Raw genomic sequence first — 57,671 nt, forward strand, 5'->3', positions numbered from 1 at the left:
ATGCGAGAAAAAAATGCCAGTCAGCTCTTAACTGACTGGCATTACCCATTACGGGCCTTTTTTGTGGGTAGCTACAACTAAAAGATGCCCGCTAGTTTGCTGCTTGCAGCTGCTTGCGAATCAGTTTTTTATCGATTTTACCAACGCTGGTGCGAGGAATCTCCGCAACCACGGTGACCGAATCAGGAATCGCCCATTTTTCAATCAAGCCAGCCTCAATAAACTGCTGTAAATGATCAGCAACTTGCTCGCGATCAACGGCAGCATCAGCTTTCACTGTAAGCATAGCATGAGGGCGCTCACCCCACTCTGCATCAGGGAGTCCAACCACAGCTGTCAGTTCAATGTCAGGATGCTGACTGATGAGGTTTTCCAGATCTAACGAGGAAATCCATTCACCGCCCGTTTTAATCACATCTTTTATGCGGTCACGAATTTGCAGGGTGTAGTTACTATCAATGGTGCCGACATCGCCTGTATGCATCCAGCCATTAGCCCACAGCTCAGCACTTTTTTCTGGCTCGTTTAGATAGCCCTGAGTGAGCCATGGTGTGCGCACCACAACCTCACCCATAGCTTCACCATCATGAGGTAAAAAACGACCGTTATTATCAATAATACGCATATTCACCAGTGGTACTGGGCGCCCAGTTTTAATCCGTTCTTGTACTTGGCGCTGCTGATCAAAGTCCGAGGCCTCAAGCGGCAACCAGGTGGTACTCAACAGTGGACAGGTTTCGGACATACCGTAGCCGGTATAGACCTGAATGCCGCGTGCGAGGGCGGCATCGGCTAAGCCTGCCGTTAGCGCACTGCCTCCAATTAACACCTGCCAGCCACTAAAATCAATCGCTTGAGCTTTTTCACTACTCAGTACCATCTGTAAAATGGTCGGCACACAGTGCGAGAACGTCACTTTTTCTCGTACAAACAACTGCAGCAAAGTCGCTGGCTCGTAACGACCAGGATACACTTGCTTGAGCCCCATCATGGTGGCGACATAAGGTACGCCCCAAGCATGCACGTGAAACATTGGAGTGATTGGCATATACACACTACCAGCCTGCATCAACTGCATATTGTCATTCATGCTTGTAGTGGCTGCTAAGGTGAGTGTGTGCAGCACCAATTGTCGATGCGAAAAGTACACCCCTTTCGGGTTGCCGGTGGTGCCGGTGGTGTAAAAGGTTGTGGCAATAGCGTTTTCGTCAAAATCAGGGAAATCATATTCCGGCAACGCCGCTGCCAATAAGCTCTCGTAATCACCCACGGTGGCCAGCGCAGGCTCCGCTGGAGTATCGCTATCACTTAGCTGGATGTATTTTTCGACGGTTACCAGCTCATGTTTTACTTTCGCTAACAACGGCAAGAAGTCATCGTGCGCCAACACCACTTTATCCTCGGCATGATTCATGGTGTAGACAATTTGCTCGGGGGCTAAGCGCACGTTCACCGTATGCAACACAGCGCCAAGCATGGGAATAGCGAAAAAGCACTCAAGATAGCGCGGTGTATCCCAATCCAACACCGCCACCACATCACCTTGCTTCACTCCTTGCTCGGTCAGCATATTAGCGAGGCGTTGCACGCGCTGATTAAACTCAGCATAACTGTAACGCTTGCCATTATTACCGCCAACGATCTCGTTATTAGCACCGTAGCGCTCGCTTGAGAGTAATAACTGCTTTATCAGTAACGGATACTGATAGGCTTCATCAGCCGGCTTTAGTAGTTTTACTGACATAGGTTGTCCTTGTTGTTCTGTCTTTTATTTTTATAGAGTTACCACTTACGGGTAACTTCGTAGATATCGGTACGACGATCTTTCAGGTTCGTGACCGAGCCTTCATGATGTAAATAACGTAATTCGTCTAAGTTTAGATCCGAAAAAATAAGTTGCTCAGTGTTTGGCGTGGTTTCCGCTAAAATAGCATCGTACGGAAAGGCAAAGTCTGACGGCGAAAACACCGCAGACTGGGCGTACTGCACATCCAGACTTTCTACTTGCGGTAAGTTACCCACGCTGCCACAGGTCACCACATAACACTCGTTTTCAACCGCGCGGGCTTGGGCGCAGTGACGCACACGCAGATAGGCATTGCGGGTATCTGTCCAAAACGGCACAAACAACACTTCTAAACCTTCGGCCGCCATCAGTCGACCCAATTCAGGAAACTCCACGTCGTAGCAAATTAAAATGCCCACACGGCCGGCATCGGTATCAAACACTTTAACCACATCGCCGCCTTCAATGACCCAGTCACGCTTTTCATGCGGGGTGACATGTATTTTTCGTTGTTCTTCAACGGTACCGTCGCGGCGACACAAATAAGACACGTTATAAATCACGTCATCTTCATCGAGTGGCATCGAGCCAGTAATGATATTGACGTTGTAACTGACCGCCATCTGTGACATTTCACGTTTAAAGCGTTCGGTAAAGCTAGCTAAAAACCGGATCGCATCTTTCTGCTGGCTCTGATCTGTCAGCCCCATCAGCGGTGCATTAAAAAATTCTGGGAACACCGCAAAATCACTTTGATAGCTCGACATGGCATCGACAAAGTATTCAACTTGGCGCAGCATTTCTTCCACCGACTCCACTGAGCGCATTTGCCACTGCACCGCCCCAACGCGGACATTGCGGATGCGGCTACCTAGAATATTGTCCGATGGCTCGTACAAAAAGTTATTCCATTCAAGGAGCGTGGCAAAACCAGCCGAACGCTTATCCTCGGGGAGGTACTTACCTAACAAACGTTTTACGGTGAAATCGTTAGCTAACTGAAAGGTTAAAATCGGGTCATAAATTTCGCGCCGATGCACCCCTTCAATATATTGCCCAGGGCTCAGCTCATCAGCATATTTGTGAAAGTTAACAATGCGACCACCCGCTAAAATGGCCTTCAGATTAAGCTGGCGGCAAAGTTCTTTACGCGCATCGTACAAACGCCGACCTAAACGATAGCCACGATAATCAGGATGAATCAGTACATCCAGGCCATACAGCGCATCACCTTTACGATCATTGAGAATATTCTCACGCGCATCCATTAAATCATCGTAGGTATGGGGGTTACTAAAACGAGCGTATTTAACCCGTACCGTTAACGCTACGCCCACCAGTTGGCCGCCATCTTCTAAACAGATCTGACCTTCAGGAAATTCTTTGATTAATTTCCGAATGGTAGCCTCACCCCAAGCCCCGCCAATGTCTGGATACACCTTGTCCATTAACGGTTTTAACTGAGGGTAATCCTCATCTTTTAGATTACGTAACTGTAAATGTAGATCATCAGGGCTCATAGACTTCCTTTGTGGTTCTGTGTACAACATCAATTAAAGGTATGACGAATAGGCAAAGCTTGCAACGTCAACATAAGACATATAAACTTCTGGACGTCTAAAACAACAATAACACTGCGCAGGAAAAACGATGAATCAACCCGCTAGTGCCAAAGCACTTTTACCCTTACTGCTCTTTCTTTCGCTGTTTTTAGGTGTAGGTGTCTACTTTCAAGTGACTGGGGTCGACTATGCCTTTTATCAGCTTAATAGTCCCGTTGCTATTCTGCCCGCTATTATTTTAGCAGTACTACTCAGCAAGCAAGCCTTTGAAGAACGTATCAATACTTTCGTGGCGGGTGTCGGCGAGCGCAATATCGTCACCATGTGCATGATTTATTTATTAGCCGGAGCATTTTCTACGGTAGCAGCGGCGACCGGTGGCGTCGATGCCATGGTGGCCTTGGGTTTAAACGTGATTCCACCACAGTTTTTGCTGCCAGGCCTATTTATTATTGCCGCTGTGGTGTCTACCGCTATGGGTACCTCGATGGGCACCCTAGCTGCGCTAGCTCCAGTGGCTCTGGGCCTCGGTCAGGCTGCTGATATCGACTTAGCGTTATTAGCTGGAGTCTTGGTAAGCGGATCCATGTTCGGGGATAACTTGTCATTTATTTCAGACACGACTATCGCAGCTACACGTACCCAAGGCTGCGCCATGAGCGACAAGTTCAAAGCTAATCTAAAAATTGCTTTGCCAGCTGCTGCCATTACGCTGATTTGGCTTTTCACCTACGATACCGGTGCAGTCCCTCCGAAAATACCAGAGGCTAATCTCTGGCTGGCCTTGCCGTACTTTTTTATTATTGTGCTTGCCGTGCTCGGCTTAAATGTGTTTGCTGTGCTGACCCTGGGTATCATTTTAGCTGCTGCGTTCGGCATGGCCACGGTTGACTATCAATGGGTTGCCTTTAGCAAGGACATCTACCAAGGCTTTACCAGCATGCAAGAAATCTTCTTGCTGTCACTTCTTATTGGCGGCTTGAGTGCGCTGATCCGCCAGCAAGGTGGCCTACAATTTCTTGCGGATGCCGTAGGCACAGTTACCAAACGTTTGTTCAAGCACAAACAACAACGGGCGGCCTTTGGCGTGGCAGGCTTAACCGCGCTAACAAACTTTGCTGTGGCTAATAATACAGTCACCATTTTATTAAGTGGCGAAGTGAGTAAACGTCTAGCTGAAGAAGGCGATCTAGCACCACGACAAAGCGCGAGCTTACTGGATATTTTTGCCTGTGTAGTACAAGGTGCTTTGCCCTACGGCGCACAAGCCTTATTGATGGGGGCTAGTTTTGGTTTGTCGCCGTTAGAAGTGAGCTTGCATACCGGCTACTGCTTTATTTTAGGAGGGGTATCCTTGGCGATGATTATCTGGCGCAAACCCTTAGAGAGCCGCGCCAGTAGCACAGCAACTGCCTAGTTAGTACTAGGCAGTTCCATCACACCATCAATTTCAATCTGTACATTTTTGGGCAATGCCCGTACTCCAATCGCTGCGCGAGCGGGGTACGGCGCTTGGAAGAACTCAGCCATCACTTCATTCACCACAGCAAAATGACTTAAATCGGTTAAATAAATTTGTACTTTCACCATATCCTGCAGTTCACCACCGGCAGCTTCACAAACTGCAGCAAGGTTTTTGAACACTTGCACCGCTTGCTCACGAAAATCTTCGCTAATCACCGTCATGCTGCTCGGCACTAGTGGGATCTGGCCCGACAAATACACAGTGGTGCCAATTTTTACTGCTTGTGAGTAGGTACCAATTGCGGCTGGAGCATTATCGGTACTGATAATAACTTTCGACATAGTTGTTCCTAAAAGTAAGTTCTGTTAATTGGGGTAAGGACAGATAACTAAGGGGGTTATTTGCGCAGTCGCCACACGCGTTGCACATCGGGCATCTTTCGGATATGTCGCAGCACGTTGGCTAGTTGAGTTCGATCTCGTACGGTAAGAGCCACATCAATATAGTAAATATTAGCATCGAGCTCTTCGGTTTTCAGACCATGAATATTACAACCAGCAGCAGCAATAGCTGTCGTTAGCTTAGCTAAAACCCCTTGATGATTAATCACTTCTACCCGCACTTCAGTAATAAATTCACCGTCCGGGTTGGCCTCCCACTGCACGGGGAAGTAGCGCCCTGGTTCATCTTCAAAGCCGCGCACGTTTTTACATTCCCGCCGATGTACTACCAAGCCTTTACCTGGGCTGACGTGAGCAATAATCTCATCACCTGGTATCGGCCGACAACACTTCGCAAAGCTCATCAACAAGCCTTCGGCACCGCGAATAGCTAGCGTACTACGAACAGGGCTGGCGCTACCATCATCTTTCAGCTGTGCTAATTCACCCAATAGACGCTTGGCAATCGCAATCGACATCATATTGCCTAAACCGATTTCGCGCAGCAGTTGCTCTTTAGACTCTAACTTCACTTCGCGTAGCACACGGGTAAATTCAGCGTCACTTATTTCATCAAAGTTGACTGGGCCTAAGGCGGCACGTAACAGACGTTCGCCAAGATTTTCCGCTTCACGGAACTCTTGCCCTTTCAAATACTGACGGATTTTGGCCCGCGCCTTGCCAGTGACCACAAAGTTCAACCAAGCAATATTAGGGCGTGAGCCTGGTGCTGTTTTGATTTCAACAGTTTGCCCCGTTTCTAATGGCTTAGAAAGCGAGTGCACTTTGTGATTCACTTTGGCACCAATACAAGTGTTACCTATATCCGTGTGCACTGCGTAAGCAAAGTCTACCGGCGTTGCCCCTTGTGGCAACTCAATGATGCGCCCCTCGGGAGTAAACACATAAATTTCTTCTGGAAACAGCTCAGATTTAACGTTTTCGATAAACTCAAACGCATTCCCAGTACTTTGCTGCAACTCAAGTAAGCTCTGCATCCAGCGCCGTGCTCGAACCTGTGCCGTGGTGCCACTACTATCTTCGGTTTTATATAACCAATGCGCCGCCACACCTCGGTCTGCCATCAAGTTCATTTCTTCGGTACGAATTTGGACTTCGACCGGAATGCCATAAGGCCCCTTCAGCGAGGTGTGCAAGGATTGATAGCCGTTTGATTTCGGGATTGCAATGTAATCTTTAAAGCGGGTTTCAATGGGCTTGTAGAGATTGTGCAGGGCACCTAACACGCGATAGCAGGTATCAACCTCATCGACAATCACGCGAAATGCATAAATGTCCATGACCTGTTCAAAGCGCAATTCTTTGTGCAGCATCTTTTGGTAGATACTGTACAAATGCTTTTCGCGGCCCAATACTCGCGCTTTGATACCCACATCGTGTAAGCGTTTTTCGATTTCTTGCTGAACCCGTTCCACCAGCTCGCGGCGATTACCGCGAGCCATTTTCACCTGAGACTCAAGCAAGCGCGCTCGCCACGGATACAGCGCATGAAAACCAAGCAGCTCTAATTCATTTTTGATGTCATGAATACCTAAGCGATGCGCCAAGGGCGCATAAATTTCGAGGGTTTCACGGGCAATACGACGCCGTTTATCAGGACGTAAATGACCGATAGTACGCATGTTATGAGTGCGGTCTGCTAATTTAATCAGAATCACTCGAATATCATGCACCATCGCCATAATCATCTTGCGATAGTTTTCCGTTTGCAGCTCTTCTTTTGAATTAAACTGCAATTTATCTAGTTTAGACACGCCTTCAACCAGCTCGGCAACGGTGCTACCAAACTGTTCAGCCAAATCTTCTTGGGTAAAAGGCGTGTCTTCAATCACATCATGCAACAGCGCTGCCATGATGGTTTCGTGATCTAAGCGCATGTCGGCTAATAAACTAGCCACAGCTACTGGATGGGTAATGTAAGGTTCGCCACTACTACGTTTTTGTGGTTTGTGCGCTTCTGCGGCTAATCGATAAGCCGCAGCAGTGCGCTCCACCTGCTCTGGTGGTAAGTACTCAGTCAGTTGTTGCCTGAGGCCTTCAAACAAATACACCCGATTTACTCAAGCCCACGAACTGCGTCAACGGCTGCCAATTCATCAGCTTCCATTTGCGCGGCTTCAGTGCGCTCGGCAGCATCTAGGCGACCTGCATCAATTTTACCAGACTCAATTTCACGCAACGCGATCACGGTTGCCTTTTCGTTGTTCTTCCAAGGTACCAATGAATCTTTACCTTGAGTCGCCAATTGACGAGCACGACGTGCTGCTACTAGCACTAAATCAAATCGGTTGCCAATGCGGTCAACTGCTTCTTCTACGGTTACGCGAGCCATGATTACTCCAACTATGTGCAAAACGGGTCAGGAATTATACGGATTTACCCGCCATTCGCCAAGAGATCTTTAAGTTTTGCGGCATGCCGCACTTGCTGTAATCCTACCTTAAGGCGCTGCGCAAACACAATATGCTCTAATTGAGCCAACGTTTGCGCAAATTTATCATTCACCAGTAGGTAGTCAAATTCATGGTAATGAGATAGCTCTGCTTGCGCTTTTGCCATCCGCCCACGAATAACTTCATCGCTATCTTGACCGCGGCCACGCAAGCGTTGCTCTAAGATCTCTAAGCTAGGCGGGATGATAAAAATAGATTGCGCATGGGGATGCGCCTCTCGCACTTGCCGTGCTCCTTGCCAATCGATATCAAGAAAGACATCAATGCCTTCCGCTAACGTCTGTTCAATGTAAACGCGTGAAGTGCCGTAATAATTACCAAACACATGGGCCCATTCATAAAATTCATCGTTAGCAATTTTTTCTTTAAACTCAGCCTCAGAAAGAAAATGATAGTGTTCACCGTCTACTTCACCGGGGCGTGGAGCTCGCGTTGTGCAAGACACAGAAACCTGCATACTATCGTGGCTATGGCGCTCTAGTAGCGCACGAATTAAACTAGATTTCCCGGCTCCACTAGGAGCAGCTAAGATAAATAAATTGCCGGTAGCTATGCTATTTGTTGTCATGAATGCTTACATTGAATGGCTTGCGAATAACGGCAAAGCATAGCATGTTGCATTAAAACGTGCGATACCTGATGCTGTACCTCATTCTAAAAACTATGATTGCCACCTTAGGTGGCGCAGGAGATGACCCATGACTGGCTGGATTATTATTATCATTGCAGTGTTGTTACTCGTTTGGGCGGTTAGCATCTATAACAACTTGGTGCGCTTGCGTAATCAATTTAAAAATGCCTTTGCGCAGATCGAAGTGCAGCTTAAACGCCGTTACGATCTCATCCCCAACTTAGTGGAAACAGCTAAGGCCTACATGAAGCACGAAGCCGATACACTCGAAGCCGTGATTCAGGCAAGAAACCAGGCTTTAGCTGCATTACCACAAGCCAAACAAGACCTCACCAACAATCAAGCCATGCAACAATTAGGTGGAGCCGAAGGCGCCCTAGGGAGTGCTTTGGGCCGGTTAAATGTGGTGATGGAGGCTTACCCTGATTTAAAAGCTAACCAAAACATGATGCAAGTGTCTGAAGAACTCACCAGCACCGAAAATCGGGTTGCTTTTGCACGGCAGGCATTCAACGATGCCGTGATGTCCTACAACACCTACAAACAATCCTTTCCACCGGTGGTCTTTGCCGGCTTTTTTGGTCATCGTGACGATGCCAGCTTACTTGAATTTGCCGATAGTAACGAGATTCAAGCTGCACCTAAAGTGTCCTTTTAATGTTAGTTGCGGATAAATTAGGTAAGCTACCATGGTGAATTTCTTTGCTCAGCAACAGCAGGCCAAGCGCAATACCAGCCTGCTGGTGCTGTTATTTCTTCTCGCCTTTATCTCAATCATTGGCATAGTAACAGCCGCCGTTGCGGTTTTTTCTGGCGCTGTGATCGTCAGTGACACCGCCCCCACCCAGATTTTTTGGCAACCGCTGATAATTACTATGGCCGTTGTTGCTGGAGGTATTTTGTTGGTCTGCCTAGTAAAATGGCTGCAGCTTCGTCCTGGCGGGCATGTGGTGGCTGAAAGCTTAGGCGGCATCCAACTCGCACCTGATAGCAGCGACCCACTAGAACGACGCGTCCTCAATGTGGTTGAAGAAATGGCTATCGCCGCCAACTTACCGGTACCAGCAGTCTATCTACTCCCCAACGAAGCCGGTATTAATGCCTTTGCCGCTGGCTACGAAACCAAAGATGCTGCCATCGGCCTTACTCGTGGTGCCGTTGAAACCTTTTCACGCGAACAGTTGCAAGCAGTGGTCGCCCACGAGTTCAGCCATATCCTTAATGGTGATATGCGGCTCAATATTCGCTTAATTGCCGCCCTAGCCGGTATTCTTTCGTTAACCCATTTGGGTTACATGCTGCTGCGTTCGTCGCGCTTTAGTTCGCGGCGCAACAATAAAAATGCACTACCTTTAGTGGGCGTGGCGCTGCTGGTAGTTGGCAGCATTGGGGTATTCTTCGGGCAGTTGATTAAAGCTGCCGTGAGTCGCCAGCGTGAATATTTAGCCGATGCTGCAGCGGTGCAATTTACCCGCAATCCCGAAGCGCTTGCCGGCGCCCTACAGCAAATTGGCGCGCGCCAGCATGGCAGTCGCGTGCACCATAGCAACGCCGACGAGGCCTCTCACTTATTTTTCGGCCAAGCACTCAGCTCTTGGTTTACTTTGATGGCAACGCATCCACCGCTAGCGCAACGCATCAAACGCCTTACTCCCCACTGGAACGGTAAGTATCCGAGCCCACAACAACACTTTAGCCAAACCCAACAGGCACGACAGCAGCAACAGCGCCCGAATGCGCTGGAGCAGTTAGCCAAACTAGCCCTACCGGTGTTGCTACTGGAGCAAGCTCGTAGCCCGCAGCAAGCTCCACAGCTTATTAGGGGGTTGCTAGAGGCGAACGTGATTGGCTCGGTCAGCCCACTAGCTGAGCTTAGCGCTGCGCAGCAACTAGCCTTGGTTGAACTTTCGATTCCGGCGCTGCAGCTCGCCTCAACCAGTAGCCAACTGGATATTGTGAAAGATTTAGAGCACTTGGCCCAGCGCGTTGCCAACGGCGGTGATTTATTTCATTGGTGTCTGTATCAGTTGCTCGCACGGCACTTATTACCTGCTAGCAAATTCAAGCATACCCTTGCGAATGACCAAGCTTTTGATATTACGGTAGCTGCCTTAACCGCAGCAGAGCAGCAGCAAGCCATCGATTTTACGCAACTTGAACGGGCTCTTAATACCTGCAAGAGTTGGTCACCGCAGGCTAAGCAAACCTTAGTACAACGTTGGTACGAAACCATTCATGCTGATGCCAAAGTCTCCGCAGTAGAGCACAAACTCATCGCCACTCTATGCGCATGTATTGGCGCTCCCTTGCCTGATCTCGAGCCTGATCTCGAGCCAGAATGATAGCTATAAAAAACCCCGCTACACCGGTCAGGTAAAGCGGGGTTTTTTGCTTATTTTCGATTACCGGTTATTCCCAGAAGAAGGCCTTCCGCGGCGCTGCTTTAGGAACCAACTGATGCATGGTTTCGGCATCGTACAAGCGGCCATTCACCATGGTATGAGTCACGCGATCCGTCACCCTAATATCCTGTAACGGGTCGCCATCAATGACGATGATGTCCGCCAATTTGCCCTGCTCTAGCGAACCTAGGTAGTTGGCCATGCCAAACTCTTTGGCCGGATTAATGGTGGCGGTAGCTAACGCCTGCAAAGGCGTCATACCGCCTTGTGCCATCATCCAAATTTCCCAATGTTGCGCTAGACCTTCGCGCTGACCATGGGCGCCAGCAACCACATCCACGCCCAAATCTTGTAGCTGCTTAGCTACATCAGCGTTATTAAAGTGATTGTAGTGATTATGCGGGGCTTTTTCGCGTCGCACCGAGCTGACCAGAGCCGGCTGCGGCACAAACTTAGCCAACTTGGGATGACGCCAAACGTCGGTTTCTGCATACCAATAGTTCTCACCCCAAATACCACCGTACGCCACCCCTAAGGTAGGCGTATAGTTCACTTCGGTTTGGCTCCAGAACTGTTTGATATCATCATAGACTTTAGCAATCGGAATAGAATGCTCAACGGTGGTATGCCCATCGGCAATCATGCTCAGGTTATGCTGCAATAAGGAGCCACCTTCTGGCACCACCATCATCTCTAGTTCGCGGCCTGCTTGAATAATCTGTTGACGCTGATTTCGACGGGGCTGGTTGTAGCTTTTTACTGAAAACGCCCCGACTTTTTTCAAGCGCTCAAGATGAAACTTAGCATCATCCAAGTTGTCCACGTGAGCCGTGTACCCAGGGCCATTGGCTCCGTACAAAATCGTCCCGGTTGAGAAGGTTCGTGGCGCCGCAATCAAGCCCGCTTTCTGTAACTCGCTCGCCGCAAAAATCTCACTGGTATCATTAGAAGGGTCATGAATTGAAGTCACCCCAAATGCCAACGTGGCATAAGTTTTCCAGTTTTGTTCGGGAATGATCTCGTTGTCGCCTTGCGGCCCGTGTGCGTGTCCATCAAATAGCCCAGGCATGACCGTTTTGCCCTTTGTATCTATGATAGTGGCACCCGCTGGCACTTGCACATCAGCACTAGGCCCCACCGCGACAATTTTATTGCCAGTGACAACAACGGTGCCATTCTCAATCACTTTATCACCGGCCATGGTGATCACTTGCCCACCGACAAAAGCGACGGTGTCGTCATGAATGGCAGCATCGGCAACAAAGCTAATGTCTAAACCGTTAGCGACTTGCTCGAACCCGCTGACATCATCGATGCCAAACAAGCCAGCAACCGAGGCATGGTAAAGCTCTGGCCCTAACGACCAGTAAAGCGCCCCACCATCACCAGCCCAAGAAATATTCTCGCCCGCTCGTACCGATAACTGCTCGACCGGGAACTGTTTATCGTTGGGGCCAATTTTAATCGCCGCGCCACGCTCCACAAACGGCGTCACAAAAACCTTAAAGCGTTCAGCAAAGGCTAAATGCTGACCATCAGGTGACACTCTAAATTCAGTAGCATGCTCGGCGGTGTAGAGCGTGCGTTGCTCTTTGGTGGTTAAGTCCACACTGATAAGCGCTGGGCTGCCACTATAAGCCATTAGATACAAGCGATCGCTACGAGCGCCAAATTGCGGTGAACTGCCATTTTTACTCACCAACTGCGGCTGCGCTTGAGCGTCGTTCAAAGATACATGATACACCCCAGGATTTAAGCCATAGGTGTCTGGTGTGATATAGCCACCGCGTAACTTGCGATACACCACAGCTTGCCCATCTGGGCTAAACACGGGTTCGACAAATTTACCGGTACCCGTAGGTAACACAGCTTCCTTGCCTGAGCGTAAGTCACGGACAATCAACTGCCCCTGTTGCTGGTCATCCCAAGTGGCATAAACCAGTTTACTACCGTCACGCGAGTAGCTTGGATACAGCTCCCACGCACCCTCGCGATCCGTGAGTCGCTTCGGCTCGCCATTGGGTAGGTTGCGCACATAGAGTTTACCTAAAGCTTCGTACACAACCTGCTTGGCATTAGGGGCCACTTGCACCATCCGTAGCATTTTTACCCGGAACTGATCCTGGTCGATGTTTTGTTCAAAGCGCAGGGCATTCTGGACTTTCTTGGTGGTTTCAACACTAAAAGGAACAACTCGAGTGCTACGGCTGGCAACATCAAGCTGCATGATTTTGCCGTCCGCCCAGAAGACTATTTTGTTACCGTCTGGGCTCCAATCCATGGTGGGATAAACCCCATGAATGGCCCAAGTTTCTTGCATGTCCCGATCCAACTGACTGTACAAACGAGTCTGTTCGCCTGAGCGTAAGTCATACAAATACAACACGCTATTAAAGTCTTCGCGCTTAATGTAAGCCAAGTAGTTACCATCTGGCGATGGCGTAGGTCGAATAGCCCCACCAGCACCGCCCAGAATCACTTCAATAGCGCCCGTTTCACGGTCATAACGTTTAATTTTATAAATGCCTTCCAACGAGTCTTTGCTGTAGTGGAAAGTTTTACCGGGCGTATCATCTTGGGAGAAATAAATATATCGGCCATCCGGCGAAAATGCTGGTTCACCGAGATCTTTTTGATCGTTCGGGCGCTCAGTTAGCATCACGCCCGAACCACCAGAGCGGTGGTACATCCAAACTTCGCCGGCACCGAGCGAGCGGCTTGCGGTAAAGTGCTTACGCGCCACAATAAACTCCCCATCAGGGCTCCAGGCCGGGCTGTTGAGCAAGCGAAAGGTTTCATCGGTGACTTGTCGAGGATTGCTACCATCAGCATTCATCACCCAAATGTTGTCACCACCATCGGCATCAGACGTAAAAGCAATGTAGTTGCCATCTGGCGAATACACCGGCTGCATATGCCAAGCAATACCGCCTATTAATAGCTCTGCATCACCGCCAGTTGCTGGAATTCGGTAAATATCACCAAGCATATCGAACAGGATATACTTGCCATCAGGGCTCATATCAACGTTCATCCAAGTACCTTCGGTGGTCTTGATCTGGATGTCTTTAAATTCACCTTGCGGATTGCTTACATCCCAGCCCTGCTCAGTTTGCGCCTGCGCAGAGAAAGATAAAGCCACGCTAACGGCAAGGGCCAGCGTTGATAATGTTTTCATAGATAAGCACCTTTGTTGTTCGTCCAATGCCGCTTGATGACAAGCAGCTCAGGTTATAGTTATTCGTTCAGGCCACACAACTCAAGCGAACTGAGCTCAACGGACTGTTTTTCAAGACCACCATGAGCTTTACAGGGCGACCAAGTAATACACATAGGCCAGCGCAAAACCAATCAAATACAATAACCCCAGCCAAGCATAAAGTCGCATTGCCAAGGATAAAGGTTTGCGTTGCGCTAACTTAAAGTTGAGCCAAGCAAAAAATGGCGTGGTTAGAAATGCCAACGTCATGGCAAAGGTTAGCATCGGGCCGAGCGCACTTTTAAAGTAAAGAATCACCAACATCCCAGCTATGGATTGGCCTACAATCCAAACGGTGAGTGATTCGCCAACGGTGGTCTCTTTGTTGCTCGGCGAGGCTGGCACCATGATACGAAAACTCTCACGCAGGGTACGGGCATAGCCATCGAGAACCGCTAGGGTGGTACCAAACATACACAGGAAGGCAATAGCTCCTACCAAGTATTCCGACCACTTGCCAATCGTTGCCCCGTACAAGCTAACAAACTGAGCAGCGAATTGGCTGCCGGCCATGGCAATAGGTTGAGCAGTGCCATATTGCACTAAGGCTCCCAACGCTAGGAACAAAAGCGCCAGCAAAGCCGTCACCCAATAGCCCAGGTTAAAATCAAATAAGCCGTGCTTGAGGGTTACCTGAGTCAGTTTTTGTTTGCTGCGCAGCCATAATGAATTAATCGCCGACAGCTCAATAGGGACCGGCATCCAACCCATCATGGCTACTAAAAAAGCGATCGCCGCCAGGCTCCAGGGTGATGGCGCCACAAAGTCCGCAGGGGGCGGAGTGGCATTCACCAAGGCAATCATGACCGCAACCAGCGTAGCAAGACTCAAAATCGCCATGATCCATTTGGCGATGCGATCCAGCGCTCGGTACTGGCTACCCAATAAAATCAGCCAACTGTTGACTAGAATCAACCAACACAAAACCGGCACCGATAAACTTGGAATAAATAACTGCAACAAGGTCGCAGTAAGTAACAACACCCCAGCGGTATTCACCACCGCCGCGATAACATTAAGCAGCGTAAAGGCCCATAAATACCATGGCCCTTGCCGATAATAGCCGCTGATCAGGCTTTCGTTGTGTTGCAAGGTATAAGACACAGCAAAACGGAAAAACGGATATTTAAGTACATTAACCAGCAAAATCACCCACCACAGCTGCCAACCAAACAAAGCCCCCGCCTGGGTTGAAGCAACTAAATGCGAAGCCCCAACTGCGGCGGCGGCCAAGATAACTCCTGGGCCTAGCGCCCGTAACCGTGATGATTGTGTGATCTGCGTCATGATAGGTATCTTATTATTATGCTAATGACTAGGGAGAATGACTGATAAGGATATTACCACCAATTGGCCGAGCCTCAAGTTTGCTTCGTTGCAGCCATCTCCTAACTCACTTTTTATTGGCATGACAGATCTGCTACCAACAGCTATACGTACTTATGGGCAATTAAACCTGTTTAGGAGAGGCTCCATGAAAAAGCTTTCAGCAATCTTATTGCCCTTAGCGTTGTTAGCAGGTGTCAATTCGACTGCACTGGCACAAGATAGCCAAGCAGCATTAGTACCTTTGCCATCCTTAGATGATTTCACCAAAGGTCAAGATGGCTGGGCCATTGGCTTAGGTGCTGGAGTTGAATACGAGTCAGCATACGAGGGCTCAGATGAATTTGGTTTAGAAGTGGACCCAGCAGGGGCCGTGCAATGGCGCCGTGGAAATGATATTTTCTACTTTGCGGGTGAAGCCATCGGTTGGCGCGGCTTACGTGCTGACACTTGGCTATTTGAAGCAACCATTGGTTTTGATGAAGGTCGTGAAGAAGCTGATTCTGACAAAGGCTACCTCAATGGCCTAGGCGATTCTGATGAAGGCGCTGAATTTGTGCTACAAGCACGCCGCGCCTTTGATGCCGATTGGCGTTACTGGTTAGACGGCCGTGTGATTGCCAGCGAAGATGGTAACCTAGGTATTTTTGGCGTAGGTACTCGCTTTGGTGATCAGCGAGACGGTACCGGAAATGAGTTGTCGCTAGTAGCCGTGTACCAAGATAGCGATCGCGCCAACCAAGATTTTGGTATCAACGCCGCACAAGCGGCTGCTTCTGGGTTAGCTCAAGCATCCTACAGTAGCGGTATGCGCTCAATCGGCTTACACTACAATTATCGTACTTATATCAACGAAAACTGGTTAGTCTTTGTTGAAGGGCTGTACGAACACTATGTTGGTGACATCAAAGACAGCCCAATCACTCGCAACGACTACGAAGCTGAGCTAGGCGTAGGTTTTATCTACATTTTCTAGTTCTCACACAAGTATTTGCTCATTTAGACGCAGCACTGTGATGTGCTGCGTTGTCTGTCTTAACAGGAGTTACCATGTCTTTAGATTTATCCCCGTTATTGCAACCCTTCAGTTGTAAAAGCTTAACCTTACGTAACCGCGTTGCAATGGCTCCCATGACCCGTAGTTTCGCACCGAACAATATCCCCAACCAAGCCATCGCAGACTATTATCAGCGTCGCGCAGCAGGCGAAATTGGCTTGATCATCACCGAAGGTGTCGAAATCAATCATGCTGGTGCCAGTGGCTTCCCTAATGTGCCGCAGTTGTTCGGCGATGCCGCGCTAGCAGGCTGGAAACAAGTGGTAGATGCGGTGCATGCGGCTGGTGGCCAAATCATTCCGCAATTATGGCATGTGGGTGCGGTTCGTAAACCTGAGCACGAAGGTGCGGCTCCGGCTTACAGCCCTTCTGGGTTATTTGCGCCAAGCAAACCTAGCGGCGTAGCTATGACTAAAAGCGATATTAAAGCTGCCATCGAAGCCTTTGCTGAAGCCGCTCGCAATGCCAAAGCAGTGGGTTTTGACGGGGTTGAAATTCATGGTGCGCATGGCTATTTGATTGACCAATTTTTATGGGTAGGCACCAACATTCGTGATGACGAATACGGTGGTTCGCTAGCGAATCGCGCTCGCTTCGCCGTCGAAGTCGTACAAGCGGTACGGGCTGCCGTTGGCGAAGATTTTGCTATTGTGTTTCGGTTCTCGCAATGGAAGCAACAAGCCTATGAGGCAAAATTAGCGGAGTCGCCAGAGCAATTAAAACAATTATTGGATCTTTTAGTAGCAGCTGGCGTGGATATTTTTCACGCATCAACCCGCCGTTTTTGGGAGCCGGAATTCGCTGGATCCGATCTAAACCTGGCTGGCTGGACGCAAAAACTGAGCGGTAAGCCTACCATTTCGGTGGGTAGCGTCGGCCTCACTGAAGATTTCATCAGCGGCACCTTTGCCTCTGATAAGCCGGCGGTAGAAAAGTCTGGTATTGACGAGCTGGTAAGACGCATGGGCAACCAAGAATTTGATCTGATTGCGGTCGGCCGGGCTTTACTGCAAGACTCTCAGTGGTTGGTCAAAATGCGCACCGGCAGAGCTGACGAAGTGGCAGCATTTAATAAAGCAGCGCTGCAAACTTTAGACTAATACCCAGCATAAACCTTCGTCTAAAGAGTGAAGTAAAGCATGGCAAAGCATCGAGTGGGATTAATGTGGTTTGAGCACGATTTACGAGTGCAAGATCATTCGTTGCTGCGCCTAGCTGCAACTGAAACAGACCAGCTGATATGCGTCTACTGCGTTAACCCTAAGTGGTTTAGTCCAAATCGTTATGGCTTACGCAGTATGGGCCAGCATCGTTGGCAGTTTTTACAGCAGAGTTTACGACAGCTACACCAACAGTTAGCACCTCTGGGCCAGCAACTGTTGGTAAGTTATCGTCCACCGCTAGAAACCATCGCCCGTCTGATTAGCCAATGTGGGGTTGATGTGCTGTACCGCAGTGAGCAGGCGGGCTATTACGAGCAGCAATATTGGGATATTGTGCGCCAGCGCTATCCGTTTTTGGATTATGTACAAGAGCATACTCACTCGCTGTTTGAACAAGCTCAGCTAGCGTCTTTGCTGCAGCCCTTTCCTAGCAGTTTTTCTAAATTTAGAAAGGCACTTGAACAAGGCGCGGCTGGTAACCGCCTCATTGATGCTATTGCTACGCCCTTGGCGGCGCCAGCAAGCTTACCACCGCCACCAGCACAGCTGGCTAAACTAGCTGCTAGTTTAGCGCCCTATACGGACTTGCAGCTGCCAACCACACCGGCGGATACGCCTTTATTTGAAGGCGGTTGCGAAGCTGGTCTGACACATCTTCAAGCTTACTTTGCCGCTGCTCATGCGCAAACTTATAAGCAAACTCGCAATAGCTTGGATGAGTTTAACCATTCCACCAAATTTTCACCTTGGTTGGCCAACGGCTCGCTCTCACCACGTCAAATCTTAGCTCAGTTGCGGCTTCATAAAGCTCAGCAAGGTGCCAATGATAATACTTATTGGATCTTATTTGAGCTGCTCTGGCGCGAGTATTTTTACTGGTATGCACGCCATTATCAGCAGCGCTTGTTTGCTTTTGCCGGGATCAGCCAACGGCCACCGCGCACCAGTTTTTACGCCGGTAGATTTCAAAAATGGTGCCAGGGCAACACTCCTTTTCCCATTGTGAACGCTTGCATGAAGCAGCTTAATGCAACCGGTTACATGTCCAACCGCGGACGTCAGTTAGTGGCCAGTTGTCTCGTACACGAGCTAGGGCTGGACTGGCGCTATGGGGCTGCTTATTTTGAACAACAACTGGTGGATTATGAGGTGGCTGCCAATTGGGGTAATTGGCAATATCTAGCCGGAGTTGGCGCGGATCCTCGTGGCCATCGCTGGTTCGATTTAGCCAAGCAAACCGCCCAGTACGACCCGCAGCAAGAGTTCATCCAACGTTGGCAAGGCGACCAGTTTGACCAGCAGCTCGATCATGTCGACGCGGCCGATTGGCCGCTGTCCTAATTGCTTGCTTAACTTAATGTTGCTGCAACCAAGGGTACAGTTGCTGGTGTAAGGGTTGGTCCATCATCATCATCACAAAATGATTGCGCTCAGCTACTTCGGTCACCTGAATCGATTCTGACTGCAACGGCGCAAAATAAGAATAAGGCGCAACCTTGTCGTGCTCACTGGCCAGAATCAAGGTAGGTACCTTTATCGCTGGCAACAGCTGTAGCAGATCTAACTGTTCAGGCTGCAACTGTTTATGCGCTAGCGCGCTGTGAACGCCCTCTTTGATGGCTTCTTCAGTGACTATTTTACTGCTGCGTGCATGGGTTTTCTGGCTTACTTGCCAGGCAGCTTCCGCAAAATCACGCATAGGTGCAAATAACAGCATACCGCTAATATCATCACGGCGGCTCGCCACATGCGCCGCAGCAACTGCCCCCATAGAAAAACCAGTCAAATACAGCGGGTGTGGGCGCTCTCGTGCGGGCAGCGAGTTAATCAGGGTATCAATGATGTCTGCGTCTAGCACGCCAAACCCAGGCTCATCATGCGATGAGGCACCATGCCCTTGCAGATCAGGTATCACTACGTGAAAGCCGAGAAAACGATAGTAGTCTGCCAGCAGGTACATGGTTTCTTTGCTGCCACCAAAACCATGCAACAAGATCATGGTACCGCGACGAGCTTCTGGTACTTGCTCACGGTTTAGCTCTAGCTGATAGTTCACGGTTCGATCCGTAAAAGCCATGGTAAAGTCCCATGAGCTTTTGTTGGTCTCAGTCTTAGGCGGTGCATACAGATAGCCCGTGCAGCCGCCTAAGTGTGGCATGCAGAACTGCCGCGATTCCATCCCCGCTTCGGCAATCACTTCAGGCATGGTGGTGGGCATACCAATAGGCTCTGCGCGTTGCAGTAATTGATATTCTACGTAGCTAGAACACCCTGATAACAAGGTTCCCATTAAGATAAAAACAACACTCGCCACGGTGAATTTACGCAACATCCAGAGCCCCTGATTCAATCGATTATTCAATAAGTAAGGCTCTGGATAATACCACTAATAATGCTAACGGCAACGCTATTGCGCCAGAGCCTGCTCTAAATCCGCCAAAATGTCATCAATATGCTCAATTCCTACACACAGACGAATCGCTTCTGGTTTAACCCCTACTTTAGCTTGCTCTTCAACGCTTAACTGGCGATGGGTCGTTGATGCGGGATGACAAGCAAGTGACTTAGTATCGCCGATGTTAACCAAGCGCTTGAACAATTTCAGGCTATCGTAAAAACGTACCCCTGCCGCATACCCGCCGGCCACGCCAAACGTCAGCAGACTTGCTGGTAAGCCACCTTGAATGAGGCGTTGCGCTAGTGGGTAATGCGGATGCTCTGAGCTGCCGGCATAATTGACCCAAGCCACCTGTGGATGTTGTTGTAAAAACGCCACCACTTTTGCGGCATTGTCACAATGACGCTGCATGCGCAGCTCTAACGTTTCTAATCCTTGTAGAATCAAAAACGCATTAAACGGCGACAAAGCTGCGCCTGTGTTACGCAGAGCTACGGTCCGTACCCGCGCGATAAATGCAGCAGGGCCAAACGCATCGGTGTACACCACCCCATGATAAGCAGGTTCTGGCTGACTGAACTGCGGAAACTTTGGCGCTGCCGCCAACCAATCAAAGGTGCCGCCATCAACAATAGCGCCAGCAATAGTGGTGCCATGACCGCCGATGTATTTGGTGAGTGAGTGCACCACAATATGCGCACCTAACTCAATAGGTTTACACAGGATTGGTGTGGCCACCGTATTATCAACCACTAACGGAATGCCATGCTCATTAGCCACCGCCGCTAACGCTGGAATATCTGCGATATTGCCGGCAGGGTTACCGATACTTTCACAGTAAATGGCCTTAGTATTCGCATCCACTAACGCCGCAACGTCAGCAGCTTGATCACTTGCTGCAAAGCGCACTTCAATACCCAACGCCGGCAATTGATGCGCAAACAAGGTATAGGTTCCACCATACACTTGCGGGGTGGTAACAATATTATCCCCCTGCTTAGCTAACGTAATTAAGGCATAGTGAATGGCCGCCATTCCCGATGCCACCGCTAAGCTAGCGACTCCACCTTCAAGTGCAGCCAAGCGCTGCTCCAACACGTCCGTCGTCGGATTCATAATACGCGTGTAAATATTGCCTGGTACGGCTAAATCAAATAAATCGGCACCGTGCTGTGCATCATCAAAAGCAAAAGCGGCGGTTTGATACAGGGGCACGGCCACCGCTTTGGTGGTTGGATCGGCAGAAAATCCGTGATGCAAAGCAAGGGTAGCTGGATGCTGAGTCGTCGTCATGGCAAACCTCAATTATAGACATTTAAATTTCTAGATGTTTAGACGTCCATAATAATTAGATTTTACCAACACGCAAGTCTTTTTTATAAGCGCTTTAGCAATTCTAAAATATCGCTATGCACACCAGCAGCGGTTACTTCGGCACCGGCTCCGGGGCCCTGAATAATTAACGGATTATGCCAATACTGACGACTCCGAATCATAAAGTTTGCATTGCCTGGGGGTAACTGCGCATAGCTTGACGTAGCCGCAATTGGCTGCAACGAAGCCGCTGCTTGTACCTGCCCTTGCTCGTTCAAAGCCACGCTACCTAAGTAACAGAATTGTGTGGCCTCTGGGTAATGCTCAAGCCGCCAACGTTCGAAGGTATCATCGAGTATATGGCGCTGCTGCCAAAATTCCTTTAATGACAGTTGTCGCAGCGGCGGTGGTACCAGATTATGCACCTCGATATCCGCTAATTTCAGTTGCCAGCCGGCTTCACGCGCTAAGATCAGTAGTTTGCGCGCTACGTCCATCCCCGACAGATCTAAGCGTGGGTCCGGTTCAGTGAGGCCTTGCTCGGCGGCTTGCTGGAGCCAATCACTGAGCTTATCGCCGAGCCGGTACTGCTGAAACACCCAACTTAGCGAACCTGAAAAATTACCTTCCATCGCTTTTAGCTCATCATGGCAAGCCAAGCGTTCATTAATTGCTTTTTGAATGGGTAAACCGGCGCCCACTGTAGTGTTGTAAAGCCAATGGCGCTGATAACGCTGAAGCTGCTTGATCACTTCTCGATAATAATCAGGGTGACTTGAGCCGGCGTATTTGTTGGCGCTAATAAGATGAGCACCAGCCGCAATCCAAGCAGGATAGGCCCTACTGATAGCTTTACTTGCGGTTAAATCTAACACCACAACCTGCTGCCCTTGCTGCTGCAACTGCAAGATATGCGCCCGCACTTGGTCCGCTGGATGACCCTGATAAGGATGCTGATACTGCCCCTGAGAAATATCGCTGTGAGCAACTTGCGCTAACGACTGCGATAAACGCAAGCCTAGGGTATTCGCCACTGCGCTCACGTAGGCAACTGTTGGCAGATGTGGCGCAAACTGCTGCAGCCAAGTTTGCCCGATATTGCCACAGCCAACAACAATAATGGCTAGCATGACGCCTCCGCTAGGGCTTGCTGTAAAAACTGCCGCAGTAACTCAGCGTAGCGCTCGGTATCTTTGATAAAGCCATCGTGGCCATAACTTGAAGGCGTGATCCAACATCCCTGACAGTCAGGCAATTGCTCAGCAAATTCATGCAATACCGCCGGTGGTACCAGCTGATCACTGTCAAAACCCAGCAATAAAGTAGCTGCAGTGATACTGGCAGGATCAATTCGATAGTTATCTAACGCCGGCCCAAAAACTTCAAACAATTGCTGCGTACGAGGCAACGAGCGGGTTACCGTACGCAGTCCACGGCTTTCGATATAAGCCACCGCTGCTTGCGGATCCGGGTAAAACTGGTCCATGGCATCAGCACTACGATAGCTGAGCATCGCTAAGGCTCGAGCGAGCTGTGCTCCGCGTGCTGGCACGCCAGCGGCATCTCCTAGGCGGACCAATTCACGCTGAATATGCCTTAACATCACGGCCTGTGCGGTAGGGCGATGAGCCGCACCTATGATGGCCAAGTGTGGTACCGGCAATAGAGCTTGGCGATGAATTTCCAGCCCAACTAGACCGCCGTAAGAGCCACCCACAATTGCCGCTAGTTCAGTGACTCCAAGTTGTTGCAAAGCACTGGCACAAAGTTCTGCTTGCGCCGCAATCGAGGTCGGTGCCTCGGCTATGCTAGAGTCACCATTGCCACCACCATAATCCAAGGTAAAAACACGCCAGCGATGGCTCTCAATGGCTGCAGCTAACCCTTGCCACCAACCATCACCCGCTGCGGTAATAGCATCACGGGTAGCGGAAATCCCGCCCAAAATAAGCAGCGCAGGCGCCGTGCTAGCACCGTGTTCGTTAACGTAGAGTACCCCGTTTGGTAACTGACACTGGTGAGTTATGGCGACAGGCCATGGTGTGGATAACATACAAAGGTCCTTCAACTGCGATCAGGTAAACACCCATTGCGGGCTACTTTAACGCGGTTTTGGACCTTTATCAATATAGACGTTTAGACATCCATAAATTATTTAAGTAATTGTAGCAGTAACCGCAGTTTCATCAGCTTTAGTCGAGTATCCTCACTCCAAGGCATACTGAAAGATAACCGTGTTTCTATCCACTTCTCAAAGGATCGGCGAGGTGAAATAGCCAGCTCACCTTGTTGCTCGTGCGGCTTATCAGACCGTCCACCCCACGAAATCTGATAGGTTTCACAACTCCGCAACAGGTATAATTGAAACCCCTGCTGGCTCTGCGGCAATGCATTAAGCGCGGCAACGCCAGCCACTTCGCTTAATTCAATAGCTGGCAACGCACCGAGCAAGTTATCCGTTTGCCACAGCATTTCTTTGCTGTTTAAAAGCATCGTTTGCACCTGTTTGAAAGCATGGGGTTCTAGTTGTAGAGTACCTGCTGTGAATTGTTCGTTAGCATGCACCAATAGCACCCCTTGTAGCTTAAACTCTTTCATCAACCAGGCACTTAGCTGCGGCCAAACATCGCTGAAGCTCTCCGCACTATTGATTCGCACTTGGAGTTTATTCAACTGTTCTTGCATGCGCGCATGTAGATTCATCCGTTTACGCGCAGCAAACTCGCGCAACATAAGATTAAATTGGGCGATCACTTCCCATAAATGTTGCATCACAGGTAAAGGTATTGCCTTAGCTTCAGCATCATGAATAGAAAGTAATGCGGATAGCTCGTTACGCCCAATAATGGACCAGCTAACGGAGCTCATGACGCCCATATTGCGCATGTATTGAATATGAACCGGCGAGACACTGCGCAAATGGCTGTGAGTAAGGTCTGGGGTAAAATGCCCCATCACTGAAGCTGTTGGCGCACTGGCATCATAAATTGCCCGCCACGGCGTTTTTAAGTACAAGTCGCGAGCAATCTGTGGGATATCACTGGCTGGAAACCTTAACCCGAGGTAACTCCCCATGCCCTCACGTTGACAACTCTCGGCAATGACTTCACCATCGCCCGAGGGTAGAAACTCGTAATACATCACCCGCTCAAAACCAGTCAGTTCGGCGATATAATCAACCAACTGCTGGCGAACTGAATTGAGCACAGCATCACTATCTATACTAGGTGGCAACACTTTGATTGCTGACTGCAAGCGCACGTGCGGCAAACTAGGGACCAATTCGATGGCCATATGTTGCTCATCAACTGCATTCAAAATAACGTCTAAACGGCTGTTAATCCCCTGTAGCTCATTCTCATAAAACTGCGTTGTGCCGTTAAAATTTTGGATCAGCCCTTCTAAAATTTCTGGTACCAAATGGCCCACCGAATGCTCATCAAAACCACTAATAAAATCGCTAATATTGCTTGATAAATGAGTGATCTGAATAGTCTTTTTGTTCGCAATCAGCAAGGCACCATAACTTTGAATGGCGCCACTCAAGTGCAGTTGTTCTTGCTCACAGGCTTGAATAAATCCACCGCTAGTTACCACTTATTTGCTTCCTTTCAATAGCTTCACAAAGTCATCCGCACTCATTGGCTTTGCCAATAAATAGCCTTGAGCATAGTCACAACCATAAGTCGCTAACCAATCTAATTGCTCTTTAGTTTCAACACCTTCAGCTACGGTACGAATATCTAAGGCCTGGGCCATCGCTAAAATAGCCTTAGCAATAGCTTCATCGTTGGCTTCTTGCGCTAACCCATCCACAAAGCTCTTATCGATTTTCAACTCGGCGAGGGGCAGCCGCTTCAAATAACTCATCGACGAATAACCCGTGCCAAAATCATCAATACTGAGCTGAATACCCGCATTGCGTAAGCGTTCAATATTGCCTAACTCAGAATTCCGTTGCGATACCAAAGTACGCTCGGTTAACTCAATCTGAATCATCAGCGAGTGCACTTTATATTGCTCCAACAAACGTAAAATCAGGTCAACATAACCCTCATGCTGAAAGCTCTTGGGCGACACATTTAAGGCCATCGCCGGATAATCAATACCTTGCTGCTGCCATTTGGCTAGTTGTCGAATCAGCTCGCTGGCTACATAAAAATCCACATCGACAATTAAATTACTTTGTTCCGCTACGGCAATAAAATCAGCTGGGCTAACTTGTCCTAACTCGTCATGATGCCAGCGCAATAAAGCTTCAGCGCCGACAATAAGATTAGGCTCAGCCACTTTAAATTTAGGCTGATAGGCCAGATACAAATCACCACGACGTAAGGCTTCGCGTAATTTGTTCTCAACATCGGCGTGGCGTAACAGCTGGGATTGCAACTCTTCTTTATACAATTCGTAGCGATTTCGACCGTTATCCTTGGCACGGTACATCGCAGTATCGGCTGCCTTGATCAAGGTGGTGGTATCCACGCCATCATCCGGATAGAGAGCGATGCCAATACTGCCGCTCATGTAATGGCGATGCCGTTGAATCACAAACGGCTGGCTTAATACCTCCAAGGCTTGCCGCGCTACGCGTTCGGCCGCACCCAAAGTGGCATCACCTAGCACAATGGTAAATTCGTCACCGCCTAAACGAGCGACTGTATCCACTTCTCGCACAACTGCCTTTAAGCGCTCTGCAGCCTGAATTAATAACTCATCACCGGCATCATGGCCGAGCGTATCGTTGAGGTTCTTGAAGTTATCCAGATCGATGAACAATAACGCCACTGCTGATTTATCTCGCTTGGCCACATCAATAGCATGACCCAAGCGGTCTTGTAACAAGGTTCGATTAGGTAAGGCGGTCAGACTATCGTGGGTGGCTAAATACTCAGCTTTGCGCTGCGACTCTTTTAAGTTAGAAATATCAGCAAACACTGCAACGTAAGCAGATCTGTCTAATTCTGGTGACTGGATTCTATTGATGGTTAACCACACCGCAACACTGCTAGCTGCCTCATCACCCTGCTGCATTAATGAGACTTCACCTTGCCAAAAGCCGGTTTGGCTGAGTTCCGTGGTTATCCTTTGTACTGCCTTTTCGGCATCACGTTCGCAATACACCAAGTTCCAAAAACAACTCTCTAGCGCATCAGCTTCAACTAATTGAGTTAAATGCTCAAACGCTGAGTTAACGGTCTGAATCAGCCCCTGTTGATCCATCACTACAATCGCTTCGCCCGCTTGTTCGTAAACTCGTGCGGCGATTTGTAATTGCTGCTCCGCTTTCTTGCGCAGCGTAATATCCTCAGCCTCGATTAAAATGGCATAGGCTTTGCCCTGTTCGTTCAACAACGCTTGATGCACGGTGCGATACACCTGCTGACCTTGCTGATTGTTTAAGTGATGTTCATGAGTAACCGACTTCAACGAGCGCACCGTACGCAAATCACACTCAAGCATAGACGCGGCAAAATCGTGAGGAAACAAATCAAAGTCTGTTCGTCCTAATACGTCGTCTGCGGTTAGGTTAAACATGCTTTCAAAGCTTGGGTTAATCAGTGAGTACTCGCCGTTAAGGGATTTCAACGCCAATATCATGGTGGTATTTTCCATGATCTGCGCTAACTGATGTTGCGATGCCTGTAACTGCTCCTGAGTGCGAGTGATTTCGGTGACATCAATCAAGGTCACTAGCACCGCATACACGTCACCACGTCGATTAAGCCCTGGCGTGACGGTCACTTGTACCACCTCTTGCTGGCCTCGCACCACATGCTGGGCCGTATCACCCTCAGAGTAGGCTTGCTCAAACAACTTAATGGCGTCGTTCTGAATAAAATGAGGCAGCTTTAGCTTAGCAAAATCACGGCCTATCATATTTCCACGCAAAGCTAGTCGGCGCTGTGCTGCAGCGTTATAACGCAGTAGTTTGCCATCGGTATCAAACACCAACAGTGGAAATTCCAAAGCATCATAAACATGAGCATATTCATCGTTTAGAGCAATCAGCTCAGCTGTTTTTACGTTCAGTTCTTGGTTAAGACTAATCAGCTCTTCATTGGTAGCTTGCAACTCTTCGTTGGCGGCCTCGAGCTCTTCGTTGGTGGCCTGCATCTCTTCGTTAGAAGCTTGCATTTCTTCGTTTAAGCTTTGCATTTCTTCATTAGAAGAAGCCAGCTCTTCTACCATGGCTTGAAGATGCTCACGGGTCGCAAACAATTCGTCTTGCAACAGCTGCTGGGTTGCGGCTGAGTTACGGGTTAACTCTTGGGCTTGCTCACGCGCATTGGGCATAAAGGCTGGCAACACAGTGACCATAAATAACTTGGTTTGAGCGTGCGCTAGCGGCATCACCATCAATTGCCAGTGCTCTCCCGCCACATGGTGAGTCTGCCCCAACATACGCTCGGCAGTCCAATCGTAGTTACTAAGCAAATTACCAAGTTCAGTTCTAAAGCGGGGATGAATAATGTCTTTCAGCGCCAGCCCCTGCAACGCCTTAGCAATCGCGTTCAAGCCCACATCTGATAACGGCTGCTGCAATTCTACTGCGGCTAGTGGCAAATCGGTTAAGCGCTCAGCCGCAGGCCCCTGCTTAAAAAATCGGTCGACCCGGCCCAATGCCCGTACCACGATACCATCGGCTTGGCACACCACTGCGGCGGCTGGGACATGGCGCAACCAATGATGGAGATGCTGTAACAACTGCTCAGCATCAACCTTCATCAGATTACTGGAGTTTGGTTTGGCGCTGGTAGGAGCTTGGGTGAGCTCGGGCGTAACCGTCACCTCGGGCGATTTGCTGTAGAGCCGATCACGGCGATGGCTGACACTGAAGAATTCTTCAGCGTGACTGATACTTTCAGAACGCCCCAAAAACAACACACCGTCGTTAGCTAAAGCAAAATGAAAGCGTTGTAATACCTTGCGTTGTAGTTGTGGCGAGAAATAGATCAGCACATTGCGACAGGTAATAAAATCGACCCGCATAAAAGGCGGATCCGATACTAAATTGTGTTTAGCGAACACCACCATATCACGCAGCATTTTACTGACCTCAAACTGATCGTTGTAGGGTTTGAAGTAACGCTCCAGCAAACGTGGTGAAATATCGGCTAGAGCTCCCGCTGGATACACGCCACGGCGAGCAATGCGTAGGGCTTCTTCATCGAGATCCGTGGCAAAAATGACCACCCCGGGTGGCTGGTCAAGATGCTGCAGCGCCTCGGCGGCTAGCATAGCCACACTATATGCCTCTTCACCTGTGGCACAGCCAGCTATCCAAATCCGCAATTCTTGTTGTTGATGGTGCTGCAAATGCTGTTTTAACAAGCCATTGAAGCTTTCAAAAGCCTCTTTATCGCGAAAAAATGAGGTCACCGAAATCAGAATATCCCGCGCTAATTCATCTAATTCGGTGGCATGCTCTTGCAGTAAGTGTAAGTAATCTTTAACCCGCCCCGTACCCGTCGCTACAATTCGACGTTGAATGCGGCGCGCCATAGTACCCGTCTTATAACCACTGAAGTCGAGTTGTTTGCGTTCTTTTAAAAGCTCGACAACCCTCTCTAGAACCTGCTCCGAAATACTATTGTCATCGCTCAAATGCATGCGAATAAACTCTGGCATTTGTGCGGCTATCGCTGCTGGCGTTAAGATAAAATCAGCACAGCCCGCGTCAATCGCCGACTGTGGCATACCCGCATATTTGGCCGTAGCAGGATCTTGCGCAATGGTCACTCCGCCTTCAGCCTGAATCGCTCGAAGGCCTAAGGTACCATCGCTACCCGTCCCCGACAGCACCACCCCAATGGCACGGTCTCCCATTTCTTCAGCAAGGGTTTTAAAGAACAAATTTACCGAGGGTTTAGGAGAGATTTCAGGCTTAACCGGCGTCAACTCGATGCGACCGTCTTGGTAGATAGCATTACTATTGGGTGGCACCACATAGATGGTGCCACTACGGGGCTTGGTTGAACGCTGCAAAGACATCACAGAAAGATTGGTTTCACGTGCCAAAATTTCGGGCATCATGCTTTTGTGGGTTGGCGATAAGTGCTGCAACACCACATAACACGCTGGCAGTTTAGCGTCCAAATCATGAATAAGCGCACTCACAGCTTCTAATCCACCGGCCGAGGCGCCAATACCTATCACAATCATGGGCTTTCCATGTGCTGCCATACGTCTCCTTAATTTTACTAGCTGTTATTAACAGTTATATGCGGAACTTGGTATTTTGACAAATAATGCTGCGCATATTTAACAAATATTCTATCATTACTGCAGTCCAAGTTCGCACACTTAAATACGAACCTAACCTGCACCAACTTACTAACCGATGAGATTTTTGTCATGCCAAGTTTTGATGTTGTGTCTGAAATAGACAAAGTTGAACTGAAAAACGCCGTGGATAATGCCACCCGTGAACTCACTACACGCTTTGATTTTCGTGGGGTTCTAGCCACCATAGAGCAGCAAGAGTTAAGTGTTACCTTAACTTCAGAATCTGATTTTCAGGTACGCCAAATTCAGGACATTTTTAATAATCATTGCGCTAAACGTAACATTAGTTTAGCCGGCTGTGACATACCTGATGAACCCACTCACAGTGGTAAAACTTTTAGCTTAACCATCAACTTTAAACAAGGCATTGATCAGCCTTTAGCTAAAAAAATCACGCAATTAATTAAAGCCAGCAAAATCAAAGTACAAAGTTCTATTCAGGGGGACAAAGTGCGAGTTACTGGTAAAAAACGCGATGACTTGCAAGAAGCCATTGCCTTGCTACGTCAATCAGACATAGAGCAACCCTTGCAATATGAAAACTTCCGTGACTGATAAGTCAGTACTGGCGCGCGACTGGCAAGACCTCATTGAGAGCTTGCCTGGCGTGGTCTATCGGCTTGAAGCAAATAGCGCTAATCACTTCAGATTTACCTACATTAGCCCCATCATTAAAGATTGGTTTGGATTTGACCCAGCTGATCTAGCAGTCGATGCCCAACCTTTACTTGCTTGTATTCATCCAGAGGATATTGAAGGTGTGCTTGGTTCCAGCGAGCATGCAGCTAGTAACGGCAGTTACTGGCATCAAGAATTCCGTATGCTCAAATCTAACCAACAAGAGGTTTGGTTAGAAGCCTACGACCGTGGGCACAAAGATGCATACGGCAATCGAGTGTGGACAGGTTACCTCAACGACACCAGCGAGCGCAAAGAATTAGAAAAGCGAGTGCAGGCTAGCGAAGCTTTGTTTCGGGGCATTGTGGAAAATGCCAACGACATCATCTTCACGCTCACCGCAAACGGCCAGTTCCAATATTTATCTCCTAATTGGCATGAGCAAATGGGCTATCAAGTACATGAATCAGCCTCACAAACCTTTGACAAGTTTGTCCATCCAGACGACATTGAAATTTGCCGTACTTATCTGCAGCAAGTATTGGGTAATCCAGATGAGAAGATTCCAGCTATTGAATACCGAGTCTTAGCCGCCGATGGCAGCATTCAATGGCATACCAGTAATGGCACCGCTGTTACCGACCCAAACGGCCACGTCTTGTACTTTTTAGGGATTGCACGTGATATCACCGAGGCCAAACTAGCCCGGGATAAGTTAGCCCACATGGCCCGTTATGATCTGCTCACTGGGCTGCCTAATCGGGCTCATTTTCAAGAATTATTAGAGCTGCAACTCAAGCATGCTAACAATCACAGCAAAGCACTGGCCGTGCTTTTTATTGATTTAGATAAGTTTAAGCCGATCAACGATTGTCACGGCCATGCAGTGGGCGACTCATTGCTTAAAATCGTAGCCCAACGCATTCAACGCGCCTTGCGCGACCATGATGTTGCGGGGCGTATTGGTGGTGATGAATTTACTGCGCTGCTCAATGGTTTTGAACGTGATCCTAACCTGATTGAGGCCGAGGCCAAACAAGTTGCAGAGCGGATCCGCCACGCCTTAGAGCAACCTATTCATATTGACGAATTACACTTAGAGGTTTCTGCCAGTATCGGCGTCGCTTTGTATCCCTACCATGCAGAACAGTTAGGAGACCTCATGCGCCAAGCCGACCAAGCTATGTATAACGCCAAGGCGGCGGGGCGTAATTGCGTCCATGTGTGCCCGTTGCCCTGATGGCCAAATGGTGATGCCATCCATGCAAGCCGGGCCGGCTTGTCCATTATGTGCTGCAGTTGCCACTAAGCTATGTTATCAACAGGCAAAAGGCGCACTCACGGGGCGGCGCTATTGGCATTGCCAACAATGCCAATTAATCCATGTCGCAGCAGCCGATCAACTCACTGCCGAGCAAGAAAAAGCCGAATACGACTTGCATCAAAATAGTCCCGCAGATGTCGGCTATCGCACCTTTTTAGACCGCTTAGTGCAGCCACTGGTAGCCCAACTGCAGCAAACTCATCAAAAGCCAGCACAAGGGTTAGATTTTGGTTGTGGCCCTGGCCCTACATTAGCATCCATGCTTAACGATTACGGTCATCACTGTGCCAACTACGATCTATACTATGCCTATCAGCCGGAACTGTTACAGCACCAATACGATTTTATCACCTGCACTGAGGTGGTCGAACACCTGGCCCAACCGGGCCTCGTAATGCAGCAATTGTTGGACTGTCTTAAACCCGGTGGCTGGTTAGCCATCATGACCCAACGCTGGACCGCACTAGAACGCTTTGCAGGCTGGCGGTATCGCCATGACCCCACCCATATCAGCTTTTTTCACGAGCAAACTTTTCGTTGCTGGGCACACCAGCATGGCTTGCAGCTTCACCTTCATCCGCGCGATGTTGTACTATTGCGTAAACCCTTAACGGATAAGCACCCATGACAGCAATTTGGCAACAACGACGTTCCGGTGGCCCGCAGCCACGTCCTGGTGATTTACGCACCGCTTGGCAGCGAGATCGTGCCCGCGTCCTCCATTCAGCTGCGTTTCGTCGGTTACAGTCGAAAACCCAAATCATGAACGTGGGTGAAAATGACTTTTATCGAACGCGCCTAACCCACTCCCTCGAAGCCGCACAAATCGGCGCCTCACTGATCAATCAGTTGCAACAGGTCAGCGCGCCAGAATTAGCCGCTATGCTGCCTGATCTCAACTTAATGGAAACGCTTTGTTTAGCCCATGATATCGGCCACCCCCCGTTTGGTCATGGTGGTGAAACGGCACTCAATTATAAAATGTTGGGGGCAGGTGGGTTTGAGGGTAATGGCCAAACGTTTCGAATCGTAGGCAAACTTGAAGCTTACCACCCGCAGCATGGGATGGATTTAACCCGCCGTACCCTACTGGGGCTATTAAAATATCCGGTATTGATGCCGCCGTTGTCGGCGCCACCGGCAACCTCGCAGCCAATCAGCCTGAGCCAGTTTAAGCCAGCAAAAGCATTGTTTGCATGCGATGCTGATCTGCTCGACTGGGTGTTAGACCCACTCAGCAACCAAGACCGCGAACTGTTCCAACAAGTACAACAGTTACCTCAATCACCATGGCAACGCTCACTGCACAAATCTTTGGATGCGAGCCTGATGGAGCTCGCCGATGATATCGCCTATGGCGTGCATGATTTGGAAGATGCGGTGGTAACAGGCACCTTAAATGAAAGCCAATGGCATGGCCATCTAGACCAAATCTTGGTGCAGCTACCGAACGAGTTGGCAGCACTTATGCAGCAACTTGGCCAACAGCTTTTTGCCAACGAACATCATCTGCGTAAAAATGCCATTGGCGCGATGGTGAATATTTTTGTTACCGCAATTCGCTTAGAGCAGGTGCTAGAAGCAGCTGAGCAACCTTTGATTGCTTATAATGCAACCTTACCTGAGGCTGAACGCCTGTTACTCAATAGTTTGAAAAGTGTGGTGTTTGAGCATGTAATTAACGACCCCGCGATTCAGCAATTACGCTATCGTAGTCAGAACATGCTGCTAGATTTATTTACTGCTTTGCACACTGAGCCAGAGCGCCTGTTGCCACGCAATACCCGTAGCCGCTGGTTACAAGCTGGCAGCCAAGGGGGCCCAACTGCTGCCGATCGTATTTTGTGCGACTACGTAGCCGGGATGACCGACGATTATGCGGAACGTATGTACCGCAATTTATTTATGGTTTAGCCAAGCCAGTAATTCTGGCAGCGGCAGTGGTTTGCAGAATAAGAAACCTTGCATGTAATCACAGGCGTAGCGCTGTAAATAGGCTAGCTCCGCCTCGGTTTCTACACCTTCTGCCACGGTCGCTATGCCAAGCTCCGCGGCCATGGTTAAGATGCCTCGGGTGATAGCCGCATTGGCTGTATTCTGATGAATATTGTCAATAAAGCTGCGGTCTATTTTTAAACGTTGCGCTGGTATCCGAGTTAAATAGCTCAAGCTTGCATAGCCAGTACCAAAATCGTCTAGTGCTATCTCTAGCCCCAATTCGCGTAGTTGCTGCAAAATCTCAAAGATATGGCTGCTGTCGCGCATCAACACATTCTCTGTAATTTCTGCCACCAGTTGCCCGGGGCGTAAGTTATACGGCTTAATGATTCGCTCTACCGACTCAACAAAATCATCACGATAAAACTGCATCGGCGAGAAGTTCACCGCCACATGAGGCACCCCAGCCTCACGTAAGGTTTGGCTATCCATACAAGCCTGATTAAGTACCCACTCACTAATTGCGATGATTTGGCCGGTCTTTTCCGCTAATGGAATAAACTCTGCTGGCGAGATAAATCCCTGTTCTGGGTGCTTCCAGCGAATCAAGGCTTCCACCCCATGGATCGCCCCCTGCGCACTTACAATCGGCTGGTAGAACAACTCAAATTGTTGCTGCGCAATGGCTTCTTGTAACTGCGAGCGGCGCTGAATTTGTAATTGTGCACCTTCATCAAACACTGGCGAGAACCACTGCAAACCGTTACTACCGCGACGCTTAACTTCATACATAGCAACATCGGCGTGTTGAATCAGCTGATTGGGATAACGCACACTGCTGTCGTTAGTAGCAATCCCAATCGCCGCCGATAACGATACTTCTGCTTGTTCAAACACAAAGGGATGGAGGAACTGATCGAGCAATCGTTGCGCCAGCTGGGTTACTGCGGCAATTGAGGTTTGGCTCTGAACCACAGCAACAAATTCATCACCACCAAAGCGCGCCAGCAAGTCTTCTGCTGGTAATACGGCACGCAGACGCTGCCCTGTCTGCACTAAAATTTCATCACCAAACTCATGACCCAAGCTGTCATTGATAGGCTTAAAGCCATCCAAATCAATAAATAAAACAAAGACTGATTCTAGAGCTGCGGAGTCGTCGGCTAGCGCTTGCTGTAAACGCTGTTCTAACATGCTGCGGTTGGGTAATCCTGTTAAAGGATCATGGCTGGCATGAAAAGCGAGGCTACGTTCCCGCTCTACCCGCTCGGTAATATCTGTTTGCACTCCAACCCAGTGGGTTAGTTCACCTTGGTCATCGCGTACCGGTGATAACAGTAATTCATTCCAAAACATACTGCCGTCTTTACGATAATTTTTAATCACCGTTCGAGCTTCAATTTGCTGAGCTATAGCAGCATCTATCTCGGCTATAGCAGCAAGATCCGTATCCGGACCGCGCAGTTTATCGCAATTATCCCCTAGCATTTCTGCTTCTGAATAACCGGTAATTTGAGTAAACGCTGGATTGACATAGATTAAGGGATAACCCGGTTTACGTGCATCACTGATCACAATGCCATCAGTGCTTGATTCTAAGCAACGGCGGAACAACACCAAGCGCTCTTCATCGTCGCGTTGCTGGGTGACATCTTTTGCAATCCCATGCACGCCCACAACCTGATGATTCACCTTCATCGGCATGTTGGTAATATTGAGGGTACGTAGCTGGCCCGCACTATTTAAAATGCGGATCTCATAGCGCTGCGGCTGCCCCGCCACAGCTGCGAGAAAATGTTCCTGAGTACGTTGTTTGTCTTCTTCAAGTACCACCACATCGTAGCGCTGGCCCAATATTTCGCGCTCAGAAGCTTGCACCAAGGCTTCACCAGCGGCGTTTAAACTAGTAAAACGCCCCTCTAAATCTAACGTAAACACTGCCTCTGGGTTGTAGGCAAACAATGAATTCGCCCGCTGCTCGCTGCGTTCGCGCGCCAAGCGTTCATGATGCTGTTGCATCACAAGGGCTAATAGCTCACAGCTACGTTCAATGATGGCGCGTTGTTGCTGATTAGGTAACCGCTCGCGCTCGGAGTAGACCGCAAGAGTACCTAAGAGCTGCTGCTGCGCGGTATACACTGGAAAGGACCAAGCTGAGCTCAGCTTAAACTGCTTTATTAATGGCATAAAGGCTTCAAATCGAGTGTCTTCATGCATCTTGGCAACCACCACCGGACGCCCTTGCGCGGCGGCCGTGCCACAGGCGCCCACACCGTTAGCAATAGGTAACATTTGCAAGCCATCAAACAAAGATTTAGGCAGCCGCGCAGTCGCCACCGCACTTAAACTGGTGCGCTGCTCATTTGCTACCATCACCGAAGCGAAACTAAACGGAATTTGTGATTCTAGCAGAGCACAAATTCTCGATAGTTTTTGCTCCAGCGGTTGGTCCGTAGCAATACTGCTCAAAGTATCGTAGTTGGCCTGTACCCACTGCTTCAACAACCGTTGTTGATAACGTGCTCGCAACCAAAACCACAAGGCGCCAGCACCCGTAGCCATAGTGACTATGAGTAAGATAAAAATGAACAATAATAGGTTGTTTTCAATGGCTATCATTACAGTCAATGGCTTATTTAGTAAGGTTCAAGCTAGTTTGCATACTCGGCGCTCTTGGGTAGTCTTAATGGTGCGCCTAATGGCGCCTTTAGCTGCTCAATATAGCTGGTAAATGCTTGTTGCGCTGCATCAATCACATCATCGGAATCAGCAGCAGCAACCTGTTGTGCAAACAGCAAAAATTGCGACCACGCCTGCGGCGCAATCGAACGCGAAAAAAAACTACAAGGTGAGTTAGGTAATTGGCGTTGCAGACGCTTGGCAATCACTGCCGCCCCTAGACGAGATCCTTCTAGAACATACAGCCAACCAACCAATGCTGGCAGCGAGCCGATGGCTACGGGTGCCATAGTCTCTGAATGCGCGAGCTCAGCCTGGTTCGTCATATTCTTCACGGCCGCCATTGTAGGAATGTCACATTGCAGTTTTATTAAATCATCATCAAGCCAAGCCAATCGGGCTTGCAAGGGATAGCCCAATCGCAACTCCTGCACGCCCTGCTGCACCGCCGCTTCTAACTGCTGATGAGCAGGGTACATGTGCTGCAGTATCTGCCGATAGCGCGCTTCGGTTAAATCCGCACTCATCAACTCCGACATCATGGTGTGTCGGTCTAAGTGGCTATGAAGTGCAGCAGTGGCTGCGCGTAGTTGCTCAAGTAAAGATGTCATTGTTTGGCGTACAAAATTCATCCTGTTTATGAAAGTAGCATGACAGAAACAGGCTATTCTGCCAATAAATTATTAGCTATAGTGAGTGACCGATAAAGATACCTAGTAAGTTCAAACAAGGATTATCCCGTGCAGTATTGGTTAATGAAAACCGAACCAGACGAATGCAGCATTGATGATTTTGCCAAAACGCCAGCAGCGGTGATCCGCTGGGATGGTGTGCGTAATTATCAAGCCCGCAACTTTATGCAAGACATGCACATAGGTGATGAAGTATTTATCTACCACTCCAGCTGTGCCAAGATTGGTGTTGCTGGTCTGGTACGTGTGGTGCGTGCCGCCTACCCAGATCCAACGCAATTTGATTCTGCTTCAACGTATTTTGATAGCAAAAGTCAGCCTGATAAGCCACGCTGGGTGGCAGTTGATTTACAGTACATAAGACGGTTTACTGAGGTGATTCCCTTAGCTGCCATTAAAACCATGCCGGCCTTTACTGATCACCCGTTAGTGGCCAAGGGTAATCGCCTTAGTGTGGTTCCTATTAGCTCTGAACAACGCGAAGCGCTTAATCAACGCGCTAATCGCCACAAGGAAGATGAAGTATGACTAAGCTTTCAACCATTTGCGTTTATTGTGGTTCTAACCCTGGCTTTTCGCCAGTGTACACTGACGCTACCATCGAACTTGCTGATACCTTAGTTGAGCAAGGTATTCGATTGGTCTACGGCGGCGCCAAAGTAGGGCAAATGGGACAACTTGCCGACCGCGTATTGGCGCAAGGCGGTGAAGTGATAGGCATTATGCCACAAGCGCTGGTCGACAAAGAGGTTGCTCACCATGGTCTAACCCAACTGCATGTGGTGACATCCATGCACGAGCGCAAAGCTATGATGGCCGAACTTGCTGATGGCTTTATTGCGATGCCAGGCGGCATGGGCACACTTGAAGAAATTTTTGAGGTCGTCACTTGGGCACAACTTGGCTTTCACCAAAAACCGTGCGCTCTTTTGAATGTGGACGGTTATTACACCGCCCTACTAACCTTTTTAGATAACACTGTATCGCAAGGCTTTGTTAAAGATGTGCATCGGCAATTGCTGTTAAATGATAGCAATGCACCGGATCTGATTGCCCAAATGCATGCCTATGAGGCGCCTACAGTAACTAAATGGCTTACTAAATCAGAACTTTAACTTATCTAAATAGACAACAAGGAAGACCTATGACAAACCTAGTAAAATTACTCACTGCTGGCCTACTTGCACTTAGTTTGATCGGTTGCGGCGACGGCTTATCCTTAGGTGGCTCGTCAGCTGCTCGCCTAGATACATCGTCTGAGCAAGCCTATGAAGCTTCATTAAAAGAAGTAACGGCACCTATGACAGCGGCAGAAAAACGCCAGTTTCAAGCGGACCTGAGCAATATTGTGGTTAGTGCTCAGTTAGTGAAAATGTCGAGTAGCGGCAACGCCTCGCCAGACGAAGTGCAAGCAGAAGTGCTGGCTGAGCTAGACGGCAAAACTGCGAAGCAAGTAAGCGATATGGCGAAAAAATATCGCGAACAATTAAGTCATTAAACTAGAGCCGCCGCGCTAAAAATGCTTCAACTTGCGCGGCGGTTATCGCCGGTTGTTCAACCATCGGCATGTGCCCAATTTCTGGTAATAGCAATAACTCACTCGCGGCAATTCCCTGCTGCCACAAAGGCGCAGCACTCGCGCTCAGAATACGATCGCGTTCGCCCCAAATAATCAAAGTGGGTGCCGAAATCTGCGGCAACCGCTCATCTAAACTATCATGCAATCTGAAGTCCTGCGCAATATGTGCGTAGGCACCTCGGCGCTCAATATAACGCTCTGCCACACCTCGCAGTACAAATTCGGGTGCAAACGGCGGTTGTGCCATAGTCAGGTGATAAAACCGCATAAATTGGTCAATATTAGCGATCTCAAAAGGCGATTGCCCGGCCGCAAACAAAGCCTCGGTTTCACTAAGTTGCGGTGGCGTGATACCGGCAGGGTCCAGCACAATTAAAGCCTGAGTTTGAGCTGGGTATTGCAACGCAAAATGAGCGGCAATCATGCCCCCCATCGAGTTTCCGGCAACAATTGCTTGGTCTATCTGCAACGCTTGCAATAGTGCTGCGATACGATCGGCCTGGGCCGTGGCGCGATAAGACCATTCGGGTTGGTATCCGGTTTCACCATGGCCGGCCAGATCAGGTATCAGTACCCGATAGCCTGCGTCTAGATGATTAGCAAACCGCAGCCATAGTTCTTTTGAGGCCGTGTAGCCATGCAACAACACCAGCGTCGGCGCTTGCTCGCCAGCAGCTACCTCGGCTTGACGCTCATACAGCACTAACTCTAATTCATCTAGCTTCACCGTGCGTTTGCTAAAGCCATACCACTGCGCTTCTAATTTGGCCGTTTGGTCATACACCCACAAACCAACGCTTGGACTTTGGGTGGCAAGCCAAGTCACGCCCAACAAGAGAATCAGCGCAGGAATGATTTTTTTCATGAGGATAGCTCCGATGTTGTGGCCGAATAAAGCAACTGATGATGTTGCGGTTTAAAATGGCTGGCCATCCACCTGAAGGTAAAACTAAAGCCAGGGAACATGGCGATCACATGCCCACTTTTGCTCTTGTACCAACTGTTACAGCCACCGCTGTGCCACACAGTTTTCTTCATTTCGCGATGAATCATACTGGTATAATGTTGCTCAGCATCTGCTTTTACTTCAATGGCCGTGGCCTGTTGTTGGCGCAGGTGATCTAAACAGCTCATGATGTACTTTAGCTGTGACTCAATCACAAAAATCGCGGACGTATGACCAATACCTGTATTGGGCCCGGTCACCAAGTACAAATTGGGGAATTGCGGCAAACAGGTACCTAAATAGGCATGCGGAAAAGGTTGCCAAGCCTGCTGCAACGATTTGCCATCACGCCCAATAATCTCAAAACCAATCGCCCCATCGGTGGCATCAAAGCCGGTTGAATAGACAATCAGGTCTAGGTCAATCTGCTGCCCCTGCTGGGTAACGATACCGCGCTCGTTGATTTCGGCTATCGCATCGTGCTTGTCATGCAAACTCACCTGCGGCAGTTGTAACGCCGGGTACAGCGTATTTGACACAATAATACGTTTACAACCGATGGTGTAATCTGGCGTCAATTTTGCCCGCAGTTCGGCATCTTGTACTTGTGAACGTAGATGTTTAAGTGCTTTACGCTGGGCAAAGAACTTAATCAGTGAATGGGAATACTTAAACGCTAAAACCCGCCACTCAAGCCCCCAATAAATAGCTTTGCGCAGAGTTTGATAACCCAACTTAGTGGCGAGTAGACGCCGTGCTACGGGTCCAAAAACTCGATCTGGGCGGGGCATCACCCAGTGTGGTGAACGCTTAAACACATGCAACTGCGCAACCTCATTGGCAATACTAGGAATAACTTGGGCCGCGCTAGCACCCGAGCCAATCACGGCGACACGCTTTCCTTGATAAGGCACGTCATGACGCCACTGGTTGGTATGAAAACTCACCCCTTGAAAGCGCTCACGCCCTTTAAAGTCAGGAATAACCGCATTACTTAGTGGCCCTTGCGCGCAAATCACTGAGCGCGCATACACCGCCGGCTTATTCGCTATGGTCAGCTGCCAGCATTGCTGTTCTGCTAGCCAGCGCAACTCAGTTACTTGGCTTTCTAATTGAGTTTTATCTCGCAGTTGGTACTTCTCAATCACTTGCTCGGTGTAGGCAGCCAGCTCGGGCTGTTTCGCAAACATTTGCGACCACACACAAGGCTCACTCGCCAACGAATAGAGTGGCGACTGCACATCTACTTGCGCGCCTGGATAACTATTCTGGCACCAAGTGCCGCCCATGAATGAACGCCGTTCCAGCATCACAAAATCTTGCTGACCACGTTTGAGCAACTGAATGGCGGCACTTTGGCCGCCAAAACCAGTCCCGATGATGGCAACGCTAATGGGCTTAGCGACTGAGCTACCTGCCGTCATCGGTTAGACTTTTGCTGAGGGGCGAGCTGCTATCCGCTCGTACCAAGCACTGAGATTCGGCAGACTACTATCTGCGCGTAGTTTAACCACACGAGCGAACGCTAAGGTCGCAAAAGCATTGATATCAGCAGCGCTAAACTCATCTCCTACCAAATAATCATGTGTGGCTAAATGCTGATCCAAAAACGCCATAAATTCTTGCGCTTTACCATGGCAATCTTGGCCATATTCCGGGAAACACGTCATCCGATCTTTGAAGTAACCGGAAGTATGTTGAAAGCACATGCCCACTGGCATCATAAAATAGAAATCAATCCAGCGTAGCCATTGCTCAATCAATGCTTTTTGTTTTGGGCTAGTTCCTAACAGCGGTAGTGTTTCAGGGTGGGCTTCTTCAACATAACGACAAATCGCCATGGTTTCAGCCAAACAAGTACCATCATCAAGTTCTAACACAGGTACTTTTTTCATCGGGTTACGAGCCACAAATTCAGGAGTCAGGTTCTCGCCTTTAGCTAAATCAATTTCAATGCATTCAACCTGCTCTAAAAGACCTTTTTCGGCCATAAACATGCGTACGCGACGCGGATTTGGAGCCGTTGCTGTTTCATATAATTTCATCTGTTAGTTCCTCTTATTTGTGGCTTTTTTAAGCTGCTACATAGCATTACATTGTTTGTGGTTTTGTACCAGACTAATTAGCTTAACTTTGGTACTATAACCTTCTTTTTAAACGCCATTTTCATTCTATCGATGTTGGAATAGAGCCGTGCATAGAGTTATCAATCAGCAAGTTATTCAAGAATGGCATGAGCAAATTGAACATGCCCCAAGTTCGCTGTTACAAACTACCTTAGAGCTAGTTGAAACGCACCGCCAAGCCCTCGCCGACGCTTTCTATAGTGGCCTGCTTACGGATACCGAGGCGGCAGTATTTCTATCGCATCAGCAGGTCAAAAACAAACTACATAGTTCCTTACAGAGCTGGTTACATAACTTATTTGGCAGCCAAACGACAATTATGGCCACGAAGTAGGTGATATGGTACTGCAACAAGTAAGCACTCTTTTGATGAACAACAGTCGCAGTGGTGACTTTGTGTTTAGGATGGGTGGTGAAGAGTTTTTGCTGGTGATTGTCGATACGGATGTAAATAGTGCGCAAAATGTGGCCGAAAAGGTCCGCAAAGTCATAGAAAAAGAAGTATTCTTATTACCCAACGAGCAGCAGCTTAAGGTAACCGTAAGTATGGGATTAGCAGCTTTTGCTGGCCATCCCGATTATCAATTGCTACTTAAAGCAGCTGACCAAGCTTTGTATCGTGCCAAACAACAGGGTCGAAACCGTCTAGAGTTAGCACAATAAAGCACCGCTGAAAACCGATAACGCTTGATGAGGTAATTCTATGAACCTAGCTTTACGTAAGCCATTATTACTAAGCCTGTGCCTAGTTAGCTGGTTGATGGTAGCGGGCTGTCAAAGCACCCATCAAGCTGAGGTTGCACCAAGCGCTGACACTAAGCGCGAACTGCTACGCGAAGTTGAGCGATTAGGCCATTTGCTCTATCAAGCTCACACCAGCGGCGCACACAAATTAGAGTTCAGTAGTCAACAGCGCGAGGTTTTTGCTGAGTTGCGGCCGCTCTACTGTGCCGGCAATTACACTGAGTTAGGGGTAGCCGATGATACCAATGGCAGCACCTATTGGTATGCCATCAAGTTCAGTGACGATGCCGACACAGTGGTGTTTGGACGACACCTTAAATTGATTCAAAAAGCCAATGGTGAATACGATTCCAGCTTGTCATCGCGGGGTTGTTTAGATGTGCCACTCACCCAGACTGGCTCATTATTTGCTAGCCATTCAGCTTCTGCTTATCCAAATGAGTTTCATGTGTTTTTAAGTTTGTTTCATCAACAAAAGATCTACGTGGATACCAGCTCAGGGCTGTATCGTGTCGAAGCCGGCACGATACAGCAAATTGGCTAGGTGCTAGTTACCAGTTCCACATCGCCCACACCCCGACTTCGTTCTGGGAGTGGTCGATAATCACATCAGCAATATCACTTTGCTTGGCAACAAGGGCTAGGGTTAGTGACGGCATCACTTTCCAATCTACCCCTAGTTGCAAATAGTCTTGCTCCAATTCCGGTTTCAGCCGGCGACTGGGATGAGTGATATCGTAGCGCACAAACGCTGAGTGTTTGGCACTAAAAGAATAACTTGCCCATGCACTCCAGCCATCACTGGCATCTTCGGTAGCGGATGTGACTTGCTTCCAGTTATCGTTATAGACGTACTCAACACCTGCCCGCATGCCTTTTTTCATGTAGCTTAAAGCCATATTCCAGCGTTGTGCGTTATGCAACTTATCAATATTACTGCCTTTGTCTAACGCCCGCGCCCCTTCGTACCAGCCCATGGCTAAATCAAAGGTTGGCGTAACATGCCAAATAGCCGCCGCCTCTATATCCACTTGGTCGGCTACTTTAGGCTTCTTAAAACCAGCCCCAGTCACCATGGCCACACCATAAGAAAAGTGATCACCTTTTTGGCCAACATGGACGCCTAAGTCGGTTGGCCCAGCAAACTGATTTTTGGGGTTAATACTTGGGTCTATGTAGCGATAACCGACCCTACGAGCCACGTAATCTATCCAAGGCAATTCAGCGACACCAAGCTTTAAGTAATAGCCGTTGTCCCAATTGCGCTGCACATAGGCGTGACGAAACCAAACATCGGTAGGGTCTTGCTGGCGTTGCCACTGCACATCAGTTGTCACCTTTAGCATCCAATCCGCATTGAACGAGTGTTCTACGTCGATATAAAAGCGCTTCAGATCCGGTTGCCAACCTTCATTATAGTTGCGTTGATCATCTATCTGCAGATTGCTGAAGTTAGCAAACACCTGCCCCGAAATTTTGGTCGGCGACGTTTCAGCCGCCATCGCTGCTGGAGCCAGCAAAAGTGCTGCAGCAACAGCAACGGCCCTACCCAATTGATTCATTTCACCCAATGTCATCATGACGTCTCCTTCCTACGGGGGTTTTTGACCACGTTAGTCGTAATAACTGATACCGGGCCAAGCAATGACCTGTATCAACAAACGATCAACCACAAAACCTTACATTTAGTAGCTATTTTATATTAGAATGAGCTAAAGTTCGAAGGTTAATAGCTCAACCAACAAAGGATGTACTGATGAAGATCAAAGTATTATTTGCCGCTTGGGTGTGTGCAGGCTTAATGCAGGCGCCAGCCTATGCGAAGGGCGATGCCGCCAATGGTCAAGCTTTGGCCACTCAGGGAGATGGTAGTGGAGCACCCTGTGCAGCTTGTCATGGTGCCAATGGCGAAGGGATGGCCGCTGGCACCTTTCCACGCATTGCTGGCTTAGATGCCGATTATGCCCTGCGCCAAATGGTAGCATTCCAACAAGGTAAACGCGTTAACCCTGCTATGACCATGAACATTGATAACTTTAATCAGCAACAACTGGCAGATTTAGCGGCCTACTTTGCTACGTTACCGGTAGCAGCACCTGCTGCTGCAACGGCTTCTCAAGCCCAATTAGAATTGGGTAAAAAACTCGCGCTACAAGGTGATTGGGATAATTATTTACCTCCTTGCGCCAGCTGCCATGGCCCCAACAATCAGGGCGTAGATGGTAACTTTCCTGGCATTGCAGGGCAGCACGCCAGTTACTTGAAGCAACAACTACAAGCTTGGCAACAAGGGCAACGTCAATCAGATCCGGTGCAATTAATGGAGGCCATCGCTAAACGGCTAAGCCCGGAACAAATTGATGCCGTTGCTGCTTATTTGGCGAGCCAACCAGCCGCGCCACAGCAGTAAGGAGAGCCAGCACCATGAAATTACTCAATGCTATTACTTTAAGCCTTGCGGCGCTATTTACTGCAAGCCTCTCGGTGGCTGCCATCGCGATGCAAAATAACGATGTGAGCCAAGTTAAACTACCCAGCATGAAGCCAGGGCAATACGATCACCAAGCACCAACCTTGGCCGATATTGAGAATGACAGCGAGCTGCACCCAGAACTCAAGAAAGTGGTGCTTAAAGGCCGCGATCTCTTCATGAACACACAACAATTGCGCGGCAAGTACGTGTTTAATGACATGAACTGTAAATCGTGCCACATGGGTGAGGGCCGCATGGCCTGGTCTGGTCCAGTATGGCCTGCGGCCACCACATTGCCGGATTTCAGAGGCAAAAATGGCCACGTTAACTCGTTAGAAGAACGGATTGCTGGCTGTTTTTCATTTTCGATGAATGGTACCGCACCCGAGTACGGTAGCGACACCATGCTGGCGTTAGCGGCTTATCATCAGTACATGGCGAAAGGCGCCAAAGTATATGACCGCAACATCGGCGGCCGTGGTTTTAGCTCACTCGGCAAAGACATACCAAAAGATGTCAGCTTTGGCCAAGGTGCAGCTGTTTATGCTAATAACTGTGCGGTCTGCCACGGTCCTAATGGCGAAGGCAAAAAGGTAGATGGCGAGGTGGTATTCCCACCTTTATGGGGCGATGGTTCCTACAACTGGGGTGCGGGCATGACGCGTATTTTTACCGCAGCATCTTTTATTCAAAATAATATGCCATTAGGCCAACCAGGGCGATTAAGCGACAAAGAAGCCTGGGATGTCGCCTACTTTATTAATGGGCAAGAACGTCCTCAGGACCCTCGCTATACCGGTGATGCCAAAGAAACTCGACAAAAGTATCTTAACTTTCACAAAGCAACGCTGTACGGCACTGAGTTAAACGGCAAAGTACTTGGGCAACATGACAACACCGGTGAGAAGCCGTTTCTCAAACCTGAGGTGTTAAAACCACGTACTTTTGGTGACGAGTAACGGCTAGCGCTAACTTGCTGCTAGCAGCGTACACAAAAACAACGTACACAAAAACAAAGGGGGCTCTTAAACAAGCCCCCTTTTTATTAAGCAATAAAATAAATTATGTGCTTATTTCTGGTGCAAATCAAAACGATCCAACTGCATCACTTTAGTCCAAGCAGCTACGAAGTCTTCAACAAACTTCTGCTCAGAGCCATTAAAGGCATACACTTCAGCAATCGCTCGTAACTCAGAGTTAGAACCGAAAATTAAGTCAACGGGTGTTGCAGTCCACTTCACTTCGCCAGACTTACGGTCACGACCTTCGTAGATACCCTCTTGCTTAGCTGGCGCCCATTCGGTGCTCATATCTAACAAGTTAACGAAGAAATCGTTAGTTAACTGGCCGGGACGGTCGGTAAACACACCGTGATCAAGCCCTTGGTAATTAGCATCAAGTGCACGCATACCACCTACTAATACAGTTAACTCAGGTACTGTTAAGGTTAATAAATCAGCGCGATCCACTAACATCTCAGCAGGCGACATCCGGCTAGCTTTGTCGTAGTAATTACGGAAGCCATCAGCTGTTGGCTTCAAGAACTCAAACGAAGCTACTTCAGTCATTTCTGCAGTTGCGTCAGTGCGGCCAGGCACAAAAGGTACAGTCACTTCAAAACCTGCTTCTTTCGCTGCTTTTTCGATAGCTGCGGCACCACCTAAAACGATGGTATCAGCCATAGATACGCGCTTACCTTTGGGTAACGACTTGTTAAAGTCACGCTGTACCTTTTCTAACGTAGCTAGCACTTTTTTCAGTTCTTGTGGGTTGTTTACTTCCCAGTTAGCCTGTGGCGCTAAGCGCAAGCGAGCACCATTAGCACCACCACGCATGTCAGTGCCACGGAAGCTAGAACCAGAAGCCCAAGCAGTACGCACCAACTCAGATACAGTTAACCCTGAATCTAAGATTTTGCCTTTTAACTTAGCAATGTCTCGCTCGTTGATTAACTCGTGATCTACTGCTGGTACCGGATCTTGCCACAGTAATGGAGTATCTGGTGACGTATCCACGATGTAACGTGCACGAGGACCCATGTCGCGATGCGTTAATTTAAACCAAGCTTTAGCAAAGGCTAACTCAAACTCTTCCGGATCTTCATGGAAGCGTTTCGCAATTTTGCGATACTCTGGATCCACTTTTAACGACAAATCGGTGGTGAACATAATAGGTGCGTGACGCTTACCAGGAATGTGCGCATCTGGCACCAAGTTTGCCGCTTGGCCATCTTTAGGAATCCACTGAATAGCGCCAGCTGGGCTACGCGTTTGTTCCCACTCAAAACCAAACAGGTTATCCAAGTACTGGGTGGTCCATGCAATCGGGTTAGCCGACCAAGCACCTTCTAAACCAGAAGTGATGGTGTCTTCAGAGTGGCCTTTACCGCATTTGTTCTTCCAACCTAAGCCTTGTTCTTCTACTGGCGCGGCGGCAGGTTCTGCCCCTAAACACTCATCTGGCTTGTGCGCACCGTGGGCTTTACCAAAGGTGTGGCCACCAGCAATCAAAGCCACGGTTTCTTCATCGTTCATGGCCATCCGCGCAAAAGTTTCGCGAATATCTTTTGCCGCCAATAAAGGATCAGGATTACCATTTGGACCTTCTGGGTTCACATAAATCAAGCCCATTTGTACCGCTGCTAACGGCCGCTCTAGTTCACGGTCGCCGCTGTAACGTTTATCTTCTAACCATTGTTTTTCTGGGCCCCAGTAGACGTTATCTGGCTCCCACTCATCTTCACGGCCACCAGCAAAGCCATAGGTTTTAAAGCCCATCGACTCTAACGCAACGTTACCGGTTAAAACCATGAGGTCTGCCCAAGAGATGCTTGAGCCGTACTTTTGCTTGATTGGCCACAGCAAACGGCGAGCTTTATCTAAGCTCACGTTGTCTGGCCAGCTGTTGAGAGGTTCAAAACGCTGTTGACCGCCACCTGCACCACCACGGCCATCGTTCACCCGGTAGGTACCAGCACCGTGCCATGCCATCCGAATAAAGAAAGGACCGTAATGACCGTAGTCAGCTGGCCACCAATCTTGTGACGACGTCATTAGCTCTTCGATATCTTTTTTAACTGCTGCGATATCTACTTTTTTGAACTCTTCAATATAGTCAAAGTCTTCACCCATAGGGTTAGAAGACACGTCGTGGTCACGTAATGGCGTAAGGTCGAGTTGGTCTGGCCACCAGAACATTTTATCTTGTGCTTCTTGCGCTGCTGCAGAATAAGAAGCCATGCCCATGGACACGGCAACTGCTAGCGCAGAAACAACTGGAAGGACTTTTTTCATCATGATGTTACACCCTTTCGTTGTAGGTTAAGTACACAACTGTGCGCGGCCTAGCCAACAACTGCTAACTAGGTCGCACAGAATGGATATAACTATAGTTACAATTTCAGAAAGTGAGATATGGTAAAAACAGATTAGATTAATCGATTTTGCCTTATGGGTAGGCTCAAACCCGCGCCTCTACTCGATTGCGGCCTGCTTTTTTAGCGCTATAAAGCGCTAAATCAGCCCGATGAATAGCATCATCAATTTGCTCTTTGCCTAATAAAACCTCAGTTAATCCGATGCTTATCGTAAAGCTCATGGTCTCACTGGCACTTAACTCAATGGCATGCTTGGTGACTGCAACACGGATTTGTTCAGCCAGCTTAGACGCTGCCCTAAAATCACATTTATTCAACAAGATGACGAATTCTTCACCGCCAAACCGTGCCACTATATCGGACTCACGCACGCTGCCTTTTAAAATATCCGCCAGCTCTTGCAAAATCCGGTCGCCAATCGCATGCCCAAAGGTATCGTTAACTTGCTTAAAACGGTCAATATCTAACGTCAAAATAGACACCGGATAATGCTCGCTTTGTGCCCGTTGCAATAGGTAGTCAGCCTCTGCATAAAAGAAGCGCCGATTGTACAAACGCGTTAACGGATCCGTGGCTGCTTGTAATTTCAGCTCTTCTTGCACCGCCTTCATGTCTTCTAACAGCTTCATCCGATAAGCAATGATAAAGGCCAACATCAGCGCCTCAAGCATAATGCCAATACCAACACCGTGGCTGGTTACATAATGAAAGCCGAGCATGCCTTTGTAGTAGAGCACCGCCAAAGCGTTAAAGAACACAAAAAAGCCGTGTCCAATAAGAAAATATCGCGCCAGCACTTCGCCTTTTAACCACAACGAAATACCCACCGACAGGGTCACCACCATCATCAGTGCCGCTAAACTACTGGCCGGCTGCAATGCTGCCTGAATATCGAACAGCGACCAAACAAATGTCAACACCAACAGCACTAGCATGGCTTGCAAAAACTTATGCTCAATGGGGTGATGGAGTTTCGTTTTAAAAATTTCTGTCATAAACAATATCAGAAAAATCGGAAACGCCATCAGGCTGGTATGGAATTGCAACGCCGTGTCGCCGTACACTTCAAACACCCCAGACAAGAGCCCGTACGACAACGCAATCCAAATCGCTGCTGACACCAAATACAACGAGTAAAAAATGTTTTCTCGTTTGCTGGCAAAGAAATACAACAACAAGTTGTAGATCACCAGTGCAATCAGAATACCCACAATCAGCGCGCTATCGGTATAACTGCTAACCAACGCTTGTTTACTATGAAACGCATCCAGTAACTGCAACTCAAACCATTGGTGAGAATAAGACACGCTATGCACATACAGGGTTTTCTGCTCGCCTGGGGCTAGCTGAAAAGAGAAAACCCCCGCCCCTTTATAGAGATAGGGATTATCCTCAGGCGCATTTAAATCAATCACGGCCTTGCGCAATAAACGTTTGCCATCGGTTTCATAAAAGCCTAAAGATTTATTGTGATAAGCATGAGGAAATTGCAAAAACACGTCGCGCTCGGCCCTTGCAGGGTTAACCACCTGAAACCTTACCCAGGTTGATTTAGCACTCGTACCAAGACTAACGCGATTGGGTGAGTTGTTGTAGCTTTGCTCACGGGCCTCAGCAAAACTGGCTTGACCGCTGCTATCCACCCAATAACTGATGGTGAAACGATCCAGTGCCAACGGCTGCTTGATAGTCTCGGGTAACTTAACTAACGGCGGGCTTGCTGCTTCTATGGTGGGCTCAGGTTGAACCTGCCCAGCAGCGGTGGCTGTGGCCGTGGCCGTGGCCGTGGCGGCAAACAGTAACATGGGCAACACGGCCAGTGCCAACCAACCGATTAATTTACCTAAAAAAACGGCCGCGGCACAGACCATGGTTTGAAACCGACCACACCGAGAGGTGCTCCGGCAATGCGCTATTGTTGTCATCCTTTACCATCTTTTTATTATTGTTTACGACAACCGGCAAGACCAGCTGCTCAAATGAACTTATTTAGCCTCAGATGCTTGATAAATATACGCCAATAAAGCTTCGCGGTCCGCTTGTTTCGGTAAGCCCGTAAAAGGCATACACATATTAGCCACCATCTGTTGTGGTCGTGCTAACCATTCCAGCAGTACCGGCGTTGTCCAAACTATCGACAATTGCTGCACCTCTTCCGTAAAGGTATAGCCCGGCGTGCTGGCTATTTTACGCTGAATTAAGCCATCTAAATGAGGACCAAAAAACTGACTTTTAGTAGCATCCATGGAGTGGCAAGCCGCACAGCGGTACTTAAAAACCTTCGCCCCTGGCGCGAATAATTCTGGGTCTGTTAGAAACTTAGCAGGTAACGCTGATTCCGCAACCGGTGCTGCTACGGTTTCGGTTTGAGCGCACCCTGCGCTCGCCATGCTCCACCCCAAAATCATAGCCACAGCAGCAACGCGTTGCCAATAGCCTGCCATCGTACCACTCCTTTAACTTTCCAGAAAAATTACTTTTTATAGGCTTCCAAGCAAAAAATTATTACACTTATACGCCTATAATGAAAACAATTCATCGCCGCAAGAGAACGCATTATGCCATTACATGTGATCAATCATCCGTTAGTACAGCACAAACTGGGCCTTATGCGTGAAGCTGGTATTTCTACCAAAAGCTTCCGTGAACTTTCCAACGAGTTAGGTAATTTGCTCACCTACGAAGCTACCAGTGATTTTGAATTAGAACCTCACGCCATTACAAGTTGGAGCGGCGACACCATTGAGGTGCAACAAATTAAAGGCAAAAAAGTGACCGTGGTGCCTATTCTACGTGCTGGTATCGGTATGCTTGATGGAGTGTTAGGACTGGTTCCAAGCGCTAAAGTAAGCGTGGTTGGACTATATCGTAACGAAGAAACCCTCGAGCCAGTGCCCTATTTCGAAAAGTTTGTGGGTGACATTGATCAGCGTATTGCTCTTGTTATCGACCCCATGCTGGCCACCGGCGGCAGTATGATTGCCACCTTGAACATGCTGAAACAACATGGTTGCGAAAGCATTCGAGTGCTGGTGCTAGTCGCCGCCCCAGAAGGCGTGGAGAAAGTACTAGCAGCGCACCCAGATGTGCACATTTATACGGCTGCACTCGATTCTCACTTGAACGAACATGGCTATATCATTCCTGGCTTAGGCGATGCTGGCGATAAGATATTTGGCACCCGCTAAGTCAACTAGCCATGCACGCGCAGATTAATCCCTAATTTCGCCTGCTGCTTAGCCTCTAACGCCAAGTCGTTAAGCAGCATCGGATTCGCGCTTCCTTCTTTGGTTAGGGTTAGCAGCAAAGTATCCTGGCGCACCTGAATTTTCTTCAACAACAACGATGACTGGCGGTCCGTATTAAACAACACAGCTAGCCGCAGTAGCACAATCATGCGCCACAAATCACGTTGTTCAAAAAGATACAGTTGCGGTAAACGCTCTAACTGCAGCTTCTTCCGGTAATTTCGTACCAAGGCAGCCAAAAAGGCTTGTTCTTCTTTGCTAAAACCCGGCATATCCGCATGCTCAAGGATGTAGCCTGAGTGGCTTTGTAAACTGCTGGCATTAATTTGTAAGCCGACTTCATGCACGCGCGCCGCCCATTGCAACCGTTGTCGCCAAGCTGGTTGTTGCAATTGCCATGGCTTCGCCACTTGGCGCAATAAATAAACCGCGGTTTCAGCTACTCGCTGGGCCTGTAATTCGTCCACTTGATAACGCGCCGCCATACCATCTATCGTGCGCTGCCGCACATCACGATGACCAATCACCCGTTCCGCCAGCTCGTATAACACTCCCTCGCGTAAGGCTGCATCGTGGCAGGTTAAGCTTGTTAGCTCCAACTCATCCATCACGGCTACCAGCACCGCTAACCCCGCTGCTATCACCCCATGCCGATCTGCATCGATTGCCGCTTCGTTAAAACTACTGATATTGGTATGGGTTAATAACTGCTCCACACAGCGCTGCAAAGCGGTACGGGTAATCACATCCGGAGCGCTTTGATCACGTAGCTGCACCCATTGCGCTATAGCCTTGATGGTGCCAGAGGTGCCGATCACTTCAACCGCATTGAACTTGCGTAAGCCCGCCGCCACCGGCTCAAGCTCGCTACGCGCCGCAATCAAAGCCTTTTTAAATCGCTTTTCGCTGAGCTTGCCATCTTTAAAGAAACGCTCGGTAAAGCTCACGCACCCCATTGACCGAGAGGCTAGTATTTTCGGCTCAAACTCTTCTCCAGCAATGATTTCAGTGCTGCCGCCACCGATATCAATCACCAGCCGTCGCCCTTGGTAAGAGCTAGTTTGCGCTACCCCTCGATAAATCAGCCGGGCTTCTTCGTGGCCCGAAATAATATGGATAGGGAATGGAAAAAATTCTGCCGCCCGCGCCAGAAAGACATCGGCATTCTTGGCTTCACGCAACGTGTGAGTTGCCACCACATACACTTGCTCGGTAGCAAAACCTTGTAAGCGCTGGGCACATAACTGTAACGCTGCCAAACCTCGCTGTATTGCCTCTTCACTGAGCTTATTGGTTTTGCTCAGGCCACTTGCTAAACGAACCTTTTGCTTGAACTTAAGCAGCGGCTGCACATGCTGATCGATAACCCGAGTGGTCACCAGATGAAAGCTATTCGAGCCTAAATCTAGCGCGGCAAAATAATTTAACCCATCCGCTAGCTGGGTTTGAGGACTGTGAACATCAGTCATGAGGTGCCTCCAGCATACGTTTCATTTCTGCTTTCAGATAATCGTACACAACTAATTGTGAGCGGATCTTTTTGCGATTACCGCGCTTGCGATACTGGTTCTTCTGCTCAGCGTCAATGATGCGGGCTTTGGTGTTATCTTGCCACTGCAGTTCTAAAATATGCTTGATTTGCAACTGCAATTGGCTGTTGTAAATGGGACAAGCAACTTCTACGCGGCGATCTAAATTGCGCGTCATTAAATCTGCTGAGGAGATAAACACCTGCTCTTTGCCACCATGATAAAACCAGTAAACCCTTGGATGTTCTAAAAAACGATCCACAATACTGATAATTTCTAATCGCTTACTTAAATCCGCCGGGACTTTTAAGCCACACATACCGCGCACTATCGCACGCACTCGCACCCCTGCTTGCGCGGCTGCAACCAGTCTTTTAATGATGCCGGGGTCGACCAAGTTATTCACCTTCACCATAATTTCTGCACGCTGCCCTTGCTGAGCATGACCAATTTCGGTGTCAATCAGCTCTTCTAAAGTCTCTCTAAGATTAACTGGCGATACCAAAATATGGTCAAAATCAAAACGCTTGTAAGGGGCTTCTAAGTACTGAAAAACCTGCTCGACATCAGAGCAAATGCCTTTATCTGCGGTGAATAAGCTAAAGTCGGTATAGATCTGCGCAGTTTTTTCATTAAAGTTGCCGGTACCAATATGAGCAAAAAGTTGCGTGCTATCACTACCCGGCTCGGTTCGGCGTTTTATTAGCAGCAGCTTAGAGTGCACTTTTAAACCTTGGATACCGAAAATAACCCGAATGCCCTCTTGGGTCATGAGTTTTGCCCATTCAATATTAGCTTCTTCATCAAAGCGGGCTTGCAGCTCTACCATCACGGTCACTTTCTTGCCGTTATTAACCGCCTCTACCAACGAATGCACGATACGCGATAACTTAGCCACGCGATAAATACAAATCTGGATGCTTTGCACCAACGGGTCGTAAGCTGCTTGGCGAACCAATTCTGTCAAATGAGCGAACTTATGGTAGGGGTAATACAGCAGGATATCTTGCTCCGCCATCGCATCAAACACACTGTTATGCTTGGTAAACAGCGGATGTTCTAACGGTTGCCAAGCGGGATTCACGAGCGACTTATGCCCCACATTAGGAAAACTGACAAAATCGCGAGTGTTACGATAACGGCCACCCGGCACTAATGAGTCATGACTCGTTAGCTCCAGTTTATCGTGTAAAAAGAACAACATATTACGAGGCATAGCAGCGTCATAGACCAACCGCACTGGCTCGGCTTCAAACCGCTGCCGAATGCCTTCTTCCATTTGCTCCAGCACACTTTGTTCAATGTCGTGAGGTAACCGGTACTCGGCATCACGGGTTAACTTAAACGAAAAAGCGCGGAGCGAATCAAACGGCACTATGCCTTGAAACAGCTCATGCATGCAGAGGCAAATGACGTTATCGAGTAGAATCACTCGTTTTTGTCGCTTGGCATGTTTAAACGGCAGTTTTATAAAGCGTGGGAATTCATCGGTGGGCACTTCGAGTGCAGCGTAACGGATAATATCGCCTTGCACTACCTCAACACATAAATAGGTGGCTTCTTCGTTGATTGCTTTCACTAAATCAGTAGCTGGACTAATCAGCAGCGGCACTATGTAGCGCTTAATTTTTTCTCGAAAGAAGGTGGTCAGCCAGGTGCGCTCTTCGGTGGTGGTTTGCTGTTCATCGATAACCCGAATGTTTTTGCGCAGCAGCGCTTTCAGCACATCTTTGTAGATCACCTCAAACTTATCCTGCAGGGCTAACACCTGCTGCTGAATCTCCGCCATTAATTGCTCGGACTCACTGTGTTCAGCGGTATTCTGAGCCAAGAAAATTCGCCGGCGCACATCAGCAACGCGCACCCGAAAGAATTCGTCCATGTTGTTTGAGAATATTCCTAAAAAACGCATCCGCTCTACCACTGGGACGCTTTGGTCTGCAGCCTCTTGCAGTACCCGTTCATTAAAGGCTAACCAACTCAACTCTTGCGCAAAAAACTTCATAACCACTCCCTGACTACGGCAGACGTTTACTGTACTCGATAAGCCTAGCGCCTTAATGACAGTTTTATGACAGTTATGAAAGCTTAGCCAATGGCTCTATTTCTGCCAGCTTCTTTGGCTTGATAAAGATGCTTGTCAGCGATGTATAACAGCTTTTCACTGATAGCCACAGCCACCTCTGGCGTAACCACGGTGTCATTATCTGTAGGAATTGAGGATGTCGCCGCTTGTTCTGAAATAGCTGCTGGTACTACAAAAGGTTGTTGTGGATGATAGGTCGCCACCCCGATACTGGCGGTAACCGCAACGGTTACCTGCTGTTGGTTAGCGCCCCTGTAAGTATGTTCTTTCTGCAACGCCTTAATAATGCGCTGGGCCAAATAGAGCGCGGCGCTTGCCTCGGTATTCGGACACAGCAGCAGAAACTCTTCACCTCCCCAGCGCCCCAGCAAATCCGTGTTACGCGACAGGTTTTTCAACAAGCTTGCCAAGTGCACTAACACCGCATCGCCCATTAAGTGCCCGTGGCTATCATTAATGTTTTTAAAGTGATCAACATCCAACAGCAACACTGACACAGGCTGTTGAGTGCGATGCGCCAGCGCCACCATCTGCTTAAGGTTATTATCTAAATGCAGACGGTTATAAACGCCTGTTAGCCGGTCTGTAATCGATAGTTTGCGTAACTTGTCGTATGCACGTTGACGAGAACGCTCGTAAAAACGAAACAGTAAAATATGCGCCAGACCAACCTCGGCGAAGTTAAATAAAGCACCTAAACCTAAATGTCCTGGCACTCCAATTTGCAGTAATTGGTACAGGTACCAACCACAATAAATGAACACCAGCCCAGTAAGGATAGTTGCAGCTCGCGAGCCCAATAAGAAAAAGCTGATGGGGGGTAAAATAGTCACCCAAACCAAGGAATAGTTTTCTGCTTCAGATAAATCAATAAACGCCAGCAGGATGGTGATTAGCGTGAGTACCAAGGCCCAACCTGCTACAGCAAGGTTGCCACCTCGATACACGTAGAGGAAAATGCTAGTGGCAATGACGAACCCGATAAAATCATAAACAGCAATATAGGCAGCATCAAACAAGGTGATGTTGAGTAAGCCAATCGCGCCAAAATACAGCACCATCAACAATGCAATCGCATAGATCAGCGTCAGCTGATTGTAACGCGGGTCATTACTATCGATGTCACTATGATACTTACGCCAAAAATTCATCGCCAAGTCTTATTGTTATTGTTCTTAACTCATATCTTTACTGCATGTGCCCTGATTGCGCAATCATTGCGATTGATTTTTTTGCGTTAGAGTTACAATCGGCGCTAACACGTCAGCCTTACCATCAATAGGTGTCATCAGCTCTAACCCAAGGAGTTGCGCCATAAATGGATAAACATGAATATTACTGAAGCGCGGCAAGGTAACCCCACTCGCGAGTGCCGGCCCCGCGGCAACAAATAAGCCATCCATTTCGCGGTTAGAATGAAACCCGTGAGTGCCGCCATCAGCACGTCGCTCGGGCGGCCGCGAGGTAAAAGTTACCGGCGCTTGCGTCGCTAACACAATACTTGGCTTGCGCGGCCCTGCGGTTACCCCCAGCTCGGCTAACGTTGCCTCAGATTCAATCCAAAAACCCAAGTGGGTCAACTGTTCAAGCTGCGCTTTCAATTCATCTACTTGGACCGCTGTAGTCTCATCGTTGGCATAAATCATAAACCGAGTTTGCGCATTTTGTGTTTCAAACAAGTCGCTATCCACAGGTAATTGACCGACGTCTATCATGCGCTCGGCTTTAATATCAGACATCCCATGGTCGGACACCAGAATTAGATTAACCGGCACCTCAACTTCAGTTTGCAAACGCAGCCATAACTCACCAATCAGCTTGTCGATGTATTGCACGGATTTCTTCACTTGAATGGATTCAGGCCCAAACTGGTGCCCCATGGTGTCGACAATAGAAAAGTACCCAGTAACAAACCGCGGACGCGCCTCAGCAGGCAGCTTTAACCAAGCAATGATTTGGTCAATCCGTTGTTGGTTTGGTGCAGGTGTACTGTAGTTAAAATAGTAACTGGGGGTGCGACCATTGATTCTGGCTTCAGACTCCGGCCAAAAATAAGACGCTGCCTTTACTCCCTGAAACTCTGCTAGGTTCCAAATTGGCAAGGTGGTTAACCAACTACTATCCTTGGCGCCATCACCCATTTTGTAGCGCTGCTTGCGCTCGGTATCGTAAAAATTATTATCCACAATGCCGTGCTTAGAGGGATATTGGCCGGTCACAATCGATAAATGATTTGGAAAGGTTTTAGAAGGATAAACAGGTATTAGACCATCGCTACGCACACCTTGCTCAGCTATCTTAGCGATATTGTTGGCACCATGCAGCTCAATGTAATCATGCCGAAAGCCATCAATCGAGATCAGCACCACAGTTTGTTCGGATAGCGAGTTATCCGCTGCCGTTGGCCCGCGCGCCCCTGTGGTGCCACTTTGAGCGCAGCCGGCGAGAGTAACCAGCAGCAGCACGCTAGTTTGCAATGACAGCAATGGTCGCATAAATTTTTTCAAGAGCTTTTCCTCAAACATCAAATGAATCTTATCCACAGGCGAAAATAGCACAGCTTTATGACAGTTAAATGCTAATTAGGCGCATAAAATGAACGGCAGAGCTCAAACAAGTTGCCCATAAGGTCATTTCAGACAATTAACCCTAATAAAATCATGGATAAGCCGAATTTGCCTTTTACCCCTAATTATTTATGTTTATTATCTACCTATCTCGCAGCAACAATAAGCTCGTACCCATGCAAA

General features: G+C 48.6%; 47 protein-coding genes (1 of these 47 running past the window's edge). 20 read left to right on the forward strand and 27 right to left on the reverse strand.

The window, feature by feature from the left end; genetic code table 11:
* Positions 1-91 precede the first annotated feature (91 nt).
* Together NOG12_RS09800 and NOG12_RS09805 are read right to left on the reverse strand one after the other, a co-directional pair.
* Positions 92-1,744 (reverse strand): fatty acid--CoA ligase, encoded by a 1,653-nt coding sequence (locus tag NOG12_RS09800; RefSeq protein WP_313933144.1) that lies wholly within the window; start codon positions 1,742-1,744, stop codon positions 92-94.
* Positions 1,745-1,782: 38 nt separating this feature from the next.
* Entirely contained in the window at positions 1,783-3,306 is a 1,524-nt protein-coding gene (locus NOG12_RS09805; protein ID WP_110075530.1) for a bifunctional GNAT family N-acetyltransferase/carbon-nitrogen hydrolase family protein, read from the reverse strand.
* A gap of 130 nt (positions 3,307-3,436) precedes the next feature.
* Between NOG12_RS09805 and NOG12_RS09810 the strand changes: the two genes are divergently transcribed.
* Positions 3,437-4,765: a Na+/H+ antiporter NhaC family protein gene (locus NOG12_RS09810; protein WP_313933145.1), complete on the forward strand. Its 1,329-nt coding sequence runs from the start codon at positions 3,437-3,439 to the stop codon at positions 4,763-4,765.
* Here NOG12_RS09810 and NOG12_RS09815 read toward each other — a convergent pair.
* From NOG12_RS09815 to gmk, 4 genes are read right to left on the reverse strand one after another with little or no spacing between them, the layout of a single operon-like run.
* Positions 4,762-5,154, reverse strand: a complete 393-nt coding sequence (locus NOG12_RS09815; protein WP_153826910.1) for a RidA family protein — start codon at positions 5,152-5,154, stop codon at positions 4,762-4,764. The genes NOG12_RS09810 and NOG12_RS09815 overlap by 4 nt on opposite strands.
* Before the next feature lie 56 nt (positions 5,155-5,210).
* Positions 5,211-7,325, reverse strand: a complete 2,115-nt coding sequence (gene spoT / locus NOG12_RS09820) for a bifunctional GTP diphosphokinase/guanosine-3',5'-bis pyrophosphate 3'-pyrophosphohydrolase (protein WP_313933146.1) — start codon at positions 7,323-7,325, stop codon at positions 5,211-5,213.
* A gap of 5 nt (positions 7,326-7,330) precedes the next feature.
* Positions 7,331-7,606 (reverse strand): DNA-directed RNA polymerase subunit omega, encoded by a 276-nt coding sequence (gene rpoZ, locus NOG12_RS09825; RefSeq protein WP_110075534.1) that lies wholly within the window; start codon positions 7,604-7,606, stop codon positions 7,331-7,333.
* Between the two features lie 44 nt (positions 7,607-7,650).
* Entirely contained in the window at positions 7,651-8,295 is a 645-nt protein-coding gene (gene gmk, locus NOG12_RS09830) for a guanylate kinase (protein ID WP_110075535.1), read from the reverse strand.
* Positions 8,296-8,425: 130 nt separating this feature from the next.
* Here gmk and NOG12_RS09835 point away from each other — a divergent pair, with 130 nt between their 5' ends.
* Both NOG12_RS09835 and NOG12_RS09840 read left to right on the forward strand, forming a co-directional pair.
* Positions 8,426-9,016, forward strand: a complete 591-nt coding sequence (locus tag NOG12_RS09835; RefSeq protein WP_110075536.1) for a LemA family protein — start codon at positions 8,426-8,428, stop codon at positions 9,014-9,016.
* A gap of 31 nt (positions 9,017-9,047) precedes the next feature.
* Positions 9,048-10,700 carry a M48 family metallopeptidase gene (locus tag NOG12_RS09840; protein WP_313933147.1) on the forward strand — a complete coding sequence of 551 codons (1,653 nt, stop codon included), beginning with the start codon at positions 9,048-9,050 and terminating at the stop codon, positions 10,698-10,700.
* A 67-nt stretch (positions 10,701-10,767) separates the two neighbouring features.
* On the opposite strand, the gene NOG12_RS09845 is transcribed toward NOG12_RS09840, so the two are convergent.
* Together NOG12_RS09845 and NOG12_RS09850 are read right to left on the reverse strand one after the other, a co-directional pair.
* Positions 10,768-13,938, reverse strand: coding sequence for an amidohydrolase family protein (locus NOG12_RS09845; protein ID WP_153826912.1), 3,171 nt, complete (start codon positions 13,936-13,938; stop codon positions 10,768-10,770).
* Between the two features lie 129 nt (positions 13,939-14,067).
* Positions 14,068-15,306 carry an NRAMP family divalent metal transporter gene (locus tag NOG12_RS09850; protein ID WP_153826913.1) on the reverse strand — a complete coding sequence of 413 codons (1,239 nt, stop codon included), beginning with the start codon at positions 15,304-15,306 and terminating at the stop codon, positions 14,068-14,070.
* A 187-nt stretch (positions 15,307-15,493) separates the two neighbouring features.
* Between NOG12_RS09850 and NOG12_RS09855 the strand changes: the two genes are divergently transcribed.
* The 3 genes from NOG12_RS09855 to NOG12_RS09865 all read left to right on the forward strand — a co-directional run bounded on the left by NOG12_RS09855 (position 15,494) and on the right by NOG12_RS09865 (position 18,906).
* Positions 15,494-16,321, forward strand: a complete 828-nt coding sequence (locus tag NOG12_RS09855; protein WP_153826914.1) for a MipA/OmpV family protein — start codon at positions 15,494-15,496, stop codon at positions 16,319-16,321.
* A 74-nt stretch (positions 16,322-16,395) separates the two neighbouring features.
* The gene (locus NOG12_RS09860) at positions 16,396-17,502 is read left to right on the forward strand and encodes an NADH:flavin oxidoreductase (RefSeq protein WP_313933148.1); all 1,107 of its coding nucleotides are present in this window, start codon (positions 16,396-16,398) and stop codon (positions 17,500-17,502) included.
* A gap of 39 nt (positions 17,503-17,541) precedes the next feature.
* Positions 17,542-18,906, forward strand: a complete 1,365-nt coding sequence (locus NOG12_RS09865; protein ID WP_313933149.1) for a DASH family cryptochrome — start codon at positions 17,542-17,544, stop codon at positions 18,904-18,906.
* Positions 18,907-18,919: 13 nt separating this feature from the next.
* On the opposite strand, the gene NOG12_RS09870 is transcribed toward NOG12_RS09865, so the two are convergent.
* From NOG12_RS09870 to NOG12_RS09895, 6 genes are all read right to left on the reverse strand, one after another.
* The gene (locus NOG12_RS09870; RefSeq protein ID WP_313933150.1) at positions 18,920-19,897 is read right to left on the reverse strand and encodes an alpha/beta fold hydrolase; all 978 of its coding nucleotides are present in this window, start codon (positions 19,895-19,897) and stop codon (positions 18,920-18,922) included.
* Between the two features lie 75 nt (positions 19,898-19,972).
* Entirely contained in the window at positions 19,973-21,256 is a 1,284-nt protein-coding gene (locus NOG12_RS09875; RefSeq protein WP_313933151.1) for an O-acetylhomoserine aminocarboxypropyltransferase/cysteine synthase family protein, read from the reverse strand.
* Between the two features lie 83 nt (positions 21,257-21,339).
* Positions 21,340-22,407: a hypothetical protein gene (locus NOG12_RS09880; RefSeq protein ID WP_313933152.1), complete on the reverse strand. Its 1,068-nt coding sequence runs from the start codon at positions 22,405-22,407 to the stop codon at positions 21,340-21,342.
* Entirely contained in the window at positions 22,401-23,330 is a 930-nt protein-coding gene (locus NOG12_RS09885; RefSeq protein ID WP_313933153.1) for an alpha/beta fold hydrolase, read from the reverse strand. The genes NOG12_RS09880 and NOG12_RS09885 overlap by 7 nt, the downstream gene beginning before the upstream one ends.
* A gap of 98 nt (positions 23,331-23,428) precedes the next feature.
* Positions 23,429-24,874, reverse strand: a complete 1,446-nt coding sequence (locus NOG12_RS09890) for a GAF domain-containing protein (protein ID WP_313933154.1) — start codon at positions 24,872-24,874, stop codon at positions 23,429-23,431.
* Complete coding sequence (locus NOG12_RS09895) at positions 24,875-29,461, reverse strand: EAL domain-containing protein (RefSeq protein ID WP_313933155.1); 4,587 nt, start codon at positions 29,459-29,461, stop codon at positions 24,875-24,877.
* Between the two features lie 171 nt (positions 29,462-29,632).
* Between NOG12_RS09895 and NOG12_RS09900 the strand changes: the two genes are divergently transcribed.
* Genes NOG12_RS09900 through NOG12_RS09915 form a run of 4 tightly spaced genes read left to right on the forward strand, consistent with a single transcriptional unit; the run spans position 29,633 to position 33,419 of the window.
* Entirely contained in the window at positions 29,633-30,118 is a 486-nt protein-coding gene (locus NOG12_RS09900) for a YajQ family cyclic di-GMP-binding protein (protein WP_110075550.1), read from the forward strand.
* Positions 30,099-31,421 carry a diguanylate cyclase domain-containing protein gene (locus NOG12_RS09905; protein WP_313933156.1) on the forward strand — a complete coding sequence of 441 codons (1,323 nt, stop codon included), beginning with the start codon at positions 30,099-30,101 and terminating at the stop codon, positions 31,419-31,421. Before NOG12_RS09900 ends, NOG12_RS09905 begins: the two co-directional genes overlap by 20 nt.
* Complete coding sequence (locus tag NOG12_RS09910) at positions 31,402-32,133, forward strand: class I SAM-dependent methyltransferase (protein ID WP_313933157.1); 732 nt, start codon at positions 31,402-31,404, stop codon at positions 32,131-32,133. The genes NOG12_RS09905 and NOG12_RS09910 overlap by 20 nt, the downstream gene beginning before the upstream one ends.
* Complete coding sequence (locus NOG12_RS09915; RefSeq protein WP_313933158.1) at positions 32,130-33,419, forward strand: anti-phage deoxyguanosine triphosphatase; 1,290 nt, start codon at positions 32,130-32,132, stop codon at positions 33,417-33,419. Before NOG12_RS09910 ends, NOG12_RS09915 begins: the two co-directional genes overlap by 4 nt.
* On the opposite strand, the gene NOG12_RS09920 is transcribed toward NOG12_RS09915, so the two are convergent.
* Together NOG12_RS09920 and NOG12_RS09925 are read right to left on the reverse strand one after the other, a co-directional pair.
* Positions 33,405-36,062 carry an EAL domain-containing protein gene (locus NOG12_RS09920; RefSeq protein WP_313933159.1) on the reverse strand — a complete coding sequence of 886 codons (2,658 nt, stop codon included), beginning with the start codon at positions 36,060-36,062 and terminating at the stop codon, positions 33,405-33,407. The two genes, NOG12_RS09915 and NOG12_RS09920, sit on opposite strands and share 15 nt — an antisense overlap.
* 32 nt (positions 36,063-36,094) lie before the next feature.
* Entirely contained in the window at positions 36,095-36,733 is a 639-nt protein-coding gene (locus NOG12_RS09925; RefSeq protein ID WP_313933160.1) for a biliverdin-producing heme oxygenase, read from the reverse strand.
* Between the two features lie 129 nt (positions 36,734-36,862).
* Between NOG12_RS09925 and NOG12_RS09930 the strand changes: the two genes are divergently transcribed.
* Genes NOG12_RS09930 through NOG12_RS09940 form a run of 3 tightly spaced genes read left to right on the forward strand, consistent with a single transcriptional unit; the run spans position 36,863 to position 38,312 of the window.
* Complete coding sequence (locus NOG12_RS09930; protein WP_313933161.1) at positions 36,863-37,342, forward strand: EVE domain-containing protein; 480 nt, start codon at positions 36,863-36,865, stop codon at positions 37,340-37,342.
* The gene (locus NOG12_RS09935; protein ID WP_313933162.1) at positions 37,339-37,929 is read left to right on the forward strand and encodes an LOG family protein; all 591 of its coding nucleotides are present in this window, start codon (positions 37,339-37,341) and stop codon (positions 37,927-37,929) included. Before NOG12_RS09930 ends, NOG12_RS09935 begins: the two co-directional genes overlap by 4 nt.
* A gap of 29 nt (positions 37,930-37,958) precedes the next feature.
* Positions 37,959-38,312: a DUF6694 family lipoprotein gene (locus NOG12_RS09940; RefSeq protein WP_110075557.1), complete on the forward strand. Its 354-nt coding sequence runs from the start codon at positions 37,959-37,961 to the stop codon at positions 38,310-38,312.
* Between the two features lies 1 nt (position 38,313).
* Here the strand turns inward: NOG12_RS09940 and NOG12_RS09945 are convergent, their stop codons facing one another.
* From NOG12_RS09945 to NOG12_RS09955, 3 genes are read right to left on the reverse strand one after another with little or no spacing between them, the layout of a single operon-like run.
* Complete coding sequence (locus NOG12_RS09945; RefSeq protein WP_153826928.1) at positions 38,314-39,258, reverse strand: alpha/beta fold hydrolase; 945 nt, start codon at positions 39,256-39,258, stop codon at positions 38,314-38,316.
* The gene (locus tag NOG12_RS09950) at positions 39,255-40,763 is read right to left on the reverse strand and encodes a flavin-containing monooxygenase (protein WP_313933164.1); all 1,509 of its coding nucleotides are present in this window, start codon (positions 40,761-40,763) and stop codon (positions 39,255-39,257) included. Before NOG12_RS09950 ends, NOG12_RS09945 begins: the two co-directional genes overlap by 4 nt.
* Before the next feature lie 3 nt (positions 40,764-40,766).
* Positions 40,767-41,384, reverse strand: a complete 618-nt coding sequence (locus tag NOG12_RS09955) for a glutathione S-transferase family protein (protein ID WP_153826930.1) — start codon at positions 41,382-41,384, stop codon at positions 40,767-40,769.
* Between the two features lie 148 nt (positions 41,385-41,532).
* Here NOG12_RS09955 and NOG12_RS09960 point away from each other — a divergent pair, with 148 nt between their 5' ends.
* Genes NOG12_RS09960 through NOG12_RS09970 form a run of 3 tightly spaced genes read left to right on the forward strand, consistent with a single transcriptional unit; the run spans position 41,533 to position 42,753 of the window.
* Positions 41,533-41,799, forward strand: coding sequence for a protoglobin domain-containing protein (locus tag NOG12_RS09960; protein ID WP_153826931.1), 267 nt, complete (start codon positions 41,533-41,535; stop codon positions 41,797-41,799).
* Between the two features lie 5 nt (positions 41,800-41,804).
* Positions 41,805-42,128, forward strand: coding sequence for a GGDEF domain-containing protein (locus NOG12_RS09965; RefSeq protein WP_110075561.1), 324 nt, complete (start codon positions 41,805-41,807; stop codon positions 42,126-42,128).
* 40 nt (positions 42,129-42,168) lie between these two features.
* Positions 42,169-42,753 carry a hypothetical protein gene (locus NOG12_RS09970; RefSeq protein ID WP_153826933.1) on the forward strand — a complete coding sequence of 195 codons (585 nt, stop codon included), beginning with the start codon at positions 42,169-42,171 and terminating at the stop codon, positions 42,751-42,753.
* 7 nt (positions 42,754-42,760) lie between these two features.
* On the opposite strand, the gene NOG12_RS09975 is transcribed toward NOG12_RS09970, so the two are convergent.
* Positions 42,761-43,789, reverse strand: coding sequence for a hypothetical protein (locus NOG12_RS09975; protein ID WP_313933165.1), 1,029 nt, complete (start codon positions 43,787-43,789; stop codon positions 42,761-42,763).
* Between the two features lie 176 nt (positions 43,790-43,965).
* Between NOG12_RS09975 and NOG12_RS09980 the strand changes: the two genes are divergently transcribed.
* Entirely contained in the window at positions 43,966-44,619 is a 654-nt protein-coding gene (locus NOG12_RS09980; RefSeq protein ID WP_110075564.1) for a c-type cytochrome, read from the forward strand.
* Positions 44,620-44,633: 14 nt separating this feature from the next.
* Entirely contained in the window at positions 44,634-45,641 is a 1,008-nt protein-coding gene (locus NOG12_RS09985; protein WP_313933166.1) for a c-type cytochrome, read from the forward strand.
* 111 nt (positions 45,642-45,752) lie between these two features.
* Here the strand turns inward: NOG12_RS09985 and katG are convergent, their stop codons facing one another.
* The 3 genes from katG to NOG12_RS10000 all read right to left on the reverse strand — a co-directional run bounded on the left by katG (position 45,753) and on the right by NOG12_RS10000 (position 50,502).
* Complete coding sequence (gene katG / locus NOG12_RS09990) at positions 45,753-47,978, reverse strand: catalase/peroxidase HPI (RefSeq protein ID WP_313933167.1); 2,226 nt, start codon at positions 47,976-47,978, stop codon at positions 45,753-45,755.
* Between the two features lie 163 nt (positions 47,979-48,141).
* Positions 48,142-49,983, reverse strand: coding sequence for a sensor domain-containing diguanylate cyclase (locus NOG12_RS09995; RefSeq protein ID WP_313933168.1), 1,842 nt, complete (start codon positions 49,981-49,983; stop codon positions 48,142-48,144).
* Between the two features lie 60 nt (positions 49,984-50,043).
* Positions 50,044-50,502, reverse strand: a complete 459-nt coding sequence (locus NOG12_RS10000) for a c-type cytochrome (RefSeq protein ID WP_313933169.1) — start codon at positions 50,500-50,502, stop codon at positions 50,044-50,046.
* Positions 50,503-50,616: 114 nt separating this feature from the next.
* On the opposite strand from NOG12_RS10000, the gene upp reads away from it, so the two are divergent.
* The gene (gene upp, locus NOG12_RS10005) at positions 50,617-51,246 is read left to right on the forward strand and encodes a uracil phosphoribosyltransferase (RefSeq protein WP_110075569.1); all 630 of its coding nucleotides are present in this window, start codon (positions 50,617-50,619) and stop codon (positions 51,244-51,246) included.
* 5 nt (positions 51,247-51,251) lie between these two features.
* On the opposite strand, the gene NOG12_RS10010 is transcribed toward upp, so the two are convergent.
* The 4 genes from NOG12_RS10010 to NOG12_RS10025 all read right to left on the reverse strand — a co-directional run bounded on the left by NOG12_RS10010 (position 51,252) and on the right by NOG12_RS10025 (position 57,428).
* On the reverse strand, positions 51,252-52,775 hold the full coding sequence (locus NOG12_RS10010) for a Ppx/GppA phosphatase family protein (protein WP_313933170.1): 1,524 nt from the start codon (positions 52,773-52,775) through the stop codon (positions 51,252-51,254).
* Positions 52,768-54,840 carry a polyphosphate kinase 1 gene (gene ppk1 / locus NOG12_RS10015; protein WP_313933171.1) on the reverse strand — a complete coding sequence of 691 codons (2,073 nt, stop codon included), beginning with the start codon at positions 54,838-54,840 and terminating at the stop codon, positions 52,768-52,770. Before ppk1 ends, NOG12_RS10010 begins: the two co-directional genes overlap by 8 nt.
* 83 nt (positions 54,841-54,923) lie before the next feature.
* A complete protein-coding gene (locus tag NOG12_RS10020) occupies positions 54,924-56,072 on the reverse strand; it encodes a GGDEF domain-containing protein (RefSeq protein WP_313933172.1) in 1,149 nt (382 codons plus the stop codon).
* A 63-nt stretch (positions 56,073-56,135) separates the two neighbouring features.
* Complete coding sequence (locus tag NOG12_RS10025) at positions 56,136-57,428, reverse strand: alkaline phosphatase family protein (protein WP_313933173.1); 1,293 nt, start codon at positions 57,426-57,428, stop codon at positions 56,136-56,138.
* 236 nt (positions 57,429-57,664) lie between these two features.
* Between NOG12_RS10025 and NOG12_RS10030 the strand changes: the two genes are divergently transcribed.
* Positions 57,665-57,671 carry the 5' portion of a GNAT family N-acetyltransferase gene (locus tag NOG12_RS10030; RefSeq protein WP_313933174.1) on the forward strand. Its footprint extends 794 nt past the window's final position, so 7 of the gene's 801 nt are visible here — the first part of the coding sequence; it begins with the start codon at positions 57,665-57,667; the stop codon falls past the right edge of the window.

The sequence above is a fragment of the Pseudidiomarina fusca genome (assembly GCF_032227045.1).
Taxonomy (GTDB): Bacteria; Pseudomonadota; Gammaproteobacteria; order Enterobacterales; family Alteromonadaceae; genus Pseudidiomarina; species Pseudidiomarina fusca.

Bases quoted from the DNA above. Each gene is read 5' to 3' on its own strand.
- NOG12_RS09845 (WP_153826912.1), bottom strand. From the start codon at position 13,938: ATGAAAACATTATCAACGCTGGCCCTTGCCGTTAGCGTGGCTTTATCT.
- NOG12_RS09910 (WP_313933157.1), top strand. From the start codon at position 31,402: ATGTGTGCCCGTTGCCCTGATGGCCAAATGGTGATGCCATCCATGCAA.
- NOG12_RS09855 (WP_153826914.1), top strand. From the start codon at position 15,494: ATGAAAAAGCTTTCAGCAATCTTATTGCCCTTAGCGTTGTTAGCAGGT.
- NOG12_RS09875 (WP_313933151.1), bottom strand. From the start codon at position 21,256: ATGACGACGACTCAGCATCCAGCTACCCTTGCTTTGCATCACGGATTT.
- NOG12_RS10000 (WP_313933169.1), bottom strand. From the start codon at position 50,502: ATGGCAGGCTATTGGCAACGCGTTGCTGCTGTGGCTATGATTTTGGGG.
- NOG12_RS09940 (WP_110075557.1), top strand. From the start codon at position 37,959: ATGACAAACCTAGTAAAATTACTCACTGCTGGCCTACTTGCACTTAGT.
- NOG12_RS09965 (WP_110075561.1), top strand. From the start codon at position 41,805: ATGGTACTGCAACAAGTAAGCACTCTTTTGATGAACAACAGTCGCAGT.
- NOG12_RS09975 (WP_313933165.1), bottom strand. From the start codon at position 43,789: ATGATGACATTGGGTGAAATGAATCAATTGGGTAGGGCCGTTGCTGTT.
- NOG12_RS09895 (WP_313933155.1), bottom strand. From the start codon at position 29,461: ATGGCAGCACATGGAAAGCCCATGATTGTGATAGGTATTGGCGCCTCG.
- NOG12_RS10020 (WP_313933172.1), bottom strand. From the start codon at position 56,072: ATGAATTTTTGGCGTAAGTATCATAGTGACATCGATAGTAATGACCCG.
- NOG12_RS09970 (WP_153826933.1), top strand. From the start codon at position 42,169: ATGAACCTAGCTTTACGTAAGCCATTATTACTAAGCCTGTGCCTAGTT.
- NOG12_RS09925 (WP_313933160.1), bottom strand. From the start codon at position 36,733: ATGACATCTTTACTTGAGCAACTACGCGCAGCCACTGCTGCACTTCAT.
- NOG12_RS09900 (WP_110075550.1), top strand. From the start codon at position 29,633: ATGCCAAGTTTTGATGTTGTGTCTGAAATAGACAAAGTTGAACTGAAA.
- NOG12_RS09850 (WP_153826913.1), bottom strand. From the start codon at position 15,306: ATGACGCAGATCACACAATCATCACGGTTACGGGCGCTAGGCCCAGGA.
- NOG12_RS09800 (WP_313933144.1), bottom strand. From the start codon at position 1,744: ATGTCAGTAAAACTACTAAAGCCGGCTGATGAAGCCTATCAGTATCCG.
- NOG12_RS09805 (WP_110075530.1), bottom strand. From the start codon at position 3,306: ATGAGCCCTGATGATCTACATTTACAGTTACGTAATCTAAAAGATGAG.
- NOG12_RS09810 (WP_313933145.1), top strand. From the start codon at position 3,437: ATGAATCAACCCGCTAGTGCCAAAGCACTTTTACCCTTACTGCTCTTT.
- NOG12_RS09880 (WP_313933152.1), bottom strand. From the start codon at position 22,407: ATGCTAGCCATTATTGTTGTTGGCTGTGGCAATATCGGGCAAACTTGG.
- NOG12_RS09945 (WP_153826928.1), bottom strand. From the start codon at position 39,258: ATGAAAAAAATCATTCCTGCGCTGATTCTCTTGTTGGGCGTGACTTGG.
- NOG12_RS10010 (WP_313933170.1), bottom strand. From the start codon at position 52,775: ATGACTGATGTTCACAGTCCTCAAACCCAGCTAGCGGATGGGTTAAAT.
- NOG12_RS09865 (WP_313933149.1), top strand. From the start codon at position 17,542: ATGGCAAAGCATCGAGTGGGATTAATGTGGTTTGAGCACGATTTACGA.
- NOG12_RS09950 (WP_313933164.1), bottom strand. From the start codon at position 40,763: ATGACGGCAGGTAGCTCAGTCGCTAAGCCCATTAGCGTTGCCATCATC.
- NOG12_RS09920 (WP_313933159.1), bottom strand. From the start codon at position 36,062: ATGATAGCCATTGAAAACAACCTATTATTGTTCATTTTTATCTTACTC.
- NOG12_RS09835 (WP_110075536.1), top strand. From the start codon at position 8,426: ATGACTGGCTGGATTATTATTATCATTGCAGTGTTGTTACTCGTTTGG.
- NOG12_RS09985 (WP_313933166.1), top strand. From the start codon at position 44,634: ATGAAATTACTCAATGCTATTACTTTAAGCCTTGCGGCGCTATTTACT.
- NOG12_RS09885 (WP_313933153.1), bottom strand. From the start codon at position 23,330: ATGTTATCCACACCATGGCCTGTCGCCATAACTCACCAGTGTCAGTTA.
- NOG12_RS09905 (WP_313933156.1), top strand. From the start codon at position 30,099: ATGAAAACTTCCGTGACTGATAAGTCAGTACTGGCGCGCGACTGGCAA.
- NOG12_RS09870 (WP_313933150.1), bottom strand. From the start codon at position 19,897: ATGTTGCGTAAATTCACCGTGGCGAGTGTTGTTTTTATCTTAATGGGA.
- gmk (WP_110075535.1), bottom strand. From the start codon at position 8,295: ATGACAACAAATAGCATAGCTACCGGCAATTTATTTATCTTAGCTGCT.
- NOG12_RS09955 (WP_153826930.1), bottom strand. From the start codon at position 41,384: ATGAAATTATATGAAACAGCAACGGCTCCAAATCCGCGTCGCGTACGC.
- NOG12_RS09995 (WP_313933168.1), bottom strand. From the start codon at position 49,983: ATGACAACAATAGCGCATTGCCGGAGCACCTCTCGGTGTGGTCGGTTT.
- NOG12_RS09980 (WP_110075564.1), top strand. From the start codon at position 43,966: ATGAAGATCAAAGTATTATTTGCCGCTTGGGTGTGTGCAGGCTTAATG.
- rpoZ (WP_110075534.1), bottom strand. From the start codon at position 7,606: ATGGCTCGCGTAACCGTAGAAGAAGCAGTTGACCGCATTGGCAACCGA.
- upp (WP_110075569.1), top strand. From the start codon at position 50,617: ATGCCATTACATGTGATCAATCATCCGTTAGTACAGCACAAACTGGGC.
- NOG12_RS09935 (WP_313933162.1), top strand. From the start codon at position 37,339: ATGACTAAGCTTTCAACCATTTGCGTTTATTGTGGTTCTAACCCTGGC.
- ppk1 (WP_313933171.1), bottom strand. From the start codon at position 54,840: ATGAAGTTTTTTGCGCAAGAGTTGAGTTGGTTAGCCTTTAATGAACGG.
- NOG12_RS09915 (WP_313933158.1), top strand. From the start codon at position 32,130: ATGACAGCAATTTGGCAACAACGACGTTCCGGTGGCCCGCAGCCACGT.
- NOG12_RS09860 (WP_313933148.1), top strand. From the start codon at position 16,396: ATGTCTTTAGATTTATCCCCGTTATTGCAACCCTTCAGTTGTAAAAGC.
- katG (WP_313933167.1), bottom strand. From the start codon at position 47,978: ATGATGAAAAAAGTCCTTCCAGTTGTTTCTGCGCTAGCAGTTGCCGTG.
- NOG12_RS09840 (WP_313933147.1), top strand. From the start codon at position 9,048: ATGGTGAATTTCTTTGCTCAGCAACAGCAGGCCAAGCGCAATACCAGC.
- NOG12_RS09815 (WP_153826910.1), bottom strand. From the start codon at position 5,154: ATGTCGAAAGTTATTATCAGTACCGATAATGCTCCAGCCGCAATTGGT.